The 56,372-nt window shown below is 44.8% G+C and carries 54 protein-coding genes, 2 tRNA genes and 3 rRNA genes; 27 read left to right on the top strand and 32 right to left on the bottom strand.

Annotated features, from left to right (window positions below):
- Positions 1-659: 659 nt before the first annotated feature.
- The 5 genes from rpmH to mnmE all read left to right on the top strand — a co-directional run bounded on the left by rpmH (position 660) and on the right by mnmE (position 4,766).
- A complete protein-coding gene (gene rpmH / locus H0S56_RS14235) occupies positions 660-794 on the top strand; it encodes a 50S ribosomal protein L34 (RefSeq protein WP_000831329.1) in 135 nt (44 codons plus the stop codon).
- Between the two features lie 29 nt (positions 795-823).
- Positions 824-1,216 carry a ribonuclease P protein component gene (gene rnpA / locus H0S56_RS14230; protein ID WP_004281932.1) on the top strand — a complete coding sequence of 131 codons (393 nt, stop codon included), beginning with the start codon at positions 824-826 and terminating at the stop codon, positions 1,214-1,216.
- Positions 1,217-1,225: 9 nt separating this feature from the next.
- The gene (gene yidD, locus H0S56_RS14225) at positions 1,226-1,546 is read left to right on the top strand and encodes a membrane protein insertion efficiency factor YidD (protein ID WP_004281931.1); all 321 of its coding nucleotides are present in this window, start codon (positions 1,226-1,228) and stop codon (positions 1,544-1,546) included.
- 5 nt (positions 1,547-1,551) lie between these two features.
- Entirely contained in the window at positions 1,552-3,315 is a 1,764-nt protein-coding gene (yidC, locus tag H0S56_RS14220) for a membrane protein insertase YidC (RefSeq protein ID WP_005104951.1), read from the top strand.
- 92 nt (positions 3,316-3,407) lie between these two features.
- Positions 3,408-4,766, top strand: a complete 1,359-nt coding sequence (mnmE, locus tag H0S56_RS14215; protein ID WP_195725352.1) for a tRNA uridine-5-carboxymethylaminomethyl(34) synthesis GTPase MnmE — start codon at positions 3,408-3,410, stop codon at positions 4,764-4,766.
- A 44-nt stretch (positions 4,767-4,810) separates the two neighbouring features.
- On the opposite strand, the gene H0S56_RS14210 is transcribed toward mnmE, so the two are convergent.
- On the bottom strand, positions 4,811-5,989 hold the full coding sequence (locus tag H0S56_RS14210) for an MFS transporter (RefSeq protein ID WP_457758482.1): 1,179 nt from the start codon (positions 5,987-5,989) through the stop codon (positions 4,811-4,813).
- Between the two features lie 346 nt (positions 5,990-6,335).
- On the opposite strand from H0S56_RS14210, the gene H0S56_RS14205 reads away from it, so the two are divergent.
- Complete coding sequence (locus tag H0S56_RS14205; protein WP_195725351.1) at positions 6,336-7,037, top strand: DsbC family protein; 702 nt, start codon at positions 6,336-6,338, stop codon at positions 7,035-7,037.
- Positions 7,038-7,130: 93 nt separating this feature from the next.
- On the opposite strand, the gene H0S56_RS14200 is transcribed toward H0S56_RS14205, so the two are convergent.
- From H0S56_RS14200 to guaD, 4 genes are all read right to left on the bottom strand, one after another.
- Positions 7,131-7,388 (bottom strand): GlsB/YeaQ/YmgE family stress response membrane protein, encoded by a 258-nt coding sequence (locus H0S56_RS14200; RefSeq protein ID WP_004281926.1) that lies wholly within the window; start codon positions 7,386-7,388, stop codon positions 7,131-7,133.
- A gap of 172 nt (positions 7,389-7,560) precedes the next feature.
- A complete protein-coding gene (hpt, locus tag H0S56_RS14195) occupies positions 7,561-8,088 on the bottom strand; it encodes a hypoxanthine phosphoribosyltransferase (RefSeq protein WP_004647133.1) in 528 nt (175 codons plus the stop codon).
- 124 nt (positions 8,089-8,212) lie between these two features.
- Positions 8,213-8,338, bottom strand: a complete 126-nt coding sequence (locus tag H0S56_RS14460; RefSeq protein ID WP_004647134.1) for a hypothetical protein — start codon at positions 8,336-8,338, stop codon at positions 8,213-8,215.
- On the bottom strand, positions 8,313-9,641 hold the full coding sequence (guaD, locus tag H0S56_RS14190; protein ID WP_195725350.1) for a guanine deaminase: 1,329 nt from the start codon (positions 9,639-9,641) through the stop codon (positions 8,313-8,315). The genes H0S56_RS14460 and guaD overlap by 26 nt, the downstream gene beginning before the upstream one ends.
- Positions 9,642-9,739: 98 nt before the next feature.
- Between guaD and H0S56_RS14185 the strand changes: the two genes are divergently transcribed.
- A complete protein-coding gene (locus H0S56_RS14185; protein WP_180039082.1) occupies positions 9,740-10,312 on the top strand; it encodes a nucleotidyltransferase family protein in 573 nt (190 codons plus the stop codon).
- A 39-nt stretch (positions 10,313-10,351) separates the two neighbouring features.
- Here H0S56_RS14185 and H0S56_RS14180 read toward each other — a convergent pair whose 3' ends face one another.
- Together H0S56_RS14180 and H0S56_RS14175 are read right to left on the bottom strand one after the other, a co-directional pair.
- Complete coding sequence (locus H0S56_RS14180) at positions 10,352-11,317, bottom strand: TerC family protein (RefSeq protein WP_004728997.1); 966 nt, start codon at positions 11,315-11,317, stop codon at positions 10,352-10,354.
- 331 nt (positions 11,318-11,648) lie between these two features.
- Positions 11,649-12,842 carry a sugar transporter gene (locus H0S56_RS14175; RefSeq protein ID WP_195725349.1) on the bottom strand — a complete coding sequence of 398 codons (1,194 nt, stop codon included), beginning with the start codon at positions 12,840-12,842 and terminating at the stop codon, positions 11,649-11,651.
- A 155-nt stretch (positions 12,843-12,997) separates the two neighbouring features.
- On the opposite strand from H0S56_RS14175, the gene H0S56_RS14170 reads away from it, so the two are divergent.
- The gene (locus tag H0S56_RS14170) at positions 12,998-13,276 is read left to right on the top strand and encodes a GNAT family N-acetyltransferase (RefSeq protein WP_005094867.1); all 279 of its coding nucleotides are present in this window, start codon (positions 12,998-13,000) and stop codon (positions 13,274-13,276) included.
- Positions 13,277-13,307: 31 nt separating this feature from the next.
- Entirely contained in the window at positions 13,308-13,598 is a 291-nt protein-coding gene (locus H0S56_RS14165) for a GNAT family N-acetyltransferase (protein WP_005108225.1), read from the top strand.
- On the opposite strand, the gene H0S56_RS14160 is transcribed toward H0S56_RS14165, so the two are convergent.
- Complete coding sequence (locus H0S56_RS14160; protein WP_195725348.1) at positions 13,591-13,938, bottom strand: hypothetical protein; 348 nt, start codon at positions 13,936-13,938, stop codon at positions 13,591-13,593. The two genes, H0S56_RS14165 and H0S56_RS14160, sit on opposite strands and share 8 nt — an antisense overlap.
- 196 nt (positions 13,939-14,134) lie before the next feature.
- On the opposite strand from H0S56_RS14160, the gene H0S56_RS14155 reads away from it, so the two are divergent.
- The gene (locus tag H0S56_RS14155; RefSeq protein ID WP_004281912.1) at positions 14,135-14,608 is read left to right on the top strand and encodes a BLUF domain-containing protein; all 474 of its coding nucleotides are present in this window, start codon (positions 14,135-14,137) and stop codon (positions 14,606-14,608) included.
- 62 nt (positions 14,609-14,670) lie between these two features.
- On the opposite strand, the gene H0S56_RS14150 is transcribed toward H0S56_RS14155, so the two are convergent.
- Together H0S56_RS14150 and mpl are read right to left on the bottom strand one after the other, a co-directional pair.
- A complete protein-coding gene (locus tag H0S56_RS14150) occupies positions 14,671-15,753 on the bottom strand; it encodes a zinc-dependent alcohol dehydrogenase family protein (protein WP_004281911.1) in 1,083 nt (360 codons plus the stop codon).
- Positions 15,754-16,111: 358 nt separating this feature from the next.
- On the bottom strand, positions 16,112-17,476 hold the full coding sequence (mpl, locus tag H0S56_RS14145) for a UDP-N-acetylmuramate:L-alanyl-gamma-D-glutamyl-meso-diaminopimelate ligase (RefSeq protein WP_005264469.1): 1,365 nt from the start codon (positions 17,474-17,476) through the stop codon (positions 16,112-16,114).
- Between the two features lie 242 nt (positions 17,477-17,718).
- On the opposite strand from mpl, the gene H0S56_RS14140 reads away from it, so the two are divergent.
- The 4 genes from H0S56_RS14140 to H0S56_RS14125 all read left to right on the top strand — a co-directional run bounded on the left by H0S56_RS14140 (position 17,719) and on the right by H0S56_RS14125 (position 21,915).
- Positions 17,719-18,060, top strand: a complete 342-nt coding sequence (locus H0S56_RS14140; RefSeq protein ID WP_004647146.1) for a DMT family protein — start codon at positions 17,719-17,721, stop codon at positions 18,058-18,060.
- A 198-nt stretch (positions 18,061-18,258) separates the two neighbouring features.
- Positions 18,259-18,771 (top strand): 5-(carboxyamino)imidazole ribonucleotide mutase, encoded by a 513-nt coding sequence (gene purE / locus H0S56_RS14135; RefSeq protein WP_004647147.1) that lies wholly within the window; start codon positions 18,259-18,261, stop codon positions 18,769-18,771.
- Positions 18,772-18,786: 15 nt separating this feature from the next.
- Entirely contained in the window at positions 18,787-19,908 is a 1,122-nt protein-coding gene (locus tag H0S56_RS14130) for a 5-(carboxyamino)imidazole ribonucleotide synthase (protein ID WP_195725347.1), read from the top strand.
- Positions 19,909-20,622: 714 nt separating this feature from the next.
- Complete coding sequence (locus tag H0S56_RS14125; protein ID WP_206687174.1) at positions 20,623-21,915, top strand: lytic murein transglycosylase; 1,293 nt, start codon at positions 20,623-20,625, stop codon at positions 21,913-21,915.
- Positions 21,916-22,018: 103 nt separating this feature from the next.
- Here H0S56_RS14125 and H0S56_RS14120 read toward each other — a convergent pair whose 3' ends face one another.
- Positions 22,019-23,146: an anhydro-N-acetylmuramic acid kinase gene (locus H0S56_RS14120; RefSeq protein WP_195725346.1), complete on the bottom strand. Its 1,128-nt coding sequence runs from the start codon at positions 23,144-23,146 to the stop codon at positions 22,019-22,021.
- Positions 23,147-23,226: 80 nt separating this feature from the next.
- Here H0S56_RS14120 and tyrS point away from each other — a divergent pair, with 80 nt between their 5' ends.
- From tyrS to H0S56_RS14075, 9 genes are all read left to right on the top strand, one after another.
- Positions 23,227-24,441 (top strand): tyrosine--tRNA ligase, encoded by a 1,215-nt coding sequence (gene tyrS / locus H0S56_RS14115; RefSeq protein WP_195725345.1) that lies wholly within the window; start codon positions 23,227-23,229, stop codon positions 24,439-24,441.
- 541 nt (positions 24,442-24,982) lie between these two features.
- Positions 24,983-25,276, top strand: coding sequence for a hypothetical protein (locus tag H0S56_RS14110; RefSeq protein WP_195725344.1), 294 nt, complete (start codon positions 24,983-24,985; stop codon positions 25,274-25,276).
- 734 nt (positions 25,277-26,010) lie between these two features.
- Positions 26,011-27,548 (top strand): 16S ribosomal RNA (locus tag H0S56_RS14105).
- 60 nt (positions 27,549-27,608) lie between these two features.
- A tRNA-Ile gene (locus H0S56_RS14100) sits at positions 27,609-27,685 on the top strand.
- 71 nt (positions 27,686-27,756) lie between these two features.
- Positions 27,757-27,832, top strand: a tRNA-Ala gene (locus H0S56_RS14095).
- Positions 27,833-28,308: 476 nt separating this feature from the next.
- Positions 28,309-31,202, top strand: a 23S ribosomal RNA gene (locus H0S56_RS14090).
- A 216-nt stretch (positions 31,203-31,418) separates the two neighbouring features.
- Positions 31,419-31,533, top strand: a 5S ribosomal RNA gene (gene rrf / locus H0S56_RS14085).
- Together the 16S, 23S and 5S rRNA genes with 2 tRNA genes alongside form the textbook arrangement of a ribosomal RNA operon.
- A gap of 187 nt (positions 31,534-31,720) precedes the next feature.
- The gene (locus H0S56_RS14080; protein ID WP_195725343.1) at positions 31,721-32,893 is read left to right on the top strand and encodes a PQQ-dependent sugar dehydrogenase; all 1,173 of its coding nucleotides are present in this window, start codon (positions 31,721-31,723) and stop codon (positions 32,891-32,893) included.
- A 460-nt stretch (positions 32,894-33,353) separates the two neighbouring features.
- Complete coding sequence (locus H0S56_RS14075; RefSeq protein ID WP_195725342.1) at positions 33,354-33,749, top strand: tautomerase family protein; 396 nt, start codon at positions 33,354-33,356, stop codon at positions 33,747-33,749.
- A 268-nt stretch (positions 33,750-34,017) separates the two neighbouring features.
- On the opposite strand, the gene H0S56_RS14070 is transcribed toward H0S56_RS14075, so the two are convergent.
- The 5 genes from H0S56_RS14070 to ribF form a co-directional block, all read right to left on the bottom strand.
- Complete coding sequence (locus tag H0S56_RS14070; protein ID WP_004281216.1) at positions 34,018-34,560, bottom strand: NADPH-dependent FMN reductase; 543 nt, start codon at positions 34,558-34,560, stop codon at positions 34,018-34,020.
- Between the two features lie 130 nt (positions 34,561-34,690).
- Positions 34,691-35,173, bottom strand: coding sequence for an FKBP-type peptidyl-prolyl cis-trans isomerase (locus H0S56_RS14065; protein WP_004281217.1), 483 nt, complete (start codon positions 35,171-35,173; stop codon positions 34,691-34,693).
- Positions 35,166-35,705, bottom strand: coding sequence for a signal peptidase II (lspA, locus tag H0S56_RS14060; RefSeq protein ID WP_004281218.1), 540 nt, complete (start codon positions 35,703-35,705; stop codon positions 35,166-35,168). Before lspA ends, H0S56_RS14065 begins: the two co-directional genes overlap by 8 nt.
- Positions 35,698-38,544 (bottom strand): isoleucine--tRNA ligase, encoded by a 2,847-nt coding sequence (gene ileS, locus H0S56_RS14055; RefSeq protein WP_195725341.1) that lies wholly within the window; start codon positions 38,542-38,544, stop codon positions 35,698-35,700. The genes lspA and ileS overlap by 8 nt, the downstream gene beginning before the upstream one ends.
- Positions 38,545-38,608: 64 nt before the next feature.
- Positions 38,609-39,610, bottom strand: a complete 1,002-nt coding sequence (gene ribF / locus H0S56_RS14050) for a bifunctional riboflavin kinase/FAD synthetase (protein ID WP_195725340.1) — start codon at positions 39,608-39,610, stop codon at positions 38,609-38,611.
- Positions 39,611-39,841: 231 nt separating this feature from the next.
- On the opposite strand from ribF, the gene H0S56_RS14045 reads away from it, so the two are divergent.
- The gene (locus H0S56_RS14045) at positions 39,842-40,405 is read left to right on the top strand and encodes a 5'-methylthioadenosine/S-adenosylhomocysteine nucleosidase family protein (RefSeq protein ID WP_195725339.1); all 564 of its coding nucleotides are present in this window, start codon (positions 39,842-39,844) and stop codon (positions 40,403-40,405) included.
- A 66-nt stretch (positions 40,406-40,471) separates the two neighbouring features.
- Here the strand turns inward: H0S56_RS14045 and H0S56_RS14040 are convergent, their stop codons facing one another.
- From H0S56_RS14040 to ubiG, 14 genes are all read right to left on the bottom strand, one after another.
- The gene (locus H0S56_RS14040) at positions 40,472-41,092 is read right to left on the bottom strand and encodes a TetR family transcriptional regulator C-terminal domain-containing protein (protein WP_004281222.1); all 621 of its coding nucleotides are present in this window, start codon (positions 41,090-41,092) and stop codon (positions 40,472-40,474) included.
- A gap of 322 nt (positions 41,093-41,414) precedes the next feature.
- Entirely contained in the window at positions 41,415-42,221 is an 807-nt protein-coding gene (locus H0S56_RS14035; protein WP_195725338.1) for an ABC transporter ATP-binding protein, read from the bottom strand.
- Between the two features lie 21 nt (positions 42,222-42,242).
- Positions 42,243-43,058, bottom strand: a complete 816-nt coding sequence (gene ssuC, locus H0S56_RS14030; protein ID WP_004281224.1) for an aliphatic sulfonate ABC transporter permease SsuC — start codon at positions 43,056-43,058, stop codon at positions 42,243-42,245.
- On the bottom strand, positions 43,058-44,233 hold the full coding sequence (gene ssuD / locus H0S56_RS14025; protein ID WP_195725337.1) for an FMNH2-dependent alkanesulfonate monooxygenase: 1,176 nt from the start codon (positions 44,231-44,233) through the stop codon (positions 43,058-43,060). The genes ssuC and ssuD overlap by 1 nt, the downstream gene beginning before the upstream one ends.
- A gap of 36 nt (positions 44,234-44,269) precedes the next feature.
- Positions 44,270-45,265: an aliphatic sulfonate ABC transporter substrate-binding protein gene (locus H0S56_RS14020; RefSeq protein WP_195725336.1), complete on the bottom strand. Its 996-nt coding sequence runs from the start codon at positions 45,263-45,265 to the stop codon at positions 44,270-44,272.
- A 24-nt stretch (positions 45,266-45,289) separates the two neighbouring features.
- The gene (locus H0S56_RS14015; protein WP_195725335.1) at positions 45,290-46,246 is read right to left on the bottom strand and encodes a sulfonate ABC transporter substrate-binding protein; all 957 of its coding nucleotides are present in this window, start codon (positions 46,244-46,246) and stop codon (positions 45,290-45,292) included.
- Positions 46,247-46,579: 333 nt separating this feature from the next.
- Positions 46,580-47,923: an amino-acid N-acetyltransferase gene (gene argA, locus H0S56_RS14010; RefSeq protein ID WP_004729045.1), complete on the bottom strand. Its 1,344-nt coding sequence runs from the start codon at positions 47,921-47,923 to the stop codon at positions 46,580-46,582.
- 132 nt (positions 47,924-48,055) lie between these two features.
- Positions 48,056-48,442, bottom strand: a complete 387-nt coding sequence (locus H0S56_RS14005) for an RcnB family protein (RefSeq protein ID WP_005245600.1) — start codon at positions 48,440-48,442, stop codon at positions 48,056-48,058.
- A 243-nt stretch (positions 48,443-48,685) separates the two neighbouring features.
- A complete protein-coding gene (locus H0S56_RS14000) occupies positions 48,686-49,072 on the bottom strand; it encodes an RcnB family protein (protein WP_004281230.1) in 387 nt (128 codons plus the stop codon).
- A gap of 315 nt (positions 49,073-49,387) precedes the next feature.
- Positions 49,388-49,543 (bottom strand): hypothetical protein, encoded by a 156-nt coding sequence (locus H0S56_RS13995; RefSeq protein ID WP_004281231.1) that lies wholly within the window; start codon positions 49,541-49,543, stop codon positions 49,388-49,390.
- A gap of 184 nt (positions 49,544-49,727) precedes the next feature.
- Positions 49,728-50,147: a hypothetical protein gene (locus tag H0S56_RS13990; RefSeq protein ID WP_195725334.1), complete on the bottom strand. Its 420-nt coding sequence runs from the start codon at positions 50,145-50,147 to the stop codon at positions 49,728-49,730.
- A 156-nt stretch (positions 50,148-50,303) separates the two neighbouring features.
- Positions 50,304-51,050, bottom strand: coding sequence for a YciK family oxidoreductase (locus H0S56_RS13985; protein WP_005094903.1), 747 nt, complete (start codon positions 51,048-51,050; stop codon positions 50,304-50,306).
- A 39-nt stretch (positions 51,051-51,089) separates the two neighbouring features.
- Positions 51,090-51,779 carry an HAD family hydrolase gene (locus tag H0S56_RS13980; RefSeq protein ID WP_195725333.1) on the bottom strand — a complete coding sequence of 230 codons (690 nt, stop codon included), beginning with the start codon at positions 51,777-51,779 and terminating at the stop codon, positions 51,090-51,092.
- Entirely contained in the window at positions 51,776-52,504 is a 729-nt protein-coding gene (gene ubiG / locus H0S56_RS13975; RefSeq protein ID WP_195725332.1) for a bifunctional 2-polyprenyl-6-hydroxyphenol methylase/3-demethylubiquinol 3-O-methyltransferase UbiG, read from the bottom strand. Before ubiG ends, H0S56_RS13980 begins: the two co-directional genes overlap by 4 nt.
- Before the next feature lie 227 nt (positions 52,505-52,731).
- Here ubiG and H0S56_RS13970 point away from each other — a divergent pair, with 227 nt between their 5' ends.
- On the top strand, positions 52,732-53,346 hold the full coding sequence (locus H0S56_RS13970) for a thiol:disulfide interchange protein DsbA/DsbL (RefSeq protein ID WP_195725331.1): 615 nt from the start codon (positions 52,732-52,734) through the stop codon (positions 53,344-53,346).
- A 54-nt stretch (positions 53,347-53,400) separates the two neighbouring features.
- Here the strand turns inward: H0S56_RS13970 and H0S56_RS13965 are convergent, their stop codons facing one another.
- Complete coding sequence (locus tag H0S56_RS13965) at positions 53,401-54,102, bottom strand: TetR family transcriptional regulator (protein ID WP_085064426.1); 702 nt, start codon at positions 54,100-54,102, stop codon at positions 53,401-53,403.
- A 211-nt stretch (positions 54,103-54,313) separates the two neighbouring features.
- Between H0S56_RS13965 and rph the strand changes: the two genes are divergently transcribed.
- Positions 54,314-55,030: a ribonuclease PH gene (rph, locus tag H0S56_RS13960; protein ID WP_195725330.1), complete on the top strand. Its 717-nt coding sequence runs from the start codon at positions 54,314-54,316 to the stop codon at positions 55,028-55,030.
- Positions 55,031-55,214: 184 nt separating this feature from the next.
- Positions 55,215-55,412 carry a hypothetical protein gene (locus H0S56_RS13955; RefSeq protein ID WP_195725329.1) on the top strand — a complete coding sequence of 66 codons (198 nt, stop codon included), beginning with the start codon at positions 55,215-55,217 and terminating at the stop codon, positions 55,410-55,412.
- 100 nt (positions 55,413-55,512) lie between these two features.
- Here H0S56_RS13955 and nadC read toward each other — a convergent pair whose 3' ends face one another.
- Positions 55,513-56,358, bottom strand: a complete 846-nt coding sequence (gene nadC / locus H0S56_RS13950; RefSeq protein WP_005250192.1) for a carboxylating nicotinate-nucleotide diphosphorylase — start codon at positions 56,356-56,358, stop codon at positions 55,513-55,515.
- Between the last annotated feature and the right edge of the window lie 14 nt (positions 56,359-56,372).

The following is a 56,372-nucleotide window of genomic DNA, read 5'->3' as shown; positions in this document are numbered from 1 at the left end:
GTGAATCCCCTATTCATTCCATTGTTCATTCAAAAAAGATGACCGCGACCAAAAGCGGGTCGCCATTCTAACCAAGTTATCCACATCTGTCATGGCAATTTCCACAAAAACTGTGCAAAAAGAAATCACCATGCATAAATTTAAATTTAAAACCCAGTGTGGATAAGTTTATCCGCAAGCTGTGGATAAAATATATCATAAAGTTATCCACAAAGTATAAAATTAATAGAAACAGTTTTATCCACAATATAAGTTCATGTTTAAATAAATAAAAAGCGGCTTATCCATAGAAAAAGTGCTCCCTAATAGTAATAAATTTAAATTTATAAATTTGAATTTATTTATAAGATCACTGGTTTTGTGGATAACTCAAAAAACTTCAAATTTAAATTCAAAACCGCAAGCTAAATTTAAACTCTGGATAACATGTGGATAACTTTGTTGATAGAGTTGTTTATAACTTATATATATTTATATAACAATAACTTAATTTGTGATTAACTTGAATTGAACTATTTTTTATTCAGTTCTCTGAAAAACCAGAGGCTTTATCTTTTTTGATCTTATTTGAAAAGAAAACCGCTTTTGCATTGACAGCTCAAGCAATGAGCACTAAAATCGCGGACCTTCATAGAAAGATCATTTTTTGGAGTTTCAATATGAAACGTACATTCCAACCGTCTGAATTAAAGCGTAAGCGTGTTCATGGTTTCCGTGCTCGTATGGCTACTAAAGCTGGTCGTCAAGTATTAGCTCGCCGTCGTGCAAAAGGTCGTCATAGCTTAACTGTTTAATCAGTTACGCTAAGACGATTTTGGGTGTTATGACAAAACTTTATAGTTTTGGCACAGAGTTGCGATTACGCTGTGCTGCCGATTATAAAGGTGTCTTTGATGGTGCGCTTTTTAAAGTGCATCAACCCCATTTCTTATTTCTTGCAAAACATTCCGAACTGCCAAATAGCCGTTTGGGTTTAGTTGTTGCCAAGAAGAAAGTGCGACGTGCACACGAAAGAAATCGAGTAAAACGACTTGCTCGCGAAAGTTTTCGCCTGCATCAACAGCAATTAGATGACTTAGACATTGTAATCATGCCGAAAATGGGTGTTGAAGCAGTGCCTAATGCAGAATTGCACCAGCAATTACAATTTGCCTGGCAGAAACTTAACCGTCTCGCCAAAAAGCATTCAAAAATAGCCCCCTCCCCACAAAAGTAGAGTTGGCCAATGGTACGTTTACTGCATTGGTTGATCCGTTTCTATCAGATTGCGATTAGTCCTCTTCTTGGACCGCGCTGTCGTTATATTCCAACTTGTTCTCAATATTCCTTGGAAGCAGTCCAGATGCATGGCGCTGGGCGTGGAGTGTGGCTGGCTACTAAACGTATTTGCCGTTGTCATCCGTGGGGGGGCTCGGGATATGATCCTGTTCCCTCAAAAGCGATTCGTTTTATTTCATTTCAGCAAATAGATTCTCAAACGCTTCACGTTGCTGTACCCTTTCGTGATCGTTTATTGAACCAAAATCACTCTCACCACTTGGGGTAATACATATGCAACAATGGGCCAGGATTGCCATTCTCGGAGCCATGTTTGTTGTCGCATATTTGCTCATTTTGGCGTGGCAAAAAGATTATGGAAATGCTGAAACAAAACCGCAGCAGGAAACTGCTGTTGTTTCGCATGACGTATCTGCAGATTTGCCAAATGGTCAGACGGCTACAGTTGCCTCTGATCTGCCACAAGCAAATGTGCCAGCGCAGCAAGCCACGGATGCCACAGCACCTGTAAGTCAGCAGCTTATTTCAGTACAAACTGACCTTTATCACCTTTGGATCAATCCTAAGGGTGGTGATATTGTTCGTGTTGAATTACTCAATCATGACAAAAACAAAGACAGCGATGAACCGTTCGTGATGCTGGAAAGCGATGCGAAACGTACCTACGTCGCTCAGTCTGGCCTGATCGGTCTGAATGGACCGGACAGCAGCCGTAACGGCCGTCCAATGTATGAGCTGGAAAAAACGGCTTATACCCTGGCAGATGCGAAAACAGTCAAATCCAAAGACGGTGAAAACCTGAAAGTATTGTCTGTACCGCTGGTGTTTAAAACCGCTGACGGGATCGAGATTATCAAGACCTTCAATTTCACTGAAGGTGAATATCCGGTCGTGGTAAATCACAAAGTGGTTAACCGCAGTGGCCAGACTTGGCAAGGTCAGATGTTCGGTCAGATCAAACGGGATAACTCGGAAGATCCAGGCAAATCTGATCAGGGGATCTTCACGCTGGGAACATTCCTCGGCGGTGCATGGGGTACCCCGGACGAGCAGTACAACAAGCTTAAATTCGACAACTTTGTTGAAGAAAAAGTCAGTACTGAAGCGACAGGTGGTTGGGTGGCAATGGTACAGCACTACTTTGTCAGTGCATGGGTTCCAGGTCAGCTGAAGTTGACTCAAGGCAATGGCGAAGCTTATAGCGCCAAGCTTGAATCACGTAAATCAACCGATAACATGAACATCATCGGTTTTACCTCACCGACGTTCAATGTGCCTGCAGGTACAGTGGCTGAAATTGATGCGACTTTCTATTCAGGTCCAAAAATCCAGTCAGAACTGAAAGATTTGGCTGCGGGTTTAAACCAGACCGTTGATTATGGCTGGTTATGGCCAATTGCGAAATTACTGTTTGTCGGTCTTGAATTCTTCCATGGTCTGGTGGGTAACTGGGGCTGGGCAATTATTCTGTTGACTATCTTGGTGAAAGTAATCCTGTGGCCATTGTCGTCGAAGAGCTATCGCTCGATGGCGAAAATGCGTGTGATTGCGCCAGAAATGCAACGCATGAAAGAAGAGTTCGGTGAAGATCGCATGCGCTTCTCTCAAGAAATGATGGCATTATACAAACGTGAACAGGTCAATCCGCTTGCCGGCTGTTTACCACTGTTATTACAAATGCCGATTTTCCTGGCCTTGTACTGGGTATTGATGGAATCTGTGGAACTGCGTCATGCGCCATGGATGCTGTGGATTCAGGATTTGTCTTCAATGGATCCTTGGTTCATTCTGCCGTTGTTGATGGGCTTGACGATGTATATCCAACAGTCGTTAAATCCACAACCAACTGATCCAATGCAGGCGAAAGTCTTCAAGTTTATGCCGATCATCTTTACCGTATTCTTGTTGTTCTTCCCGGCAGGCTTGGTTCTGTACTGGATCGTCAACAACTTGATCACGATTCTGCAACAAACTTTGATTAACAAGTCTGTTGCCAAAGATCGCGCGAAACGTGATGAGGCTACTCCAGTCAACTAAGTTGTACGGATAGGCTGAATAAATCCGCTTAAGATGGTAATCTTAGGCGGATTTTTTTTGGCTGTACTTTTGAGTCTTTGCAGGTGAATTTTATGCTCAACCGAACCACAACTATTGCTGCGATTGCAACTCCACCAGGACGTGGCGGCGTTGGGGTGATTCGCCTGTCAGGTCCGAAATCCTATGAAATTGCCCAGCAACTGACGCAAAAAGAGTTGCCCAAAGCCCGTTTTGCCGGTTTCCGCCAGTTCTACGATGCAGCAGGTGAAGTCATGGATGAAGGACTGGCGATTTGCTTCCCGAATCCAAACTCGTTTACCGGTGAAGATGTCGTAGAGCTACAAGGTCATGGCGGTCCGGTGATTCAGAACGCCCTGCTTGGCCGTTTGCTGGAACTGGGCGCCACTGCAGCCAAAGCGGGTGAATTCTCGATGCGTGCCTTTGAAAATGGCAAGCTGGATCTGGTGCAGGCTGAAGCAATTGCCGACCTGATTGATGCAACTTCGCAAGCGGCTGCACGTTCTGCGGTGCGTTCACTGCAAGGAGCTTTCTCGACCAAAGTTAATGCAGTTCTTGAGCAGCTGATTCATCTGCGTCTGCATGTGGAAGCCGCGATTGATTTTCCGGAAGAAGAAATCGACTTTCTGGCAGATGGCAAGATTTTAAATCTGCTGGATGGCGTATCCAGTGCAGTCACTCAAGTCCAGCAATCCGCACGTCAAGGACAGCTTCTACGTGAAGGCTTGCAAGTCGTAATTGCAGGTAAACCGAATGCCGGTAAATCCTCTCTACTGAATGCGCTGGCCGGAATTGAACGCGCGATTGTGACCGATATTGCTGGCACCACCCGTGATGTGCTGCATGAGAAAATTACCTTAAATGGCTTACCGATTACCCTGACCGATACGGCTGGTCTGCGTGAAACCGGTGATATCGTGGAAAAGGAAGGGATTCGCCGCGCGATTAAGGAAATTGAACAGGCAGATTTATTACTGTTGGTTTATGACTTAAGCCAGGGCGAAGATCCGCTGCAACTCGCTCAAGAATATTTTGCTGAATATATTGAACCGAAACGTTTAATGCTGATTGGCAATAAATGCGACCTGACTGGTGCTGAAGCCGTAATTGGCGATTTAAATGGTTTCCGGCATATCGCAGTCTCTGCCAAGCAGGAAACCGGTGTTCAATCGCTCATAGAGGCGATTACAGCGCATGCAGGCTTCCAGCCTGAGGAAGACACCTTTATCGCACGTACCCGTCATTTAGACGCAATGAAGCGCACTCAGCTCTATCTGGCTGAAGCGCGTGAACAACTGGTGGTGTATAACGCCGGTGAACTGGTGGCGGAGTCCTTACGTCTGGCGCAAAATGCCTTGGGTGAGATCACGGGTGATTTCAGTGCAGATGATCTGCTGGGCAAGATCTTCGGTTCATTTTGTATTGGTAAATAATTATTTAATAAAACATCAAAAAAGCCCTCAACTGAGGGCTTTTTTTAGGCTGGTAGGCGGGATTTTTGATAAGCCCACCACAGCGCAAAACACAGCAAACTAATCGCGATACAAAAGCTGATTACGGCGAAATCCAGCCCCCAATGATCGGCCAGATAACCCACGGCAATGATAGGGACAATAGTGCCCAGATAGGCAATAAACAGATAGGTTGACATGACGGCTGCACGGTTGTCTAAGCTGGTCATTTGATGAATCAGGGCAAAAGCACCCATCAGGGCAAAACCATGGCCAATTCCAAAGCAAATATCACTGATAAAAAATAGCAGGCTGATTTTCGAATACATGCATAGTGCCAAAATCATCAAGCTCAAGCACATCATCATCAGGCCGATATTCAGACATTTAGATGCTGCGACCGCTTTGGCCATAAATTGCACGATCACTGAAACCACCAGAATACTGGTAATGGCCAGTCCGCTGACCAGAGGGCCATGCCAAGGTAAAATATTGCGGACAAAGGACGGCGACAGTGAAGCAAACAGGCTAAAAGCGGCAAAGGCACTAAAAGCCGTCACTGCAATAATCATAAACACACGATGAAACTGCGCTTCAGGTTGTTGCAGTTTAGGCGCCATGCTAAAGGGCTGCGCCTCAAACTTGGGTGCTTTGATCCAGGACAGGCCAATCAGACACAGCACGGCACCCAGAATAATCGGTAAATATGGCATCACCAAAGGGGCAGCGGAAAACTGCGCAATCACACCACCGACCAAGGGTCCCAAACCAAAACCCATTGCGGTGATGATTGAAATCAATTGTGGTGCAGTGTGTTTATGGCTTTCTGGGATAGTATGCATCAAACCCATCATGGCAGAAGTGGTCATCAGGCCCGATGCAATCCCAATAATAAAACGGCCAATCGAGAGGATCAGTGCATTCTGGGCAAAAACGGAAATGATGAGACCCAGCGTGATCAGGGCCAGACCAATTTGCAGGGTCCGTAAAAATCCAATGCTGTTACTGGTTCTGCCCAAAAATAACAAGGTCGAGAGGCAGCCAAACATATAGGCGACAAAAATGTAGGTGATCTGGCTGGGCAGCAAATGCCAGAGCTGTTGATAAATCGGATAAAGCGGACTGGCCAAAGCGGTGCCAATCGTTCCCATCATTAAAGCCAGGCTGACCATCAAGAACGGTCGCCAGCTGGTCGTTATTGTCATGAAAATGCCGTTATAGTGTTAATCCTTGGCCAATCCATGTCAGGGCGTAGCGAGGAAAATAGAAAGTGTCTGCAGTTTAGAATGGATACAGAAAATCGGTCAAGGCTGAATGAGTAAGATGTTTATCATTTAATATATTTTAATTATATAAAACAATTACTTATTATGAATATTGATGTGTTTTCTAGATAGATTGGAGTTCAATCTAACGCTATACATGGTGTTCCACGTGAAACATTATGAACTTGTTTAACTGAGTCTAAACAGTAACATAAATGTTTGAGAAATTTAAAAGCAGAGCGATTAGAATCGAAGCATATTCTTATCCAATTCATGTAGAACATTCATGTTAAAAAAAACACTGATCATTAGTTTAAGTACATTCATTTCAAGCTTCGCATTTGCCAATATTGATACGGTACAAGCTAATTTGGCAAAAAACAGTCCCAATTTAAAAATTGAAAATATTCAGACCACCGAGATGAAAGGCATCTATAGCGGTTCCATGCAGGGCCAAGTGGTTTATCTGAATGAAGATGCCAAGCATCTGATAGCCGGTCCGATGCTGCGGATTCAGGATCAATATAATCTGACCCGTGATTTAATGCTGAAACAAAATAGTATCGACTGGAAAAAATTACCGCTTCAGGATGCTGTAAAAAGTGTAAGAGGTACGGGTAAACGTCAGATTGCGATCTTTTCTGACCCAAATTGCCCGTATTGTAAAAAGCTTGAGCTAGAGCTGAAAAAACTGAATGACTTGACCATTTATACCTTTATTCTTCCTTTAAAACCCCAGTCGGCTGCTCCTTCAAAACAGGTGTATTGCGAGTCTAATCCAGCTCAGGCATGGGAAGATCTGATTGCTCAAGGAATTCAACCTAAATCGAAAAAAACTTGTGCCAATCCGATTGAACGGAATAAAAAACTGGCTCAGTCTATGGGGGTGAATGGTACACCTGCGATTATTTTTTCCAATGGTTTTAAGGTGATGGGCGCCTATCCGGCAGAGCAGATTGAGCAGATTTTTAAAGAATTCAATTTATAAAAATTAAATAAAGATATCAGTCGCTCAATATAAAAAAAGCACCTCATGGGGTGCTTTTTTTTATTAAGGTGATCCAGTCAGCATCAGCTTGATTTAGACCGTGCGGCGTTTGGTCACCATATTATAAATAAACAGAATAATCACAGCACCAATCACGGAAGCAATCAGACCTGCTGCGGAATCTGCCGAGTACAGACCGAGCATACGACCACCAAAAGTCGCCAACAAGGAGCCGGCAATACCCAGCAAGGTGGTCATGATAAAGCCTGCCTTGTCATTACCCGGATGAATGGCACGTGCAATTAGACCTGCTACAAAACCAATGACGATCGCCACAATAATTGTCCACATATGCATACTCCTTCTTATCATGTCTTTGTTTTCACATCTGTTTAATCATCTTGAAACAAAGTCAGGATCATAAAAAGTTGAATCCTGAAACGAGATGTTATTTTTTGTTCCCGGTTTTTTCTGTATTTTAGGTATAAAAAAAGTGGCTTATGCCACTTTTTTCAACCTGATTTTAAAGACCGATTTCACCAATAAATGGCAGGTGACGGTACTTCTGGTCATAGTCCAAGCCATAACCCACGATAAATTTATCTTCAACCTCAAAGCCCATAAATTCGACCTTCAAATCGATTTCACGACGCGATGGTTTACTTACCAAAGTACACAGTTGAATCGAGTTAGGTTCACGGGTTTGCAGGATTTCGAGTACCTTGCTTAAGGTGTTGCCTGAGTCAATAATATCTTCAACCACCAGCACATCTTTACCACGGATTTCACCGTCTAAATCTTTCAGGATTTTTACATCACGTGACGATACCGTGCCACCGCCATAACTGGACACAGTCATGAAATCCAATTCATGCGGTTTTGAAATCACACGACATAAATCAGCCATAAAAATCACTGAACCACGTAATAAACCGATGAGCACAAGTTCTTTGTCACTATTGGCATAGTGTGCATTGATTTGAGCACCAAGCTCTTTGACTTTAGCTTGAATTTCTTCAGCGGAAATCATTACGCTCATTTGAACGGTCATGGGTAGATACCTAAAAAGTAAAAATAGCAAAATAAAAAAGGTGTTGACCTGCAACACCTGAATACGTCGCAATTTTAATACATCCCTAGCAGAGATGCACCTGTTTTGCTGGCTGTAAATGTAATCATTTTTTAGCCGCTGTTGAATCGCGTTTCAATAAAAAAACACAGCCCAGTGCCATTGCAGACAGGATCAAGTATTGGCGACGGCGGGATTTTTTCGGTTTATTCACTGGCTGCTGCTTTGACATAAACGGCTGCTCCATAGACATAGGTGGCTGCAATATTACGGTCATCGCCAAGCATGGTCAGTGCAAAAAATGCATCTTCAATATTTTTAGCTCTGCTCTGGCGTAACTGCTGTAAGGCAGTTGCATTGAGATTCAGCACCACAAAGTCGGCTTCTTTGCCAATATTAAAGTTCCCCAGGCGATCATCCAGACTCAAGGCTTTGGCACCGCCTAAAGTGGCATGATACAAGGCCTCAAAGGCGGAGAGTTTTTCGCCCTGTAACTGCTGCACCTTATAGGCTTCATTCAGGGTTTGCAGCTGATTAAATGATGTTCCTGCTCCAATGTCTGTGCCTAAGCCGACTTTAACCCCTTTGTCCCAAGTTTTTTTCAGGGGAAATAAGCCACTGCCAAGGAATAGATTTGAGGTCGGACAGAAAGCAATGGCTGAGTCGGTCTGATGCATACAATCCCACTCTTCATCTTCCAGATGCACGCAATGCGCGAAAACGGATTTGCTGCCGGTTAAACCATAATGATGATAAACATCCAGATAACCTTCACGTTCAGGAAAGAGTTCTTTGACCCAAGCAATTTCATTTTTATTTTCACTTAAATGGGTATGCACATAGACATCCGGATATTCGGCTTTGAGCTGCCCGGCTTTTTGTAGTTGTTTAGGTGTTGACGTCGGTGCAAAGCGTGGGGTAATCGCATACAGGTTCCGTCCCTGTCCATGCCACTTTTCAATCAGCGCTTTAGAGTCAATATAAGCCGTTTCTGCTGTATCCGTCAGCGCTTCCGGTGCATGACGATCCATCAGGACTTTACCTGCGATCAAACGCATATTGCGTGTGGTTGCGGCATTAAATAAAGCATCTACGGATTCAGGATGAACGGTACAAAAGACCAGGGCAGTGGTGGTGCCGTTTTTAAGCAATTCCTGCACAAAAAATTCGGCAATTTTTTCGCTATAGGATGCATCTTGAAACTGGATTTCAGTGGGGAATGTATAGGTATTTAACCATTCCAGCAGTTGTTCACCATAAGCCCCGACCATTTCCGTTTGCGGGAAATGAATATGGGTGTCGATAAATCCGGGAACAATCAGTTGATCTGGATAGTGTTGTAATTCAAGGTCGGTAGGAAGTCGTGACTGCCCTTCTTGCCAAGGACCAAACCACTGGATTTTACCTTCGTGAATGATGACTAAACCATCTTCTACATATCGCACTTGGTCGTGTATATCACGTGCTTGGGCAACTGTATTCTGAATATCGAGGAAGCGACCACGGATCGCTGTCGTTGCAATTACAGAAGACATTTTAAACCTACGCTTTTAATTTTTTCGATTGATTGTAGCTGAAAAAATTGCCATGTTTGTATGAACATTCATATTTAAATAGCGATCCAGATTCTTCTATGACCCCATCCAATTATTATGATCAATTTCAACAGATCGTACGTGCGCAGCCGACATTAATGCGCATCTTGCATCAGTTAGCACAATTACACTCTGACGCTTATGTCGCAGCGGGTGTGTTACGTCATGTGATCTGGGCGCATTTACATGGATGGGAATATGAAATAAATCATACTGAGGTCGATGTGATTTTCTATGATGAAAATGAGCAGGCTCGCGTTATAGAACAGCAACTTGCAGATCGGTTAAAAGAGTATTTTCCAGATATCCGTTGGGATGTGACTAATCAAGCCTTTGTACATGAGTGGTATCGTACCGATCAAAATGAAAATATTGAGCCTTTAACTTCAATTAGTCATGCGCTGTCATTATGGCCAGAAACTGTCACGGCCTTGGCACTGCGCCTGAAAGATGATGAATTGGAGTTGATTGCTCCTTTCGGTTTAGCAGATTTATTTGAGTTAAAGCTGCGTTGGAATCCGAATTTAGTCAGTTATGCCGTGTTTGAACAACGCATGCTGAGCAAACAGTTTTTGCAAAAATGGTCCAAATTATCCCTGATAGAACAATAAAAAAAGCCTGCTGATGCAGGCTTTTTTGATGATTACTTTTTACAGGGTGGTTTCGTTATATTTCTTGCTATGACGAATCGACAAGATCGCGGTCACAGTCAGGACAATCACAATAAAGCTCAAAGAAATCCAGATCGGCATATGGAACACATCCAGCATCAGCATTTTAAAGCCGATAAAGACCAGAATGATCCCGAGACCATAAGGCAGATAATGCATTTTTGAGGCTGCGCCCGAGAGCAGGAAGAACATCGCGCGTAGGCCTAAAATCGCCATCAGGTTTGCGGTAAGAACAATAAAGGGATCGGTGGTGACGGCAAAAATAGCTGGAATAGAATCGACGGCAAAGATGACATCAGAGGCTTCAACCAGGATCAGGACCAGAAATAACGGCGTTGCCCAGAGCAAACCATTTTGACGGACAAAGAATTTGTCGCCCTGAAGTTGCGGGGTAATACGCATATGTTTACGCAGCCATTTCAGAATCGCCATATCTTCAATATTGCTGTCTTCTTCATGCTGACCACGCAGGAATTTGAAGCCGGTATACACCAGGAACGCACCGAAGATATATAGAATCCAGGAGAATTCCTGCACGAACCACGCGCCAATAAAAATAAAGATAGTTCTGAGCACAATCGCACCCAGTACGCCATATAACAGCAGCTTGCGTTGCAGTGCGGGTGGAATGGCGAAGGCCGCGAAGATCATCAGCCAGACAAAGACGTTATCAATCGCCAGGGATTTTTCCAGCAGATAACCGGCAAAGTATTCCATGACCTTGGCATTGGCAATTGCCGTGCCTGCGGTCTGCTCCAGATACAGCCATAAGCCGCCACCAAATAAAGTCGCGACACTGACCCAGGCAATACTCCAGTAGGCAGCAGTACGGACTTTAACTTCCTGACCATGCTGATGCTTAAAGCCGACAAAATCGATTATCAGCATGACTGCGACAATCGCGAAAAAGACGAGATACAGCCAGAGTGTACCAATGGTTTCCATGTGAATTCTCCACATCGGACAACTAGCCATAAAAAAACCTTGACCAGTTGCCAGATGAAAAACATCTATAACAACATGATCAAGGTCTTGCCTACATCTTACTGTTCCACTTTTTTATATAAAGTGTGACTTCAAGATGCTCAGATACCGACTTTTTGCAAAGTGTAATGACGATATTCTGACACGTTTAAAAATTGAAATTTCATTCTTAAACGCTTGGAGGAGGCTACTCCCCTTGTTCAAACTAAATTTTGTTTGAGCGATGGCTCAATGTGCAGCAAGCATGACAGATTTTTGCTAAGACTACAATTTCATTTACAAAAATCATGCTTCAAGGTGCTTTCTGAACTAGGAAATCCGAACGTTGAATCAGATATAAGCTGATCAGAAAACCCAGACTGGCCAAGATGGCTCCTACCCAGCCAATACTATGTAATCCGATATGTGCCGTTACCAGACCCCCAAGTAAGGCGCCGCCGCCAATCCCGACATTATACAGACCTGAAAAAATTGCCATGGCGACATCGGTTGCATCAGAAGCCAGATTTAAGGTCTTGGCTTGTAGAGCCAGACTAAACCCAATAATGCTGATGCCCCAGATTAACGCCAAGCTATTAAGCTGAAATACACCCTGAGACAGTGGCAGCAATAACAGTAGCGAGATCCCTAGCCCGAGTGTAAATAGCGGAATGGTGAGTCGGGGAAAATGCGGTGCAAAGCGACCAAATATATAAGACCCGATCAGACCTGCACCGCCATAAATCAGCAATAAGCTGGTGGTCTGCGCAGAGCTGAATTGCGCAATATTCAGCGCAAAGGGTTCAATATAACTATAGGCGGTAAATTGCGCACTAATCACAAGCACGGTAAGCGCAAAGACCAGCATCAGGCTGGGACGTTTTAGCAAGCTTTTTAAGCTACTGAGTGATCCAGAATTGACACTTGGTAATAAAGGCAAGGTTTTGGCCAGCAGTACACACACCACACTCGCCACAACTGCGATCAAGGCAAAACTATTGCGCCAGCCATAGGCCTCCCCGATCATCCGGCCAAAGGGAATTCCCAGGACCATCGCCATGGCGGTACCGGTAGCCAATAAGCCCAGTGCCTGAAACTCTTTGCCCTTTGGCGCAACCCGCACGGCAAGCGACGCCGTAATTGACCAGAACAGCGCATGCGCCACGGCAATACCAATTCGGCTCAGCACCAGAATGCTAAAGCTCCAGGCAAAATAGGACAGCACATGACTGAAAATAAACACCGCAAATAAAACCATCAGCAGAAAGCGCCGTTCAATATTTTTGGTCAGTAACATCATTGGCAAAGAAAGCAGCGCCACGACCCAGGCATAAATCGTCAGCATCCACCCGACCTGAGTGGGTGACATGGAAAAACTTGCGCCAATATCACTTAATAGCGCCACCGGGATAAATTCGGTGGTATTGAAAATAAAGGCAGCAGAGGCTAAAGCAATCACACAGACCCATTGACGTGTCACCGAGGAGATGGAAGAAGAGCTGGACATACATATCTGATAAAAAGAACCGGCCGGCAGTTTAAACCTGTTGAGCAAAATGCGGTATTGGTCAGAAGGACAGATTCACAATCCTTTAAAAGAAATCTAACAATAGAGCAGGGAAAAATATGTCAGTCTGGCTTAAAAACAAGGAGAGGATCGGTATGTTGATCGAGCATCAGCAACAGGACACTGGAGGTTTATGGTTTGTAGAGCCAAATGAAAAACGTCTGGCAGAAATGAGTTATTCCAGAGTAAATGAAGATCAATTAGTGATTGAACACACCTGGGTCGATGACAGCCTACGCGGACAGCACGTCGGGTATTATCTGGTCGAGGCCGCTGTGAATTTTGCCCGTGAACACGGCATCAGGATTATTCCAAAATGTCCTTTTGCCAAATCCGTGTTCGAGCGAGAGCCTCGCTTTAATGATGTTTTATAATTTTAAAATGACAACAAAGGTTTAGATTCGTATGGAAATTAAATATCAAGATTCAAAACGTGGTGGTGTATTTTTTATGGAAGATCAAGGACGCCGCCTGGCGGAGATCACTTATCAATGGCGGGGCGATGCCGTCATCATTGCCGATCACACCTGGGTCGATGATTCCCTGCGTGGCCACGGTATTGCCCGAAAAATGCTGGATGTACTGGTCGATTTTGCCCGTGAAAAAAGTTTAACCATCATCCCGCAATGTTCTTATGTGGATGTCATGTTTAAACGTGACCGAAGTCTGGCAGATGTCGCAGCAACTGCTATTTAACTACCCAAGGGGATTTCCCGAAAGATAAATGCAGTTTTTCTTTCAAGGCAGGAATCAATAGAACCTGTAACAGGGTATATAAACCGAAACCTGCCATTACCCCGGTCATCGCCCAGAAAATTTCTTCAAACTGTTGCAGCATCACTAAAATTGCCATGATCAGCAGATAACTAGCATGAAAATAAATTCGATGCCCAACAAATTTCAAGATCGTCCAGCTAATAAAAATTGAACTGATCAGCAGATTGGTTTGAGCGCTGAATTGCCAATTATTTAAAGTGATGATCAGGATAAAACACACACATAACAAGGCGAGGGTTAAAATCAGATCTTTTAACATCAAGTGATCCTCATGTTCATGGTAGGTGTATGAAAATATTCGTTTAATAATTTAGGCACTATTGTTAAAAGTTTAATCCAGAAATGCAAACTGAAAACCGTGTAAGCAAAAACGGATATTTGCTTAAAAAATAGTCGACTTAATTTAAAATTATTGATTAAATTGTGTTTTTAATTCTTCCCTCTAGAGAGATGGCATGATGCTACAGCTTTGCTATGCCAGTGAACGCATAGAATCTGAACAAGAGTTGTTACAAGATTTGAGCGATATTTTAGCCACTGCCCGGAAGTTCAATCTTCAGCATCAGATTCATGGGGTGTTGTATTATTCCCATGGCAAATTTTTCCAGTGCCTTGAAGGTCAGGCTGAAGTAGTGGAAAGTTTATTTCAGAGCATTTGTCGGGATCCCCGCCATCACAATATCTTGCGTTTTGCAGATGCGATGGTAGAGCATTCCCATTTCTCGGAATGGTCAATGAAATATGTGCATAAACACAGTGAAATTTCTTCTTTATTTTCACGTTTAGGTTTGAAGCAATTTGATCCGCATGCCTTACAGCAGTCAGGAATTGCCGAATTCCTCAAAGTACTGTATCGCCTGGAAGAAAATCAGGCCAGTCTGGCATCGCCAAAAGGTTATAAGCAGCGTGGTTATGTCCCCTATTTTTGATCTGATGGATCAAAGCTGAAAATAAAAAAGTCCGCATGGCGGACTTTTTTGTCTGATGTGGATTAGGTCATGTCAATCATGACTTTTAAGGCCTTTTCATCAGAGGCATGTTTAAAGACATCATAGGCTTTTTCAAAATCGGAAAATTTAAAATGATGGGTCGCCAGTTTTTCTAGGGGCAATTTGCCGGAACAGCAGGTTTTCAGCAACATCCCTGTGGTATTGGCATTCACCAGGCCGGTGGTGATGGTCAGGTTTTTAATCCAGAGTTTGTTCAGTTCAAAACTCACCGGTTTACCATGTACGCCGACGTTGGCAATATGCCCGCCCTCCTTCACGACATGCTGGCAAATATTCCAGGTAGGCTCCACCCCCACTGCTTCAATGGCACAGTCGACCCCGCGTCCATCGGTAATCTCTAGAATCTTTTGAATGGCATCTTCTTTGGCAGAGTTGATGATATGCGTCGCGCCGACAGTCTTGGCAAATTCCAGCCGATTATCATCCATATCCACCATAATAATATTGGCGGGTGAATAAAACTGTGCGGTGAGCAGACAACTCATGCCGATTGGCCCTGCCCCGACAATCGCGACATTGTCGCCTGGTTTGACATCGCCATATTGCACCCCAATTTCATGTGAAGTTGGCAGGATATCTGAGAGGAATACGGCCACATCTTGATTCAGGCCATCGGGTAAATGATAGAGTGAGGTATCGGCAAAGGGCGTGCGTACATATTCGGCATGGGTGCCATCAATCATATAACCCATGATCCAGCCGCCTTCATTGCGACAATGGGCATAGAGCTGTTTCTGGCAGTTTTCACAGGTTCCGCAGCGGCTGACACAGGAAATAATCACCCGGTCGCCCTTTTTAAAGTTTTGCACGGCGGAACCAACTTCTTCCACAATGCCAATACCTTCGTGACCTAAAATACGTCCCTTAAAGCTGCCCTCTTTACGCGTAGCCTCCTGCTCAATTTCCGGGTTTTTACCTTTCCAGATACCCAAGTCGGTACCGCAGATGGTAACTTTTTCCAGTTTAATGATGGCATCGCTGGGATGCAAAATGGTGGGAACTGGGCGGTCTTCAAAGCGGATATCATTTGCGCCGTAATAGACCATCGCTTTCATCGTTGTCATGACACATCTCCTAATGGAATGAGGAATGAGAATGACCTGACTCAGCGAGAATAATGAACGCCTCGATTGCTTTTATATAGTGACAGCGATGGGCTGATTTATGATCTGGCTTTCAGGCCTATAGATACCTGTGTTCTTCTCGATTGTGCCTTGAGTGATATGGCGCTGCAATGAGTCTTGTGTACAGATTGCAACAAAAGATCATCAGGGAGGGTTCAGAGATAAATCTGCTCTTTGGGTCAATATTTAAATCATAGGATTGCAGGATCAGAACAACGGTTCACTTTTTCTCAATCAACGTTTTAATATGCTAAAAAAAGCCCGCTAGGCGGGCTTCTTCACTTCACTTAAATCTGTTTTATGCTTGTAAAACAGTAATCAGCTTCTGATGCAAACCACCAAAACCACCATTCGACATAATTACTACGGCATCGCCCTCGCCTGCTTCTGCCACCACGGTCTGAATGATGTCATCCAGTGTGCGTGCAACTTTGGCCTTGTTTGGCGCAGCCTCAATGACCGGTTGCAGATCCCAGTCCAGTCCTTCCGGTTGATACCAGATCACTTCATCGGCCAGACGTGCTGAATGAGCCAAGCCATCTTTATGACTGCCCATGCGCATGGTATTGGAACGTGGTTCAATAATTGCCCAGAGTTTGCGTTCCCCTAGACGTTTGCGCGCACCTTCTAAGGTCGTATCAATCGCCGTCGGATGATGGGCGAAATCATCATAAACCTCGATACCACGGACTGTGCCTAACAGTTCCATACGGCGTTTCACCCCACCAAAATTCGATAGTGCTTCACAGGCAGTTTCAATCGATACGCCGACATGTTCAGCGGCAGCAATCGTGGCCAAGGCATTGGCCACCGAATGCTGTCCAGTCATATTCCATTGTACTTCGCCTTTGACCACGCCCTGTTGCAGCACTTTGAAATGTGAACCATCTGCTGACAATTGTTCTGCATACAGCTCAGCTTTTTCATTGGCATCCAGACTGGTGCGCACTACAGGTGTCCAGCAGCCCTGCTCCAGCACTTCATCAATATTGCTTTCAGTAATCGGCGCGATAATCCGGCCTTCACTTGGAATGGTACGAACTAGATGATGGAACTGCTTTTGAATTGCGGCTAGATCATCGAAGATATCGGCATGGTCAAATTCCAGGTTATTTAAAATTGCGGTTTTTGGATGGTAATGCACGAACTTGGAACGCTTGTCGAAGAAAGCAGAATCGTATTCATCGGCTTCGACACAGAAATATTTCCCACCACCGAGACGCGCACTTTCCGAAAAGCCCAATGGCACACCGCCAATCAGAAAACCTGGCTCCAGACCGGCTTGATCCAGTACCCAAGCCAGCATCGTGGTGGTCGTGGTTTTACCATGTGTTCCGGCGACACCCAGCACGTGTTTACCTTGCAGAACATGATCAGCCAGGAACTGCGGACCTGAAATATAAGGCAGACCTGCATTCAGCATATATTCGACTGCATCAATACCACGCTTCATGGCATTGCCGACGATCACCAGATCCGGATGAGGCTGTAAATGACTGCGGTCATAACCCTGCATTAAAGTGATGCCCGCATTTTCAAGTTGGGTCGACATGGGTGGATACACATTCAGGTCTGAACCTGTTACCTGGTGGCCCAGATCGCGTGCAAGTAGCGCTAAAGAGCCCATAAAGGTGCCACAAATACCCAAAATATGCAGATGCATCTACTTTACTCCGTTCCTGTCTGACCCATCACTTTATATTGGTGCTGTTGTCATGATTTATTCAATTTGCAAGCAACGATAGCAAGGCTTTAGCTGAAAAGATAGTGGAAATTCTGGCCTTGTTGTGGGATTTTTTAAATCCTGTTTCACGGATAAATTCAAAGAAAATTTCAAAGCGATGCAATATCTTTTCGCCAAATAAACCGTAAAATAAGTTCGACTTTTTTGCAGAGTGCATGCAAATGCTGCCGGCTTTATTTCTTCTGGTAATTGCCAACTGTTTTATGACCCTGGCCTGGTATGGGCATTTAAAGTTTTTGCCGCATGATGCACCGCTCTGGCAAGCGATTCTATTTAGCTGGGCCATTGCCCTGTTTGAATATAGCCTGATGATTCCGGCGACCAAATTGCTGGCGCAGCAAGGACTCGCAGTCGGCCAAATGAAAATCACCCAGGAAGTCGTGACCTTACTGGTCTTTGTTCCTTTTATGATTTTCATGTTTAAGCAGCCTTTTAAACTGGATTATCTCTGGGCTGCTTTATGTCTGTGTGGATGTGTCTATTTTGTATTCCGCAGTTCCTAAATAGTTGTAACTGCGGCTACTCCCCTATTTTTATTCCAGTTTTTGAAAATTCGATAAAAAAACAAGAAAAATCGAGCCTTGCTTTGACCGTTAAATTTTATGAAGCTGAATTTTCAGTCTATAATACGCACTCCTATTCAAGCTTGGCTCTCTCGTCGAGATTTATCTTTTCTCACTTTAATCTCTGGAAAATTTGCAATGAATGCGGCTGCTGCACAAGATACTCCTCTCGTAGGTATTATCATGGGTTCTCAATCAGATTGGGCAACTCTCGAACACACTGCCAATATGCTCAAGCAGCTTGGTGTCCCATTTGAAGCCGAAGTTGTTTCTGCACACCGTACCCCAGACCGCCTGTTTGAATATGCCGAGCAAGCGCGTGATCGTGGTATTCAGGTAATTATTGCCGGTGCAGGTGGCGCAGCGCATTTACCGGGGATGTGTGCGGCGAAAACTGATCTTCCAGTTTTGGGTGTACCGGTGAAATCTTCGATTTTAAACGGTGTTGATTCATTGCTGTCTATTGTGCAAATGCCAGCAGGTATTGCAGTCGGTACCTTGGCGATTGGTCCTGCCGGTGCCACCAATGCTGCCATTATGGCCGCGCAAATTCTGGGTTTGACCCGTCCAGAAATCGCAAAAAATGTTGCAGATTTCCGTGCAGCGCAAACAGATAAAGTGGCAAGCAACAATATTCCAGGCCAGGCTTAAGTCGAGACACAGATTATGGATAAAACCATCGGTATTTTTGGTGGCGGTCAGCTGGGTCGTATGATGGCGCAAGCGGCACTTCCATTAAATATTCAATGTACATTTTTTGAAGCCAGCACAGACTGCCCTTCTGCGGCTTTGGGCCCGGTGATTTCGAGCCAAGCTGAAAATGGTCTACAAGACTTTATCAGCAGTGCAGATGTATTTAGTCTGGAGTTTGAAAACACGCCCCTTGCAGATGTTGATGTACTCACACAAAGCAAGCAACTGCATCCGCCACGTCAAGCTTTAGCGATTGCCCAGCATCGTTTGTCTGAAAAAGCCTTGTTTGATGAACTGGCTATTCCGGTTGCACCGTACAAAGCGGTCACTTCACTGGAAAGCTTACAGGCTGCTGTAGCTGAACTGGGTTTGCCGATCGTACTGAAAACTTCACGTGGCGGTTATGATGGCAAAGGCCAATTCGTTTTACGTTCGGCTGATCAGATTGATCAAGCCTGGGCAGAATTGGGCCCTGCGGGTGAACTGATTGCAGAAAGCTTTGTCACCTTCTCACGTGAAGTATCAATTATTGCAGTACGCAGTCAAGATGGTGATGTCAAAACCTGGCCATTGACTGAAAATCATCATCATAACGGCATTCTGTCGCACTCGATTGTGCCTGCACCGAACAGTGCAGATTTGCAGCCGGTGGCGCAAGATTACATTACTCGTCTGCTCAATCACTTGAACTATGTCGGTGTCCTAACCCTTGAGCTGTTTGTGACAGATAAAGGCTTATATGCCAACGAGATGGCACCACGCGTGCATAACTCGGGACACTGGTCGATTGAAGGCGCCGTATGTTCGCAGTTTGAAAACCATGTGCGTGCCGTGGCAGGTTTACCTTTAGGTTCAACTGAAGTGATCCGTCCAACTGTCTTGGTGAACATCATTGGTCAGCATCCGAAATCTGCAGATGTTCTGGCTCTGGAAGGTGCACATTTGCATCTGTACAACAAGTCAGAGCGTGAAGGTCGCAAAATTGGTCACATTACCCTGATGCCAAATGACAGCGCGCAATTGTCTGTGCTTTGCCGCCAACTGGCGAAAATTTTACCGAATCCATTGGCATTAAGCGAAGATATGACCATCTAGGCTTTAACTTGCTGATAAAAAAAGCGATCACTTCGGTGATCGCTTTTTTATTTGTCTGCTTTCAGGCATGATTGCGCCTCTTCAAAAATACCTGCCATTGGTCGGATCAGTTTTTAAATCAATTGCTTATAAACTGATCAATTGAGTATAAATATAACAATCCAATAAAACCTTTTTTACAGCTGAATTTTGCCATATTCACTTGTAGATAAGCTTGAAATCAAAGTTTGAATTTAAAACTGGAAAGCAGTTTTGAATTTAAATTCATAAAAATAAATTCAAATTTAAATCGCACTTTGAATTTAAACTTGCGCTTTTAAATTCAAAAAATATGAATTCAAATTTAAAACTGGATAAATGAATTCAAAGTTTTTGAATTTAAAAATATTAGCCCATTATTCAAATGAATTTAAAACAAAAACGAGTGTAATTAGAGCATATTGATGATCGTGACTCGCTTTTCCTGAAACAAGTTATCCCCAGTAATTTTTTAAATTCAAAAATAATTCCAAATGTTTTGAATTTAAATTTAAAAATCCTGCTGATTTGAATTTAAAACAAGCTTGTGGATAACTCGTGTTTAAATTTAAAGATTACAAAATGAATTTAAAAGTGTAGGAATTATGAATTTAAATTTACGCATTGGCGCTTTAATTTTCATCATGAGCTGCTAAGGTAGAAGCATAATTCAAAATCTAAATATTCAAGGGTCTTATGCAACGGCTTGCACTTTTTATTGGTTCTGTGGTCTTGGCTGCTTCACAGGCACAGGCTGAACTTATTATTAATGGTCAACGTGTCACGCCGACTGATTTGACCTCTAGTTCAAATATCCCGAATTATGCCTCCCAAAATAATTTTCAAAACTGTCTCGCTAATTTGCGCAGTCAAGCTGTTGCTAGAGGTGTAAGCGGCAGTACCTATGATCGTTATACCCAGAACTTAAACCCGGATTATTCAGTGATTGAACGCCTGAATTACCAGCCTGAATTTTCTACCCCGATTTGGGATTATCTATCTGGTTTGGTGGATGAAGAACGGGTTCAGCTCGGCCGGCAAAAACTACAGCAACATCGTGAGGTGCTCAATCGTGTTGCTGCTACCTACGGTGTACCTGCAGAAACGGTAGTTGCGGTATGGGGTGTCGAAAGTAATTTTGGTGATATTTCGGGGAAATATCCTTTATTACAGGCTTTAGGAACTTTGAGCTGTGAAGGTCGTCGCCAGAGTTATTTTCGTGGTGAGTTTTTTACCACAATGAAACTGTTACAGCGTGGCGATGTGCGTGAAGAACAATTAAAGGGTTCCTGGGCAGGCGCATTTGGTCATACCCAGTTTATGCCATCGACTTATGATGAGCTTGCAGTTGATTTTGATGGTGATGGCCGACGTGATCTAGTTTCGAGCATTCCGGATGCACTCGCATCAACTGCCAACTTTTTAAGCAAGCGTGGCTGGCAGAGCGGACAACCTTGGGGATTTGAAGTCAAGATTCCGCAAGGCATGTCGGTTTCCGGTGAAGGCCGAAGAAATAAAAAATCCTTGAGTAGTTGGATCAATCAAGGTGTAGTTCGTGCCGATGGTTCGGCATTGGTTCAAGGAAATTTATCACAATCCTCTCAGGCCGGATTGCTTGCACCTGCAGGCCCGAGTGGCCCGGTGTTCCTGGTCTTTAAAAACTTCGATGCCATTTATAGCTATAACGCGGCAGAAAGTTATGCCTTAGCGATTGCGCATTTATCCGATCGTTTGCAAGGTAAAGGCTCATTTATGGCCACATGGCCTACTGATGATCCGGGAACTTCGCGTGCAGAACGTCGTGAGATCCAGCAATTTCTGTTAAACCGTGGCTATGATATTGGTGCAGTGGATGGTCTGATTGGAGATAAAACCCGTCAGGCGATTCGTCAGGAACAGCAGCGTTTGGGCTTAAGTCCTACAGGTCGTGCCGGTCAGCAGATTCTGCGTGCTTTTAGAAATGAAAATGCCAAACGCATGATGCAATAAAAATATTGAAAACGAAAAAAGGTCTGCATTCATGCAGACCTTTTGTGATGACTGTTTTTGAGTAGCTATTATAGTCATGCAAGATAATAGTAATTCGCTGAATTTAAACAGCAGTAATGGTGCCGAGGACGCGATAGCCAGCGGCACCAGTGACTGCAGGCAAGTTACCATTCAGCTGGTTCATAAAACGCATGGCCAGCCAGGCAAAGGCAGTAGCTTCTACCCAGGTCGGACTGAGGCCCAGATCGGCGGTAGTCTGTACGCTCCATTCATGTTTGCGCAGGCGCCAGCGCAACTGCTCTAGTAAATGTGAGTTGTAGGCACCACCACCGCAAACAAAAACCTGTCCGGTATCCATGCCGGAGCGGTAAATGGCTTTTTTAATGGCACGGGTGGTGAGCTTTAATAAAGTCGCCTGTACATTTTCCGGGGTATCTTCCAGTTCATCGTATTGCAGGTCATTGCGCCAGTCAGCAATCTGTTCATCCAGCCATTCCAGGTTGAAATCTTCACGACCAGTACTTTTCGGAGGTTCTTTGGAGAAGAATTCGTGTGACTGCAAGCGATCGAGTAAACTGCGAATCGGGGTGCCATAGGCTGCCCAGTTACCATTTTCATCAAAAGGCTGGCCAGTATAACGGGCACACCAAGCATCCATCAGGATATTGGCCGGTCCGGTATCAAAACCATACACCTCTTCAGGCTTGCCGGCAGGTAGCAGGCTGACATTGGCAATACCGCCCAGATTTAAAATTACCCGGTGAATGCTGTTATGCTGGAAAATATCCTGATGAAATGCCGGAACTAAAGGTGCTCCCTGACCACCTGCCGCCAGATCACGACGACGGAAATCTGAAATCACCGGAATCTGGGTAATTTCAGTAATGATGTTCGGGTCGCCAATTTGCAGGGTGAAGCCATGTTCAGGACGATGCCGGATGGTCTGGCCATGCGAGCCAATCGCCTTAATTCTGGATTTATCCAGGTTATTTTTTTCAATCAGCGCATTAATACCATGACCAATCATTTGTGCCAGTGCAACATCGGCCTTACCCATGCGGTCAATTTCATTGTCATCCGGCAAGGTCAGTGCCATCAGCTCATCCCGAAGGTCAGGATCAAATGCCAAAGTGAGTGTGGCATGAAGCTGGAGTGGATCAAAAGAAGCAGCAACAATATCGACACCATCCATGCTTGTGCCGGTCATTACCCCAATATAGATCGCTGTCATGGTTATTCTTAAGCCTGCAATATGCTGAAAAAGTGTTAGTATATCGCACAAATTGAGTAACTGATGTATTGGATTTTGTGATGTCAAATTTCCTGCCGGCTGAAGAACAACTTGCCCTCATTCAACGAGGCACCCACGAAATTATTTCTGAAGAAGACCTTCTCAAGAAATTAAAATTGAATCGTCCATTAAAAATTAAAGCGGGTTTTGACCCGACTGCACCTGATTTGCACTTGGGCCACACGGTTCTCATTAATAAGTTAAAAGTATTCCAAGACTTGGGTCATGAAGTGTTGTTTCTGATCGGTGATTACACGGCGATGATCGGTGATCCAACTGGTAAGAGCGCAACACGTCCACCATTGTCACGTGAACAGGTTTTAGAGAACGCTAAAACATATCAAGAACAAGTATTTAAAATTCTTGATCCAAACAAAACCAAAGTGGTGTTTAACTCGGAATGGTTTGCACAAAAAACTGCGGCTGATTTGATTCAACTGGCATCACAGCAAACTGTTGCGCGTATGCTTGAACGTGATGACTTCACCAAGCGTTATAACAACCAGCAGCCAATTGCGATTCATGAATTCTTGTATCCATTGGTTCAGGGTTATGACTCGATCGCACTGGAAGCAGATGTAGAGCTGGGTGGTACAGACCAGACCTTTAACCTGTTGATGGGTCGTACGCTTCAAGGTCGTTATGATCAGGAACCACAAGTCTGTATTACTGTGCCAATCCTTGAAGGTTTAGATGGCGTCAACAAGATGTCTAAATCTTTAGGTAACTATATTGGTGTATTTGATGCACCGGGCGCGATGTACCAGAAAGTGCTCTCAATGCCGGATGCATTGATTGAGCGTTATTTTGATCTGCTGAGCTTCAAAACCATTGAAGAAATTCAGCAACTATTAAAAGAAGTGGCAGAAGGCCGTAACCCGCAAGAAGTCAAAAAGATTCTTGCACTGGAGCTGGTTGAGCGTTTCCATGGTGCAGAGGCGGCTGCCAATGCGCATAAAGGCGCGGGCAATATCATTACTGAAGGTGAATTACCCGAAGGTACGCCAGAAGTAACTATTTCACGTGGCGAGTTTGGTGGGGAAATCTTTATTACCTCGATTTTACGTGAAGCCGGCTTAACCAAAAATGCAGCCCAGGCTAAGGATGCATTAGGCCGTGGTGCAGTGAAAGTGGATTGGCAGACTGTAGATACGACCTATTCTGTGAAAGAGAACGTAACTTTGATTGTTCAGGCCAGTAAAAAAGCAATCGCTAAAGTCACTTTTGTTGACTAAAAAACGGATAAGTTATTGAAATAAAAGCAGGCTTCGGTCTGCTTTTTTTGTTGATGTTCTATATTTAAAAATCAAATAAGTAAAGTCAAAAAAAACCCTATGAAAACAAGAGTTAATTTTTCCCAAATCACTTGCTTTTCATCTTTATTATGTATAGGATTTATTCATCTAGAGAATTCGTTTAGAGCATCTAGAGGGTAGTAAAAATAATAGTACTCCACAACTGAGAAGTCTCTTTTCCAAGAGGCTCTTTTTAAAAGCTTTAAAGCGAATAACTATAATAATGACATAATGGATCGGGTAAAGATTCAATTCTAAGGAGGAGATTTTGGGAGAGATCTCTTCCTTTTTTATTTATTCTGATTGCGTAATCAAAATATAAATCTGCATGCCTACTCTTCTTGTTGAACAACTAAACTTAAAATTAATCAGCAAATCGAACTTAGGTGAATGACCTCTAAGGGTGAGTTCATTTCAATTGACTCCAAAATGACTCCAAAAGAAAAGTGCAAAACATAAAAATTAAAGCAGAGGTGATTGAATGTATCGCTTTCCAACAGAAGATATTTTTGATGAACAGATCGATTGCATATTACGGTTCTTATTTGAATACCAGCCGGTCGAACAAAAACAGCAACTCTATGGATCTGTCTATACTTTATTTATGCAGCTTGATCTGGCCGCACATTACTTTTTATTTTCCCTGATTGAAGAGCAGTTACCGCGACGCGCAAAATTATTCTTTGTTGCCGAGGATTATCAGGGCAAGAAAGACATGATTGTAGAAGTTATGCAACACAGGCTTGGGCAGCAACAACAGGAAAAAGTCGCTTAATGCAAAATAACAGATTTTATCTTCTATATATAAGTGATCTAAGCATGGTTTTGGGATTCGACAACTAAAAATGAATACCTCTTCTATATAGCAGCCTAAGAATAGGCTTTTATAAAAGCTTTTTACGTAAAAAATAACTCATCAATTGAGGAGTCTAGGATTTAGATCGGTTTGTTGGGCAAGGTAGGGGAATTTTGGTTTTCTTTTGACGAGCTAATTTAAATAAAAGACAAGATTTCAATATCAAAAGGCTAAAAATACTGTTTTAAATATTATTGTGATAGTTTTTAGGTCTAAATGAATTTTCAGTTATAAAAATAAAATGAAGTGTTTAGTGGGTTTATTGCATAAAAACGCTTAAAAATTAGATAAAAAAGCGATTTTTTAGTAATTTTTGTAGAAAAAAAAGACATACGTGAAAAATATAGTGAATTGGGGGTTGCAATGATTCTGAAATCCTCTAGAATGCACCCATACCGACGAGATAGACGGAAACGAACGAAGCAGAATGGCAGAGTTGTTGAGTTTATCGAAGTCCAGCTTCTGGCACTGACGAGGTGTTAGAAAGATCATTAAGAGATTATGAAGAACAACTTGTGTGGATTTTTACTGGTTGATCGATCGAAATTATTTTCATTGATTGATGGTAGAAATTACTCGAAGTTTATTTGAGAAATATTTGTCAGAAAATTGATGAGCCAAGATTGGCACCCTTTAAGGTGCTACATAGTATTAAACTGAAGAGTTTGATCATGGCTCAGATTGAACGCTGGCGGCAGGCTTAACACATGCAAGTCGAGCGGGGAAATGTAGCTTGCTACATTACCTAGCGGCGGACGGGTGAGTAATGCTTAGGAATCTGCCTATTAGTGGGGGACAACATCTCGAAAGGGATGCTAATACCGCATACGTCCTACGGGAGAAAGCAGGGGACCTTCGGGCCTTGCGCTAATAGATGAGCCTAAGTCGGATTAGCTAGTTGGTGGGGTAAAGGCCTACCAAGGCGACGATCTGTAGCGGGTCTGAGAGGATGATCCGCCACACTGGGACTGAGACACGGCCCAGACTCCTACGGGAGGCAGCAGTGGGGAATATTGGACAATGGGGGGAACCCTGATCCAGCCATGCCGCGTGTGTGAAGAAGGCCTTTTGGTTGTAAAGCACTTTAAGCGAGGAGGAGGCTACCGAGATTAATACTCTTGGATAGTGGACGTTACTCGCAGAATAAGCACCGGCTAACTCTGTGCCAGCAGCCGCGGTAATACAGAGGGTGCAAGCGTTAATCGGATTTACTGGGCGTAAAGCGCGCGTAGGTGGCCAATTAAGTCAAATGTGAAATCCCCGAGCTTAACTTGGGAATTGCATTCGATACTGGTTGGCTAGAGTATGGGAGAGGATGGTAGAATTCCAGGTGTAGCGGTGAAATGCGTAGAGATCTGGAGGAATACCGATGGCGAAGGCAGCCATCTGGCCTAATACTGACACTGAGGTGCGAAAGCATGGGGAGCAAACAGGATTAGATACCCTGGTAGTCCATGCCGTAAACGATGTCTACTAGCCGTTGGGGCCTTTGAGGCTTTAGTGGCGCAGCTAACGCGATAAGTAGACCGCCTGGGGAGTACGGTCGCAAGACTAAAACTCAAATGAATTGACGGGGGCCCGCACAAGCGGTGGAGCATGTGGTTTAATTCGATGCAACGCGAAGAACCTTACCTGGTCTTGACATAGTAAGAACTTTCCAGAGATGGATTGGTGCCTTCGGGAACTTACATACAGGTGCTGCATGGCTGTCGTCAGCTCGTGTCGTGAGATGTTGGGTTAAGTCCCGCAACGAGCGCAACCCTTTTCCTTATTTGCCAGCGGGTTAAGCCGGGAACTTTAAGGATACTGCCAGTGACAAACTGGAGGAAGGCGGGGACGACGTCAAGTCATCATGGCCCTTACGACCAGGGCTACACACGTGCTACAATGGTCGGTACAAAGGGTTGCTACCACGCGAGTGGATGCTAATCTCAAAAAGCCGATCGTAGTCCGGATTGGAGTCTGCAACTCGACTCCATGAAGTCGGAATCGCTAGTAATCGCGGATCAGAATGCCGCGGTGAATACGTTCCCGGGCCTTGTACACACCGCCCGTCACACCATGGGAGTTTGTTGCACCAGAAGTAGGTAGTCTAACCTTAGGGGGGACGCTTACCACGGTGTGGCAGATGACTGGGGTGAAGTCGTAACAAGGTAGCCGTAGGGGAACCTGCGGCTGGATCACCTCCTTAACGAAAGATTGACGATTGGTAAGAATCCACAACAAGTTGTTCTTCATACGATGTATCTGAGGGTCTGTAGCTCAGTTGGTTAGAGCACACGCTTGATAAGCGTGGGGTCACAAGTTCAAGTCTTGTCAGACCCACCAAATCTGACTAACGAAGCATGAAAGTGCTGAAGCAAACAGAACAGAACGATACATTGACTTATTGATAAGCTGGGGACTTAGCTTAGTTGGTAGAGCGCCTGCTTTGCACGCAGGAGGTCAGGAGTTCGACTCTCCTAGTCTCCACCAAATTTCAAGATCATAAAAGCACTGCTTTTACTTGAAATTTAAGCAAGAAGCTACGCTTCGCGCAGTATGTAAGCATACAGTGATGAAGTTGTTTAGTTCCTAAGCGATCAGGTGTTTAGATCCTAGAGATTAACAAGTACAAGCGTTATGATACGCGCACTTGATAATCTCTGTGATTTATCACAGTTTCCTGACCTGACGAAGGCTGGAAAAATCATTAACAGAATATATTTGAGTTGAAATAATTTGTTCAAACTCGTTTTTAAGATCAACACTAACAGTGATTTATTACTGTGATGTGAAGATTAAAGAAATGAGTTCTAGCGAAATTAACTGAATCAAGCGTTTTGGTATATGAATCTAATTGAAGCTGTACAGTAGTTGAATCTACGAAACGCCAACTGTATGAGAGTGTTGAAAGACACAATCTGTTGCTTATCCCACTTGTAAGGATAAACGACTGTTTGGGGTTGTATAGTCAAGTAATTAAGTGCATGTGGTGGATGCCTTGGCAGTCAGAGGCGAAGAAAGACGTGATAGCCTGCGAAAAGCTCCGGGGAGGCGGCAAATATCCTGTGATCCGGAGATGTCTGAATGGGGAAACCCACTTACCATAAGGTAGGTATTGCAACATGAATACATAGTGTTGCAAGGCGAACGAGGGGAAGTGAAACATCTCAGTACCCTTAGGAAAAGAAATCAATTGAGATTCCCTCAGTAGCGGCGAGCGAAAGGGGAAGAGCCCATTAAGTCATATAAGTTCTAGTGGAACGCTCTGGGAAGTGCGACCGTAGACGGTGATAGTCCTGTACACGAAAGGGCTTATATGATGATGTCGAGTAGGGCGAGGCACGTGAAACCTTGTCTGAATATGGGGGGACCATCCTCCAAGGCTAAATACTCCTGACTGACCGATAGTGAACCAGTACCGTGAGGGAAAGGCGAAAAGAACCCCTGTGAGGGGAGTGAAATAGATCCTGAAACCGCATGCATACAAGCAGTGGGAGCCGACTTGTTCGGTGACTGCGTACCTTTTGTATAATGGGTCAGCGACTTATATTCAGTAGCAAGGTTAACCGCATAGGGGAGCCGTAGGGAAACCGAGTCTTAATAGGGCGTTTAGTTGCTGGGTATAGACCCGAAACCAGGTGATCTATCCATGAGCAGGTTGAAGGTTGGGTAACACTAACTGGAGGACCGAACCCACTGTCGTTGAAAAGCCAGGGGATGACTTGTGGATAGGGGTGAAAGGCTAATCAAACTTGGTGATAGCTGGTTCTCCCCGAAAGCTATTTAGGTAGCGCCTCGGACGAATACCATTGGGGGTAGAGCACTGTTTCGGCTAGGGGGTCATCCCGACTTACCAAACCGATGCAAACTCCGAATACCAATGAGTACTATCCGGGAGACAGACTGCGGGTGCTAACGTCCGTAGTCAAGAGGAAAACAATCCAGACCGCCAGCTAAGGCCCCAAAATTATAGTTAAGTGGGAAACGATGTGGGAAGGCATAGACAGCTAGGAGGTTGGCTTAGAAGCAGCCACCCTTTAAAGAAAGCGTAATAGCTCACTAGTCGAGTCGGCCTGCGCGGAAGATGTAACGGGGCTAAAACTATATGCCGAAGCTGCGGATGCATAATTTATTATGCGTGGTAGGGGAGCGTTCTGTAAGCCGATGAAGGTGGATTGAGAAGTCTGCTGGAGGTATCAGAAGTGCGAATGCTGACGTGAGTAACGACAATGCGAGTGAAAAACTCGCACGCTGAAAGACCAAGGGTTCCAGTCCAACGTTAATCGGGGCTGGGTGAGTCGACCCCTAAGGCGAGGCCGAGAGGCGTAGTCGATGGGAAATTGGTTAATATTCCAATACTTCTGTGTAATGCGATGAGAGGACGGAGAAGGTTAAGTCAGCCTGGCGTTGGTTGTCCAGGTGGAAGGTTGTAGGCATGTATCTTAGGCAAATCCGGGGTACTCTATGCTGAGAACTGATAGCAAGCTGTACTTGTACAGTGAAGTGGCTGATACCATGCTTCCAGGAAAAGTCTCTAAGCTTCAGTTACACAGGAATCGTACCCGAAACCGACACAGGTGGTCAGGTCGAGTAGACCAAAGCGCTTGAGAGAACTCTGCTGAAGGAACTAGGCAAAATGGTACCGTAACTTCGGGAGAAGGTACGCTGTTGTCTGTGATAGGACTTGCTCCTTGAGCGGCCGACAGCCTCAGAAACCAGGCCCCTGCAACTGTTTATTAAAAACATAGCACTCTGCAAACACGAAAGTGGACGTATAGGGTGTGATGCCTGCCCGGTGCTGGAAGGTTAATTGATGGGGTTAGCGTAAGCGAAGCTCTTGATCGAAGCCCCAGTAAACGGCGGCCGTAACTATAACGGTCCTAAGGTAGCGAAATTCCTTGTCGGGTAAGTTCCGACCTGCACGAATGGCATAATGATGGGGGCGCTGTCTCCAGCAGAGACTCAGTGAAATCGAATTCGCCGTGAAGATGCGGTGTACCCGCGGCTAGACGGAAAGACCCCGTGAACCTTTACTGCAGCTTGACATTGAACTTTGATCTTACTTGTGTAGGATAGGTGGGAGGCTTTGAAGTCGCGACGCTAGTTGCGATGGAGCCGTCCTTGAAATACCACCCTGGTAATATTGAGGTTCTAACTCTGTCCCGTTATCCGGGACGAGGACCATGTCTGGTGGGTAGTTTGACTGGGGCGGTCTCCTCCTAAAGAGTAACGGAGGAGTACGAAGGTGCGCTCAGCGTGGTCGGAAATCACGCGTAGAGTATAAAGGCAAAAGCGCGCTTAACTGCGAGACCCACAAGTCGAGCAGGTACGAAAGTAGGTCTTAGTGATCCGGTGGTTCTGTATGGAAGGGCCATCGCTCAACGGATAAAAGGTACTCTGGGGATAACAGGCTGATACCGCCCAAGAGTTCATATCGACGGCGGTGTTTGGCACCTCGATGTCGGCTCATCTCATCCTGGGGCTGAAGCAGGTCCCAAGGGTATGGCTGTTCGCCATTTAAAGAGGTACGCGAGCTGGGTTTAGAACGTCGTGAGACAGTTCGGTCCCTATCTACCGTGGGCGTTGGAAATTTGAGAGGATCTGCTCCTAGTACGAGAGGACCAGAGTGGACGAACCTCTGGTGTACCGGTTGTCACGCCAGTGGCATCGCCGGGTAGCTATGTTCGGAAGGGATAACCGCTGAAAGCATCTAAGCGGGAAGCCTACCTCAAGATAAGATTTCCCCGAGACTTTATGTCTCCTAAAGAGCCGTTGAAGACTACGACGTTGATAGGTTGGATGTGGAAGCATAGTGATATGTGAAGCTGACCAATACTAATTGCTCGTGAGGCTTGACTATACAACACCCAAGCAGTTGTATATAAAGCATCAATTGATTTCATATTGATCTAACGATCAGACGAAGCCTTGATTTAGTTAAGCTAATCGAACAAACTACTGCAACTCAGATATATCTGTTAATGAACGATGTTCAAAGCACTGCTTTGAACAGAGTGCAAGATTTGAAGAAAGCTAAGGCAGCCATAAGACCTCAGTAAGTAATCATACCAGTTGTGCTGGCGACCATAGCAAGAGTGAACCACCTGATCCCTTCCCGAACTCAGAAGTGAAACCTCTTAGCGCTGATGGTAGTGTGGGGTTACCCATGTGAGAGTAAGTCATCGCCAGCTCATTATTCGAAACACCCCCTTCGTTAGAAGGGGGTGTTTTTTATGTGTAAAAAATATAAATAAAACTTCAAAATTAAATCGTTTTATAGCTTTTAAAATGTATCTATTTACCTTTCTCTGCTGAATTTACATCAGGAATTCTGTATCTTGATGTTAATTTGAACAATAAATCAGTATGGAGAAGATAATGTTGTCGCAATTTAAAATAAAAATTCTACTCAGTTGTTGTGCTTTAGCGTTTACTGCCTGTCATGCAGAGAATTCATCTTCTAGAAGTACTCAAGAGACCTCTACATCAGCTGCCAAATCGGATGCAGTCTCTTCAAACTTGCAAAAATATAAGACCGAACAGGTTGCTCAATTTAATGAACCATGGGCGATTACTACTTTAAATGATGGCCGGCTATTGGTTACTGAGCGTAAAGGAAAATTGCAGCTCTTTGATCCAAAAACCAAGAAAAAAATCGAGGTGAAAGGTATACCCCAGGTTGCGTATGGGGGCCAAGGCGGCTTAGGTGAAGTTGCTTTACATCCAGATTTTGCAAAGAATCGATGGGTATATCTGAGTTATGCTGAAAAGGGTCAAGGTGGATATGGTGCTGTGGTCGTTCGTGGCAAACTTGATTTGAGACAGTCTACCCCCCAACTGAAACAGATTGAACGGATCTGGACGCAAGTGCCGAAATTTTCAGGCCAGGGACATTATGCCCATCGGATTGTATTCGGGTCGGATGGTAAGTTATGGATCAGTTCAGGAGAACGTCAGCAATTCAACCCTGCACAGGACATGCAATCTAATGCCGGTAAGATTATTCGCCTGAATGATGATGGCTCAATCCCTGCCGATAATCCGTTTATGACTCAGGGTAAAATTGCCCAGCAGGTCTGGAGTCTTGGACACCGTAATCCTCTAGGCATGGCTTTTGATCCGAAAGGGCAGCTTTGGGTGATCGAAATGGGACCGAAAGGCGGCGATGAACTGAACAAGATTGTCAAAGCTAAAAATTATGGTTATCCGTTAGTGTCTAATGGCAATCATTATGATGGCAAGCCGATTCCTGATCACAGTACCCGACCTGAATTTGAAGCCCCGGCACTGGATTGGACTCCGGTAATTTCTCCTTCAGATTTAATATTTTATACGGCTAATGTCTTCCCGCAATGGAAAAATAAGGCGATTGCGACCGGTCTGTCTTCCAAGGCGATTGTGATTGTGGATACGAACCAGACCCCAGTGAAAGAAGTTCAGCGTCTGGATATGAAAGAGCGGATTCGCGGGGTTGCTCAGGCACAGGATGGTTCACTGTGGGTGATTCAAGATGGTCCGCAAGCAGCTCTGTTAAAAATGACAGCACCTTAATCCTCTGCTTTTAGGATGCTTATCTAAATATGAAATATTGAATAAGCTGACCATCTGAATAAAAATCTTTTTAAGCTGATGCTGGCATGAAAGAAAAAGGCCTCTACATCCTGTGAAGGCCTTTTCATATTCTGTTAAAGGTATAATGTCTGTTATACCGATCAGCATCCTGCTACGTGATTTTTTTTATTTTTCTTACAAGACTTCCTGTCTTGGTATGATCTGAATATAGCCTGAAGCGACGCAGCGCAATAGGGCAGTTTAGCTGCATAGATTGTAGGTCAAAGCCGACAGCCGAATTTTAAAAAGATAAATTCAAAAATACTGTTTCAATATGATCTTTTGACCAAATCATAAACTGCGGTGATGATTTTGCTGCATTTTAGCGAGAGAATACTCTTTTGATATACATCAACTGATTTAAATAAAACGTCGATAAAATAATAAAAAGGAAACTCCTATGCCTACGATTCAAATTGAAGTTCGGCAACAATATCCTCAAGCAGTTGAGGAACAATTGCTCAACAACGTATTTCATTGTGTACAAACCGCCTTTCAGATGCCTGAATATGATCGTAATATTCGTCTGGTCGTGCATGAAGCGCATCGTTTTCATTATATGAGCCATTTAGCTCAGCCTGAATATTTTACCTTGATCAGTATTGACTGTTTTGCTGGCCGCAGTCTGGAGACCAAGCGCAATTTATATCAGCAGATGGTCAAAAGTCTCGGAGAAATCGGCATTCCTGCAGATCATATTCTGATTCATCTGAGAGAAAGTGCACTAGAAAATTGGGAGATCCGGGGAGGGCAGGCCGCCTGTGATGTTGATCTCGGCTTTAAGGTTGATGTTTGATGCATTCCGATCACTACTCTAGTTAAACCTAAAGTTTAAACAGAAAAGCCTCAACATCCTGTCGAGGCTTTTCTGGATTTGCTTCTCAGATCTGACTCCTGTCTAATCTGTCAACGTCCTGTTGATTGGCGCTTTTTATTGTTGTCGTATCGCTTTGCAGACTTCCTGTCTGTCTATGTACTCACTATAGCCTCGCATAAAATGACTGCATAGCGGCTAAACTCTGCGCTGCATGTAGGCTAAAACGTACAGGGCTGTCGTCCAGTCATTAAGCACTGACATATTGAATCAGTCTATCCACTACAGCTTTTAAGTTTTTATTATCAAATTCATTGCCTTGGAAGGAATAATCTTTGTTGCGTGCAAAGATGTCACGGATTTCGATCACGGCATTGGTATCTACCAGTCCAAGTTGAGTGCCGACTTGACGAATCTGGTCAATCGAACGTGATCCGTTGGTCGCACCATAACCAATATAAGCTGCCGGTTTGCCTTGCCATTCCTTGCCGAGATAATCCAGGGCATTTTTCAGGGCAGGGCTATAGCCATGATTGTATTCAGGCGTGACAAAAATAAAGGCATCGCCAAGCGCAATCTTGTCGGCCCAGTCTTGCTGTTTGGGCTGATCATAAATCCCGGTCAATGGGGGATGAGCACCAGAAAACAGCGGAAGATCCCATTCTTTTAGATCGACAATTTCAGTTTCCAAAGTGCTAAAGGCATAACTTTTAATTTCCTGCAGTACCCAGTGCGCCACTTTAATCGCAGTACGTCCCTCACGAACACTCCCAACCACAATATAAATTTTCATGTTTCATCCTTTCTTCGGGTCTGATCATCAAATTAATCAGATTTCAGGAAGGTGACTAGAGATGATTTGTATCCGGAAAATAAAAAGCTCCCGAAGGAGCTTTTTTAAAATCAGTTAATTAGCTGAGGTTTTACATCAGTTTAATGCCTTGCTGACCCGCAGGTGTCACTTTAAAGATTTCCACTTCAAAGGTGATGTTTTTGCCTGCCAATGGATGGTTAAAGTCCACTTCAGTGATGTCATCATTCACCGATCTCACCACGCCATACAGGGTGGCTTTGGCTTTGTCTTCAAACTCGATCATGTGACCTTCGATCGGACGTTCTCCGAACTTCACCGTATCAAATTTCTGGATGTTTTCTGGATTCCATGGACCAAAAGCATCTTCTGGCGGCAGGCTCACCGTACGACGGTCACCGGCACGTAAACCAAACAATGCTTTTTCAAAACCAGGCAGTAAATTGCCATCACCAATCACCAGGCTGACCGGTTCTTCACGGCTACGGGTATTGTCAATTTCCACGCCATTTTCGATTGCGACAGAAAAGTGCAGCTCGACTTTAGAACCGTCTGCAACCCGGGTTTCTTCGTTAGGATGAATAAAATCAGTCATGTTGTGCTTGCGCCCGTTGAATTCGATGTTTTTCTAAGAAAAAGGTATCAATCAGCATCAGAATAGTGCCTACAGTAATAGCACTATCTGCGATATTGAACGCAGGGAAGTGGCTGTTCTGGTAATACACATGAATAAAATCGACTACATAGCCGAGGCTGACCCGGTCGATTAAATTACCGATGGCACCACCCAGAATCAGGGCAATCGCCAATGGTAAAATTTTCATGTCTTTTGGCATGCGCATCAGCCAAAACACAAAGATTACAGACACTAAACCTGCCAGTGAAGTAAAGAAATAGCGTTGCCAACCACCGGCATCGGACAGGAAACTAAAGGCAGCGCCATAGTTATGTAGCAGTGTCCAATTTAAAAAGGGCAGCACAGGAACAGGATCTGCATAGTTCAGATTTGTCACTGCAATCCATTTGGTCCATTGATCCAGAATGATCGCCAGAATGGCCAGTCCAACCCACCATAAATTATGTGGATAGAACTGGAATAAGCCCTTTTTGGTGTGGGTATTAGGCATATTTTCTCTCTTCGCCTTGGCCTGTAGGAAGGTTGATGATACAACGACCGCATAGACCAGGATGTGCAGAATGTGTATTTACATCTGGTAATACATGCCAGCAACGTACGCATTTTTCGCCATCAGCTGCTGAAACTTTCACATTCAAGCCTTCAAGATCAGACGCTTCACCTTGTGCTGCATCAAACTCATTGACGATCACTTGTGATGTGATCAGTACGAAACGAAGCTCATCACTTAACTTATCTAGCACTGCTTTTAATTCGGCATTTGCCCAAAGTTCAACTTTGGCAGACAAGTTAGAACCGACAGTTTTCGCGGTACGTGCAGTTTCAATGAATTTGTTTACTGCAGATTTCACGGCAATGAGCGTTTGCCATTCAGCTTCAGATACTACATTTGCAGTTGAAGCCACAGGAATATCATACCATTCAGCCGTGAACACGTATTTCTCTGATTGCTCAGGAATTAACGGCCAAGCTTCTTGTGCAGTGAAGCTCAGGATTGGTGACATCCAACGCACGAATGCTTGTACCAAGTGATACAACGCAGTTTGTGCAGAATGACGTGCTTGCGAATCCGCTTTCGTGGTGTATTGACGGTCTTTGATGATGTCTAAGTAGAAACCACCCAAGTCATTGATACAGAAATTAGTCAGAGCAGTCGTTACGATATGGAAGTTCATATCTTCGTATGCTTTCTTAATGGTTTCTTGCACTTCAGATGCACGTTGCAGAATGTATTGATCCAGCGCGATCAATTGATCTACAGGAAGCGCATCTGTTGATGGTTTGAAGCCATTCAGGTTAGCAAGCAAGAAACGAAGCGTGTTACGGATACGACGATAACCGTCAGAGGCACGGCTAAAGATTTCTTTACCAGCGGTCATTTCATAACGGTAATCCGCAGAGGCGATCCAGAAACGTAAACCATCCGCACCCATATCTTTAATGATGTCTTGCGGCGTGATCACGTTACCGATCGACTTGGACATCTTGCGGCCTTTTTCATCCACGACGAAACCGTGAGTCAATAGACCTTTATATGGCGCACGTTCGTTAATCGCAATCGAGGTCAATAACGACGACTGGAACCAGCCACGGTGCTGGTCTGAACCTTCAAGGTACAAATCAGCAGGATCAGTCAGTTCTTCACGTTCACGCAGTACCGCATAGTGCGTTGTACCAGAGTCAAACCAGACATCTAATGTGTCACGAACTGCGTTGTATTGTTCAGCATCCGCACCGATAAACTCAGAGGCATCACGGTTATACCAGCCATCAATGCCTTCTTGCTCGATCAGCTTAGCCACTTCTTCAATCAGTTCAGGCGTACGTGGGTGCAATTCATTGGTGTCTTTGTGTACGAAGAACGGAATTGGCACACCCCAAGTACGTTGACGTGAAATACACCAGTCCGGACGACCTTCAATCATCGCCTGGATACGGTTTTTACCCCAGTCCGGTACAAAGCTGATATCGTTTTCAATCGCATTCAGTGCATTTTGACGCAGACCTTTGGCATCCATGCTGATGAACCATTGTGGGGTCGCACGGAAGATAATCGGGGTTTTATGGCGCCAGCAATGCGGGTAGCTATGCTTGATCACCACGTGTGCCCAAAGCTTGGTCGCTTCAGTCAATGCTGCAATGATTTTTGGATTGGCTTTGTAGATGTGCTCGCCCGGGAAGATTGGCGACGTTGGTAAATACACACCATTACCACCGACTGGGTTTTCAACTTTCAAGTTATACTGTAAGCCAACTTTATAGTCGTCCACACCGTGACCCGGTGCAGTATGTACAGCACCTGTACCGCTAGCATCGGTGACGTGTTCACCCAAGATCACTGGCACTTGGCGCTCAGCAATTAAAGGATGTTGAAGAACTAAATTCTCAAGTTTTGCACCTGTGAATTCAGCAAGCACTTCAAATGCAGTAAAGCCATAACGCTGAGTTGCAGACTCAACCAATGATTTCGCAAGGATGAAGTTTTGTGATGCTTTGTTTTCACCAGTTGCTTTCACCAGTTGGTATTCAAGTTCAGCGTGTAATGCAACCGCTTGGTTGGCAGGCATGGTCCAAGGCGTTGTTGTCCAAATCACGATATCCGTACGATCAGCGATTTCTACGCCGACACGTGCAGATAAATCAGCAAGGTCTACAACCGTGAAACCGACGTCAATTGCGTCAGATTTTTTATCTTCGTATTCAACTTCAGCTTCAGCGAGTGATGAACCACAGTCTAAACACCAGTTGACTGGTTTCAGACCTGGCTCGATATGACCTGCTTTCGCGATTGCACCCAATGAACGTACGATGTCAGCTTCTTGTTTGAAGTTCATCGTTAAGTAAGGATTGTCCCAATCCCCGAATACGCCCATACGTACGAAGTCTTTCTTTTGAAGCTCAACTTGGGTGTAGGCATATTCACGGCAGGCTTTACGGAAGGTAGATGCATCCACTTTTACGCCGACTTTACCGACTTTTTCTTCGACTTTGAGTTCGATTGGCAAACCGTGACAGTCCCAGCCCGGTACATACGGTGCATCAAAACCATCCATGACACGACTTTTGATAATGATGTCTTTGAGTACTTTGTTGACCGCATGACCCAAATGGATTTGACCATTGGCATAAGGAGGGCCGTCATGAAGCACGTATTTTTTCTTGCCAATACGCGATTCACGAATCTGCTGATAAATGTTGTCGGCATACCACTCTTCTAACCATTTCGCTTCACGTACTGCCAAATTTGCTTTCATTGCAAAGTCAGTACCTGGGAGGTTTAGCGTGGCTTTATAGTCCACTGCATTTTCAGGAGTTTGCTTATCGCTCATGCAAGTCGTCTTCCAATCTAATCAGTTATGTCACTGACACGTTTTACAATAAAAATATGGGATATTAAAAGGGAAATGTGGGGTGATTTCGACGAAACTCAAGCAGTTTCTCGACATCATCATCAATTCCGGCTTTTAGCGCTTCAAGCGAAGGATAGTCCTTTTCGCCATGTAAATAGTTTAAGAACGTCACCCGCATCAACAGGCCATACAGATTAGCAGAAACATCTGGAAAATGTACTTCTAATCGCCACTCTGGATGTGCTTGTTTGATGGCTGGACGTGTGCCGACATGACCTGCCCCAAACAGAGCAGTGGGGTCATAACCTGCAATGCCTGTTTGCGCTGCAGAATCGGCTTTTACCTTGTCTTTTAAGGATAGGGTTTCGCAAATGACTTCCACCCCGTAAATGCCATTCAGACAGGGCTTATGACGGTTGAGCCGTACATTAATGGTGGGGAAATCAATGGTTCGACCAATCTGATCACCATATTGCACCCGCCCGGTAATGCTATAAGGACGACCCAGCAATTGTGCGGCCAAGGCTAAATCACCGGCTTGTAAGGTCTGGCGAATCCGGGTGGAACTGACACGCTCACCATCTAGAGCAATGGTATTTAAATTGGTGACTTCAAAGCCGTAATTGCGCAAGAATTCACTGTTGCCTTGGCGGTTTTTACCAAAGTGAAAATCATCGCCCAAGACCAGATGCCGGGCATTCAGTTTTTCTTTTAAAATGTCGGCAAAGGCTTCTGCAGTCAGGCTGCGAAAAGTATGGTCAAATTTCGCCACTGCGATATAGTCCACACCCAGCTCAGTCAGATATTCAACTTTTTCACGCAATGATGAAATACGCGGTGGAGCATCATAACCCTGAAAGTATTCAAGTGGTTGCGGCTCGAAAATCATCACTACAGATTTTAAACCCTGTGCTTTGGCCACCTGTTGCAGCTGACGGATCATCGCCTGATGGCCTAAATGCACGCCGTCAAAATTACCGATGGTCACGGCAGTTTTGGGTAATTCAGAATGAGAGGCTAAAGCATTTAGACGGAGCAGCTGCATGGGCAAATCAAGTGCTTAGAAATATCGAGAGGCTATATATTGCCATAATCTCGCGCTTTCGTCTTGCTGTTGTGTTTTTATGCAATATTTTTCTTGAAAATTCATCTTCCTTGGAATTGAGTCGGCTGGTTTTTCTACGCACTAAGTATATTTGATCAGAGCACTGATGCTTTTCATTCAGCCGGTTTTGTTTTCTAATGTCAGGGTTTTTCTTGATATCAGGTGTTTCGAATGTCCGATCTGGCGCTCATCATGGCTCTACCCAATGAATCCAAAGGCTTGTTTGAAGCAGAAGGCATTCAGGTACATTACAGCGGGATTGGCAAAGTCAACGCGGCCTTTAAAGCCTTTGAGGTGATTCAGAACACCGGTTGCAGTACCTTGCTGAATTTGGGAAGCGCGGGGAGTTCGCATTTCAATGCGCATGAACTGGTCGAAGTCACGCAATTTGTACAGCGTGATATGGATGTGTCGCCCCTCGGCTTTGAGGTCGGTATGACCCCGATGGATCAGCATTTCCCGGGTGCGATTGAGCTGGATTCTTTCTTTGACCATTTGCCGAAAGGGATTTGTGGAACAGGCGACAGCTTTGAAACCGGTATTTCAAAAGTGGCGTGTAATCTGGTCGATATGGAAGGCTATGCCTTGGCCAAAGTCTGTAAAAAGCTGGGCGTTCGGCTGATTTCAGTGAAATACATTACTGATGGAGCCAATGAGACTGCGCATCTGGATTGGGAAGAAAATCTGTTATTGGGTGCGAAAAAATTATTAGATTTATATCAAATGGTAAAATAAATAGGAAGGTTAAGTTTGCTCGGCGACCATAGCAGCTATGGTCGTGTGCCAATCAGAAGCGCTTGCTTATTTATCCGTGCGTGGAATCACGCCGTATAACATCATGTGTACCGTATGCTGGATAATGCGTTGCTGCATGCTGCGGTTACGCAAGGTTTTACCCGTGACCATTTCCATTTGGGTCGCAAAGTCTGCATAGTTCTGGGTAATCGCCCAAATATTCAGAATCAGTAACTCAGGATCAATATCTGCAGAAATCTTGCCTTGCTCCTGCCAGTTGGAAATTACTTTGGCTTTACGCTTGACCAGTTTTTTCAGCGGACCTTTTAAAATTTCCAGAATATGCGGTGCACCTTGAATCACCTCCAAAGCAAATAAACGGGATGCTTTAGGCTGGGTACGCGACACTTCAATTTTTTGCATCAAATAATTGGTGATCGCTTCTTCAGGTTCAAGTTCAGCTTCCAGGGTTTGTAAAGGCGCCAGCCATTTTTGTAAAACGGTGGTTAATACCTCGACATACAGGGCTTCTTTATTTTCATAATAATAGAAAATATTCGACTTATGCATTTCTGCAATTTGTGCGATTTCATCCAGGCTTGCCCCATTAAAACCATATAGGGAAAATACGTCTAGTGCAGCATTTAGCAGCTGATTGCGTTTTTGAGTACTCTTTTTTTGTTCCATTAGCAAATATAAAAAACAATGAAAAAGGGAATCCTCAATTGTACGGCAAATCATCAGATTTGTGCACACAGTCACAGGCTAATTTTTTGAATAATGATGATTTATTCTCTAGATCAATATTTTAAACAGGCTAAATGCATCTATACCAGGAGAAAAATTCAAGTTTCTGAAAATACTTCATTTATTCATCTTTTTTCTTCATCAATTGAAGAGAAGAATAATACTGAAATGAATCTGATGAAAATGTATTCTTATGGAGATAAATGTATTTTTATAAGAATAAGACCCAAAACCATGCGCGATTTTGGGTTGGATTGGGTATTCAGGTCGCTAAAACTGCCTGCAAGACCTCCTGTTCTAGTTCTGCAAATGTCACACTTTTTTGCCGGGGACGTGGCAAATTGACCTTAAATTCTTTGGCAATATGGCCTTTGTCCAGCAAGATAATCCGGTCTGCCAATTGCACTGCTTCACTGACATCGTGCGTGACCAGAATGGTGGTAAAGCCTTGCTCGGTCCAGAGACGTTCAATCAGGTTCTGCATTTCCAGACGTGTCAGGGCATCCAAGGCGCCGAGCGGTTCATCCAGCAGTAGAATACGCGGCTGATGCGATAATGCCCGCGCCAAGGCGGTACGTTGCCGTTGTCCTCCAGAAAGCTGTGAAGGCCACAGTCCAGTTTTTTCTTTGAGTCCGACCTTTTCCAGCATTTGCGAAGCTTTGGCATGCTGCTCCTTCGGTAAACCGAGTTGAACATTCTGTTCGATGCTGCGCCAGGGCAGCAGGCGAGGGTCCTGAAACATCACCCGGATATCATCGGTAGTAATGCCTTCGCGAATATGCCGGGCTGACTTAAACTTGATTTCGCCGTAGCTTTGCTGTTCCAGATCGGCAATCAGGCGCAATAAGGTACTTTTACCACAACCGCTGCGACCAACAATTGCCAGAAATTCACCCGGCTGGATATGCAGGTCCAGATCTTCCAGAACCTTGACCGAACCGTAAAACTTGTGCAGCTGTTCAATGATAATTTCGGCACCGATCACTGCAGCAGGATTGATCTCTGCCGCAGGTTGGTCCAGTGGCACAATCGGGTCATTGGCATGACGCCCTAAACTGAGATCAGTCATCACATGCTCCTCATTTATTCTTTATTTTTGATAGCCGGCATGCCAGCGCAGCAGGAATCGCTCTAAGGCCACGGCCAGAACATCGGCCAGTTTGCCGAGCAGGGCATACAATAAAATACCTACCAGAACCACGTCAGTTTGCAAAAATTCACGTGCATTCATGGTCATATAACCAATACCAGACTGGGCGGAAATGGTTTCGGCCACGATTAACAATACCCAGACCAGACCTAGAGAAAAACGCAGTCCGACCAGAATTGACGGCATCGCACCCGGCAGAATAATTTCTTTATACAGTTGCCAGCGAGTTAAGCCATAGCTTTTGCCCATCTCGATCAATTGCGGATCGACGGAACGAATCCCATGATAGGTATTGATATAAATCGGGAAAAATACCCCAATCGCCACCAGAAACAATTTGGCAGATTCATCAATCCCGAACCATAAGATGACTAGGGGAATGAGTGCCAGTGCAGGAATATTGCGGATCATCTGCAAGGTGGTGTCGAGCAGGGTAGAGGCAGTTTTGGATGAACCATTTAACAGACCCAGCAATAGGCCCAAACCACCACCTACCAATAATCCGCTGATGGCACGTCCTGCACTGACTTGCACATGCGTCCACAGTTCACCGCTGAGCAATAAATTCCAGAAGGCTAAAACCACGGCACTCGGTGCAGGCAGAATCCGGCTTTCCAGCAGGCCTGTGCTAGAGGCAATTTGCCAAACTGCAATCAAGAAAATTGGAACCAGCCAGGGCAGCAGATGCTGCTCCAGAATTGTTCCACGTGAAACCTGCTTTGGGGTCAGGGTTTCAACGGAACCGACTTTTGACATTAAGCAGACTCCTTAATTTTCTCAGCCTGCTTGTTCTCGTCCGGTGTGTAGTTGTTCGCCACGATTTCACCAAATGGACCGGTCAAGTTTGGTTGAGTGAGTTTTTGCTGGGTTTCCAGTGGAAGTAAAGGGAATACCAGTTCTGCAAAACGGATGGATTCTTCCAGATGTGGATAGCCTGAGAAAATAAAGGTGCTGATCCCCAGATCGGCATATTCCTGGATACGTGTAGCGACAGTTTCCGGATCGCCGACCAGTGCCGTACCTGCACCACCACGAACCAGACCCACACCTGCCCAGAGGTTTGGAGAAACTTCGAGTTTGCTGCGATCGCCATTGTGCAGTTCTGCCATACGGCGCTGACCGACCGAGTCCATGGATTTGAACTTGGCTTGGGCTGCAGCGATAGTGGCATCATCCACATATTGAATCAGTTCTTCAGCCGCCGCCCAGGCCTGCTCATTGGTTTCGCGTACGATCACGTGTAAACGGATCCCGTAATTCAGTTCACGACCTTTAGCTGCAGCCTTGGCTTTTACCACTGCAATTTTTTCTTTGACTGCTGCCGGTGGCTCGCCCCAGGTCAAGTAAGTATCGACCTGATCCGTGGCCAGCTCAATGGCATCATCCGATGAGCCACCAAACCATAAAGGCGGATGCGGCTGCTGAATGGGTGGATACAGCAATTTTGCATCATCGACACTTAAGCGTTCACCATGGAATGTGAAGCTTTCACCAGTATGCGAGCGTTTTAAAATTTCACGCCAGATGGTGGTGTATTCGGTCGCCGTTTTATAGCGGGTTGTGTGATCTTCATAGACGCCGTCACCTTTTAGTTCCTGTTCATCACCGCCAGTCACCAGATTCAGCAGCACCCGGCCATTGGACAAGCGGTCAAAGGTCGCGGTCATACGTGCAGCCAGTGCCGGAGTGGTCACGCCTGGACGCAGCGCCACCAGGAATTTTAATTTTTTGGTCGCATCAATCAGGCTGGCTGCGGTTAACCATGGATCTTCACAAGAACGGCCAGTCGGAATTAGCACCCCTTCATAACCTAAGTTATCTACCGCAACGGCAATCTGCTTCATGTAGGTATGATCTACAACACGTGCGCCCTTGCTGGTGCCTAAGTAACGACTGTCGCCATGAGTGGGGATAAACCAGAAAATTTTCATGTGATATTCCTTAAATTAAATCATCTTGTTTGTTCATCAATGTGTGGCTGCTGGCGACCAGATCTGTTGCTGGACGCTGATGGTTTTGGGAATCAGTTGAACCTGCTGGAAGAGATCGGCAATATTCTGTTGGGCTTTTATCACTTCCGGAGTTAAAGGTTGAACCGGCGAAGGTTTAAGACGACGCTCAAATGCAACTTTCGCCACTTCTGGTTTCAGACCGGTACTTTTCTGATAAATATCTAGAGCTACAGTCTGATTTTTAAGAATCCACTGGTCAGAGGCATTTAAAGCCTGAATAAACTTCCCGGGGCTATCCGGATGCTTCCGAATAAATTCGGGATTGCCGATATAAAAGGAGTAGGTTTGTGGAAAGTCACTGGATTCAATCAGCACCTTAACCTGGCTGTCGAACTCGGCTGCACCCAGAAAGGGATCCCAGATTGCCCAGGCATCAATGGCTTTTTTGTCAAAAGCAGCACGTGCATCCGCAGGGGGAAGCCAAATGGCTTGAATCTCTGACCACTCCAATCCTGCTTTTTCCAGGGTTTTGGCCAGAAGTTCATGGGCACTTGAACCTTTTTGAACCGCGATCCGTTTTCCTTTCAACTGTTGAATGTTTTGAATCGCACTGTCTTTCGGCACGACCACGGCCAAAGAATTTCCCGCCACTTTTTCAAAGGCCACGTAGCTCAGGGCTTTGTCTGCCGCCTGTGCAAAAATAGGCGGAGTATTTCCCACATAGCCATAATCCACTGCACCGACCGCTAAGGCTTCCAGCATTTGTGGACCTGCCGGAAACTCTTTCCATTCAATTTTGGCATTCGGGAATTGTTGTTCTAATAGCTTTTCATCGCGTGCCACCAGTAGATTCAAGGCTGATTTCTGAAAGCCAATCGCAATGGTTTTTACCGGTTGTGTTTCTTTGGTGTCTGCAGCAGTCTTTTGCTGTGCTTCCTGTTTCTGACAGCCAGTCAGACTAAAGCTCAATAACGCTAAACTGATATAAGAAACTGTTTTTAAATGACTCATCTTTATTCTCGAATTATTCTGCTGTTATTTAATAATTGCTGCATCAATATTCAGCTTTTGTGGAATCAGCTGCTGCGCATAAAACGCATCGGCGACCTGTTGCTGTTTTTGAATCACGTCAGTCGTGAGGGGTTTAACACCGAAGCCCATGCGTGAAATAGAGGTTTTTAAGACATCGACGGCCAGACCTGTCGGTTTTTGCAGGAGCTGAGCGGCAGCGTCCTGATTTTTTGCCACCCAGTCCGTGGTCAGATTCAGTTCGTTGACCACCGCCTGTACCACCTGAGGATGGCTTTCTGCGAACTTGCGATCTGCCAGATAGAACTGATGATTGCTCACCACATTTTCACCGCTGGCAATGACACGCGCACCAATTTGATGTTCAGCAGCTGCAAAGAACGGATCCCAGATCACCCAAGCATCGACTGCACCACGTTCAAATGCAGCACGTGCATCGGAAGGTGGTAAATAGATCACTTCGATATCATCAAGGCCAAGCTGGTTGGCTTCCAGAACTTTTAATAGTAAGTAATGCACGTTTGAACCTTTGTTCAGGGCTACCCGTTTGCCTTTCAGATCTTGAATAGACTGAATCGGCGAATCTTTCGGTACAATTAAGGCTTCTGCCTTAGGCGCTTGCGGCTGATTGGCCACATAGACCAGATTTGAGTTGGCCGCCTGGGCAAAAATTGGCGGTGCTTCACCGGCTTCACCAAAAGAGACGCTGCCAACATTCAGGCCCTCAAGCAGTTGTGGGCCGGCCGGAAATTCTACCCATTTCACATTGACCCCTTGCTGTTTTAGGGTAGTTTCCAGCGTGCCACGTTCTTTTAAAATCGGTAATACGCCGTATTTTTGAAAACCGATATTCAGGGTAATGGTCTCTTCTTTTTTCGAGCAGCCTGAAAGCATCATGACACCCACCATCGCAATACCAAGTACTGCAGTCTTTGCTAAAAACTGAACATGAGATTGGCGCATGAATCGAAACTCCCGAAAATGACAAACTAGTGAATGAAAACTTAGACACACGCTAATCGTTTTTGTTTTTCTAAAAAAATAACTATTCAGGAATTTCTAATGAAGAAAAAAGATAAATAAAAAAGCGCAAAACTTATGCGAAAAAGTGATTTATATAAAAATGAAGATTTAATATTTAAATTAATCAAACTTATGAAATTTATAATTATTTTTTTAAATCTAATCTGCTGATATGTTTAGCTAAAAACCAGTAATAGAATTTTAAAAGTTAAATCGAGATTGCCAGATATCTTTATCTGAAATTCAGCTAAAGCACTGAAAGAAAAAGCCACTTTAAAGTGACTTTTTGCAAACAATTGAATTACGTTGATAATTATAAAAAGCCTGACGGGCATCCGGCAGATCATCGACTGAAGCCGGTTCAAAGCCCTGTTCCAGAAACCAGTGCGCGGTGCGGGTGGTTAGAATAAACAGCTGCTGAATCTGCATGCTTTTGGCTTTTTCTTCAAGATAATGCAGAATCTGGCTACCCCGATTAGACTTGCGATAACTGGGATGTACCGCAACACAGGCAATTTCTGCAGAACGCAACTCATCACCAGTGGTCGGAATCGGATAGAGGGCGGCACAGGCCAGAATCATGCCGTCCCGTTCGATTACGGCAAACTGGTTGATTTCATTTTCCAGACGTTCACGCGAACGATAGACCAGAATGCCTTCTTCTTCCAGTGGACGCAGCAAACCGATCAGACCCCCTACATCCTGAATATCGGCCATCCGCACTTCTTCATAATGTGCATCGGTGACCAGAGTGCCGGAACCATCGCGGGTAAACAGTTCTTCCAGCAGGGCACCATCATAGGCATAAGAAATCAGATGCACCCGATGTACGCCGTTCATTGAGGCTTCTTGTGCGGCTTTCAATTGTAGTCCTCTTTCAAGTGCATCTTGTTCGACCGGAATAAAATCATCCAGTTGTTGCGGTGTCACTTCGCGTTTGAGTTGGCCGTTACTGTCCATCAGACCATGCTGCTTACCGAGAAAAATCAGTTTATCTGCCTTAAGGCGAATCGCAGTTTTGGTAGCAACTTCTTCAGCCAGCAGATTAAAAACTTCTCCGGTAGTGGAATAACCGGTCGGGCCAAGCACCACAATATTATGACTGTCCAGATGGCGCTGAATCGCATCGGTATCAACCGCGCGCACTTCACCGGTCAACTGAAAATCGATACCATCGCGGATGCCATACGGCTTGGCGGTGACAAAATTCCCTGAAACGGTATCAATCCGGGCGCCATACATCGGCGAATTGGCCAGTCCCATAGACAGCAGTGCTTCAATTTGTAGGCGGATCGAACCGACGGCATTCATCACGCAGCTTAAAGATTCACGTGTGGTGACCCGACGCTGCTGGTAAAAAGGCGTCGTAATCTGGCTTTGAGCCAGATTCTGGTTAATTTGCGGACGTGCACCATGTACCAGAATCAGCCGAATGCCCAAAGAATGTAATAAAGCAATATCGTGAATAATATGCTGAAAGTTATCATTTAAGACGGCTTCGCCATCAAACATGATTACAAAGGTTTTATTGCGGTGCGCATTGATATAAGGCGCAGAATGGCGAAACCAGTGCACATATTGCAAGGTTGTGCTTTGTGACGTTTCTGCTGAAGTCATGCTGTGCCCATTTCAATGATTGAAGATCCAGCTTTGATTCTAATGAAAAAAAACGCAAGTGGAAGCGCAGATATAAAAAAACACCTGAAGGGGACTTCAGGTGTCTGCAAGACGAGCAGTAATGGAGAAAGCTTAGTTAATGATGCGTACAATTTTGTTGGTACGTTCATTGACCAGAACGTAGTCATTGTTGACCTTGTACCATTGCTGGAAACGACCGGTATTTGGCAAACGGCGTGCTTCGCGATCGCTCACTTCAAAACGGTTGTTGTCATATTGGCGTGGTAAAGTTTGTCCTACGCGCCAGTCACGGCTTGGATTGACCATACGGTTGTTATGACGGCGGTCATCATTCCAGCGACGGTCGTCATTCCATTTCTTGCTATCTTTGGCATTCCAGTGTGGTGCCGATTTATGCGGATTATGGTCATAACGCGAGTCATGCTGTGGTGCTGCCATTGCAGAAGTAGCTAACAAAGCACTTAGAGATAACGCGATTGTAGTTAAGACTTTTTTCATGGCTCTCACCTTAAGATGTATATCTAATTTCGATGAGACTAAATTAGCGAACAAGTACATAGAAAGCGTGAGGGCTATTTAGTTAAATTGTTAAATTCATGAAGAAATTTAGTAGATGAATCACGCAGTCTGAAAACTGGAAAAGCAGCGAGATTTGCGGATAAAAAATTTTCAGCCAGTGAAATAAAAAAGCCCAAACATGGTTGGGCCTTAAAGAAGATTAAATTTGAATGCTCTTATAAACTAGTCACCCACGATGCGGATAATGCTGTTGTTTTCAGAATCCACCAGAATGTAGTCATTATTGACTTTGTACCATTGCTGCTTGCGGTCAGGTCGAGGCAGGCGATGGTCTTTGTATTCAACTTTATAGCCATTGCCACGATAATGCTGCGGCATCACATAACCCGGCTGCCAGCGTAACTGTTGCAGGCGTTTCACCCCGCGTTCTTCACGCATACGGCGGTTATCCTGCTGATCTTCCTCTCGGAACTCACGGGCTTTCTTCTTGTCATGACCATGACGTGAATCCATACGGGATTCATCATTGAAATGAGGGGCAGCGATGACGACATTGCTCAGCATGAATGTACTGCAAGAAATTGCCAGTGCCACCAAAACCTTTTTCATGTTGAACCCTCATTAAATTGTTCATCTTCTACAGCACCTAATGTACGGAAAAATTGCAGAGAAACTGTGAAGAACAGGCACAATTTTTATAACAAATGCAGAGATATTATGATGATGTCATGTTTTTACATGACTATATGCGACGGCATCACTTCTATAAAGTAGCCTACCGAGCCATGTCCTTATCTCATCAAAGCAAGGGCCAACATGCAAGCGAAAATCGATGATTTAGCTCAAAAAAACAGCATTGAATCAGCAAGAAAAAAGTTCATGATTTACTGAAACGGCAAAGAATTTTGCCAGTTTAGTTTGAGATTAATTCCATTGCTCTGCCAAACCTTGTAAGGACTGAATCGCGTCAGCCACGGATTCAGCTTGTAGGGCGTCATCGAGTGCCACAATCAATGCTTCAGATAACTGCAACTGTTCAATCCGGTGAATTGTTTCAATTTTACGTTTTTGGTCAGCCATGCTGCGCTCCTGATTTGATCTATCTGTGATTCAAGAAAGCATAGTCCAATCAGTTTAATTTGGAAAACCGTATAATTTTATATATTTAATATGTAAATCCGATTTATTGTTATTTTTTGCAGGATTTTAAGAAAAAAAGGGCACTTTATCGAAAAGTGCCCAAGATTATTCAATGACCCGACTTTTAATAAGCGTAGTTCAGGTCAGTATAATCGTTGAGTGATTTCTGCACATGCGCCTGAATAAAGGCACGTACATCCTCGGCCGTCATGGCTTTGCCCTGATTGCTGATGACATGTTCGATTTCTGGCTGACCTTCAATTTTAATGCGATAAACAAAATGCTTGGCCAGACGATAACTGTCGTCTAATTTTTCAATGCCAGTCACATAATAATAGGCATGTTCAAAATTCAGATCCTGATGTGAAAATACAAATTGCTCGAACAATTTGAGTTTCTGAGCATTTTCGAGTGCTTTGATGTCATCCACGATACTGGATTCAAACTTGGTGCCGTATTTTTCTGAAATAGGCTGTTGATCAATCAGCAGCGACACTATGCCATCGTCTAAATGGGTCACCGTAATATTGTTTAATTCAGTCATGATGCACTCGAGTGAAATATATTGGGGCTTAGTATGCTGTTATTTTAATGAAACTCAATGCGAGCGGGGTGAACTTACTCAAGATTTATATGCTGAATACGACTAAAAACGAAATAAAAAGGGAGCGATTGCTCCCTGAATGACAGACAGAATAATTTAATCCTGTGCGTCAATACTCTGGCCATTCATATGCAGGCTGTCATTACCCATCAAATACAGATAAGCTGGCATGATTGAATCGGGGGTAGGCAGGGTTTTCGGATCTTCATTCGGATAGGCCTTGGCGCGCATGGCAGTCCGCGTTGCCCCGGGATTGATGCAGTTATAACGGATATTCGGATGTACCTGCTCTTTGGCAAATAACTGGCTTACCGCTTCAATAGCAATTTTAGAAACCGAATACGCACCCCAGCGTTCGCGGGCTTCGCGGCCTACACCTGAGCTGGCAAAAACCACAGAAGCATGTTCGGATTTGGATAATAACGGTAACAGCGCTTGGGTCATGACAAAGGGTGCACGCAGATTGACCGCCATCACATCATCCCAGACATTGACCGGATAATCCGCCAAGGGAACCCGTTCGCCTAAAATGCCGGCATTGTGCAGAATGCCGTCCAGACGACCAAACTGACGGTCTAGCGTATCGAGCAAAAGCTCATAATCACGTTCTGACGCACTCGATAGTTGTAGCGGCAAGATGGCAGGTTGCGGCGCACCCAAACTTTCAATTTCATCATAAATGACTTCGAGTTTGTTTAAGGTACGCCCATGCAGCACCACAGTTGCGCCATGCAAGGCATAACTGATTGCTGCTGCACGTCCAATGCCATCGCCCGCACCTGTGATTAGGATGATACGATCCTTGAGCAGATCGGGGCGAGGTTGATATGCTGAATATTTCATTATCTACCTCCTCACTTCTTATTATTTAGTGTTAAGCGTTCAAGATACCGCAGTATGCTGCTTCAGTACTAGTGTCTGAATCAATTGATGTAATTCTGTCACAGTATGCACGATATGGTCGGCCTGCCAGGCGTTTAAATCGTCTTTGTATTGCAACGGCAAATAACCATAAGCAGCCAGAATGGTCAGCATCTGGGCATGACGGCCGGCATCAATATCTCGGGGATGATCTCCGACATAGATACAGTCTTCCGCGGCAAGATTCAGTTGCTGGGCTGCCAGATACATTGGTTCAGGATCAGGTTTAGTGCGTGTCACATCTTCCGGGCACACCAGCACCGCACAGCGTTCACTCAGATTCAGCGCTTGCAATAAAGCTTCACTGAGCCAGCGCGGTTTATTGGTCACAATGCCCCAAGGAATATTGTGGGCTTCAAGCTGTTCCAACAAAGGATACATGCCGTCAAACAGATCGGTATCGACCGCAATATCTGCGCCATACATGTCCAGAAAGCGCTGACGGTGTTGCAGAAAGACCGGATCTTCCAGTTGCAGTTCCGGATAGACCAGTTTCACCATGGCACGAGCACCTTCGGAGACCTGGGTACGAATCAGTTCGGGTTCAACCAGTGCACGGCCTTCTTCACGGCACATCTGCTGGATAATCCGGATAAAATCGGCCGCAGTATCAATCAGGGTGCCATCAAGGTCAAATAAAATGGCTTTCATTCGTTAGTCTCTGCTGCGCTATCTTTCACGGTATAGACCATGTAGTTCACATCAACATTCGGTGCCAGCCAGTAACGCTTGGTCAGCGGATTATAGTGCAGACCGGTCATGTCTTTAAGCTTTAAACCCGAGTTGCGAATGTCATGTGCCAGTTCGGACGGCTTGATAAATTTGCTGTAATCATGGGTGCCTTTGGCCAGCATGCGCAAGACATATTCTGCCCCGATAATCGCAAATAAATAGGACTTCGGATTGCGGTTAATGGTCGAGAAGAATACATGACCACCTGGCTTGACCAGCTTGTGACAGGCCTGAATAATCGATGCCGGATCTGGCACATGCTCTAGCATTTCCATGCAGGTCACGATGTCATATTGGCCAGCCTGTTCCTCTGCCAGTTGCTCAACCGGCACCTGACGATATTCAATATTGCTCACGCCTTCCTGTTCGGCATGGATGCGTGCCACATTCAGTGGGGCTGCACCCATATCAATTCCGAGTACATCAGCACCGCGACGCGCCATGCTTTCGGCCAGAATACCGCCCCCACAGCCGACATCCAGCACTTTTTTGCCACTCAGGCTTCCGGCGTGTTCATCAATCCAGTTTAAACGCAGTGGATTAATCATGTGCAAGGGGCGGAACTCGGAATGCTGATCCCACCATATAGCTGCAAATGCTTCAAACTTGGCAATTTCTTGTGGATCAACATTCAATTGCGACATCGGTGTCACCTCAATCAGTCGTGATTAGCTAAAAATATGTACGTGCCGAATGGCCAGAGAAACTGATTTAAAACCTTGAAAATCAGTCCGATGGTTTAGTGTAGCGATTCTGGCAGAAAAAGCGATAAAAGCAGCAAAAAAGTTCACAGAATGAAAACGAAACCGGCATAATTGATTTATAGTGAACACATAAACTAAGCATAATGATTTAGAGGACGATAATCCGAATGAAAAAATTCCTTTTAGGCACTGTTGCCGCATCTGTTTTGGCCTTTTCAGGCAATGCTATGGCCAATTTTGTGGCAGGTCAGGACTATCAGGTGGTTGCAAAACCAGTCAAAGTCGAAAAACCGGGCAGAATTGAGGTACGTGAATTCTTCTGGTACGGCTGTGGTCACTGTTTCGCGCTTGAACCACATATGCAGGGCTGGTTGAAAAAATTACCAAAAGATGTACGTTTTGTACGTACGCCGGCTGCAATGAATCCACTCTGGGAGCAGGCAGCGCGTGCTTATTATGTGTCTGAAGCATTGGGTGTGCGTCAAAAAGCACATTTACAATTATTCCATGATATTCATGATAAGCAACGTCCAATTTTAGAACAGGCGCAATTGGCCAAGTTCTATACCCGCTATGGTATTCCTGAAGCGAAATTTAACAGCACTTATAAATCTTTCCCGATCACTTCGAAAATTGCCCAAGCCAAAAATCTGGCTGCTCAGTATCAGTTAAGTGGTGTTCCGGCAGTGACCGTGAATGGTAAATATATTGTGCAGGGTAATGATGCCAAAGTCATTCAGGTGGTGAATTACCTGATCGAGAAAGAGCGTAAAGCCAAATAAGTCTGAACTGACGATCAGTAAAAAAAACCTGCATCATGATGCAGGTTTTTTTATTTAGGCAGGGGGAATGACCGCTTCATTGAGCACAGGGCTTGCGGTTTCAACTGTTTTGGCAGGTCGCCGATACCAGTGCAAAATGCCACGTAGCAAGAGCTGCATCTGTAGCACGCTTTGGGTTTTAAAGGCATTGGATTGAGCGCGGCGCAGCTCTGGATCAACCTGATGCTGCAGATGAATCCAGCCCATGGCCCAGTTCAGGGACAGTTCAATCAGCATCTGTGCCAGAGCCTGCAAGTCCTGTGATGCCTGAATATGTCGGGTAGATTGCATCTTGGCCAGTTCATGCATGACATCTTCAGCCAGAAAATGAATTTCCCGTTCAATGCCGACACGTAACACGTCCGAACCGCCCCAACGTTCTGCCACAAAAAAAATCCAGGGTTCAGGATGATATTCGACGGCCTGAAAGAAGAGCTCAAGCCCGGTGTGGGTTCGGGTATTCGGCTGATACAGATAAGCCTGCCCCAGCTGATTGAGTACGCCCTTGATATGAATCGCAACCTGATCCAGCAATTCCAGACCCAACTGGTTCATATCCTGAAAGTGCCGATAGAACGCAGTCGGTACTACTCCGACTGCATTCGCGACTTCACGTAGGCTGATCGTGCTGAAAGCGCGGCCCTGACTGCTGAATGCTAGTGTCGCATCGAGTAGTGCCTGATGACTTTGCTGCTTGCGATCTTCACGTAAGGACATAAATGGGTTTCCTGTCACTGGCTTCCCTCATAGGGAGTTTTAGTCTAGCAAAAATTAAATTAAATCGTAGTGCCACAGATCGGCAGAATTTTGACATCTCGTAGCGAGCTGATGCATTGATTTTGTAAATGAATCACCCGGCTGCCTAATCTTGGCAAAGGCTTCTGCTATACTGAGCCGCAATTATTTTTAACCTCTACAGGACTTATTTATGCGTATCGACCAACGAGCATTAGATCAATTACGTGAAGTGAAAATTACCCGTAACTATACACGTTATGCGGAAGGCTCTGTATTGGTTGAATTTGGTCATACCAAAGTACTCTGTACCGCCAGTGTGGATAGTTCTGTACCACGCTTCCTCAAAGGTCAGGGCCAGGGCTGGGTCACGGCTGAATATGGCATGTTGCCACGTTCAACTCATACCCGTAGTGACCGTGAAGCGGCACGTGGCAAACAGAGTGGCCGTACCCAGGAAATTCAGCGTCTGATTGGTCGTAGCTTGCGCTCAATGGTCGATCTGAAAAAACTCAGTGAAAATACCATTACTATCGACTGTGACGTAATTCAGGCTGATGGCGGTACCCGTACTGCAGCGATTACGGGTGCTGCGGTGGCTTTGGTCGATGCCATGAACGTCTTGCTGGAAAGAAAAAAAATCAAACATGATCCATTAAAAGGTTTGGTGGCTGCAGTTTCTGTGGGCATTTTTAAAGATGAAGTATTACTGGATCTTTGCTATGAAGAAGATTCAAACTGTCAAACCGATTTGAACGTGGTGATGACTCAGGCCGGTGAATTTATTGAAATTCAAGGTACCGCAGAAGACAAACCATTTACCCGTGCACAATCGAATGCCATGCTGGAAATGGCCGAGAAAGGCATTCAGGAACTGGTGAAAAAACAGCAAGAAGCTTTAGGCTGGTAATCTATTCCATGTTAATAAACGCATCTCCGGATGCGTTTTTTTATGCCTGAAATTTTACTCTGCAACTATATTGTTCAAAAACTGCATTAAGAACTTTCTGACAAAAAGCCGACATGAATCGGCTATATCTGAACCGGTTTTGCATCGATATTGGATCAGGTGAGATCACAATGAGGAATGCGACATGAAACAGTGGCTTTGTACAATTTCATTGCTGGGCGTGTTTGGATTAACTGCCTGTGACTGGGGTAATAATCGTGAAAATGACGAGCGTTCAGTATTAAATCAGGATCGTGATGAGGATAACGCAAGATATAACGACCGTGATGGTGACGATGATGACCGCGATCGCCGAGGTAATCGGGATGACGATGATGATTAAGGTCTAAAATAGAAAATTGAGCAAAATATACGCAAAAAAAATTTCTAAAAATAAAAAAAGGGTGCTTCGCACCCTCTACGGTCATCTAGCCCATTTAGGCTTAAGCATTGAAACGCATCGACAGATCAATGGCTTTGACATCTTTGGTCAGCACACCCATGGAAATATAATCTACGCCGGTACTCGCGACTTCACGTAAATTATCAATCGTGATATTACCAGAGGCTTCCAGTTTGCAGCGACCAGCTACATGTTTCACCGCATCGATCATTTGCTGCTGACTGAAATTATCCAGCATCACGATATCGGCATGGGCTTCCAGCGCCTGATTCAGCTCATCCCAGGTTTCCACTTCAACTTCGACAGGCTTACCCGGTGCAATTTGATGGGCCTTGGCAATCGCCTGCGCAATGCCACCCGCTGCCATAATATGATTTTCTTTAATCAAGAAGGCATCAAACAGGCCCAAACGGTGATTCTGACCACCGCCAATGGCCACGGCATATTTTTGTGCAATACGCAGACCCGGAAGTGTTTTACGGGTATCGAGCAGTTTGGTGTTTAGACCTTGCAACTCTTTGACATAGTGGGCGGTTTTAGTCGCAACCGCAGACAGCGTCTGGACAAAGTTTAGCGCAGGGCGCTCCACGGTGAGTAGGCTACGTGCAGATCCGGCCAGTTTTAAAAAGGCTTGATTGGCTTGAACGTGATCACCATCATTTTTCAGCCAGGTCACTTCAATACTGGGATCATAGGCCTGAATCAAGGCATTTACCCAAGGCTGGCCGGCTAAAACCATGTCTTCACGGCTAATGATGGTGGCAGTGGCCTGTTCATCTTCAGGAGTCAGCAGGGCGGTAATATCACCGTCACCGATATCTTCAGAAAGTGCCTGTTGAATATTGATCTGAATGGACTGGTCTAGCAAAGCTTGAGATATGCGCATGAGTATTTCCGTAT

Origin of the sequence: Acinetobacter lwoffii (assembly GCF_015602705.1) — a bacterium.
Lineage (GTDB): Bacteria > Pseudomonadota > Gammaproteobacteria > Pseudomonadales > Moraxellaceae > Acinetobacter > Acinetobacter lwoffii_E.
Note: the sequence above shows the minus strand (reverse complement) of the source record. Positions and strands in the feature narration are given on the sequence as shown.

Coding starts and splice junctions, on each gene's coding strand:
- purE (WP_004647147.1), top strand. CDS start 18,259: ATGAATGCGGCTGCTGCACAAGATACTCCTCTCGTAGGTATTATCATG.
- ssuC (WP_004281224.1), bottom strand. CDS start 43,058: ATGTCAAAAGTCGGTTCCGTTGAAACCCTGACCCCAAAGCAGGTTTCA.
- H0S56_RS14005 (WP_005245600.1), bottom strand. CDS start 48,442: ATGAAAAAAGTCTTAACTACAATCGCGTTATCTCTAAGTGCTTTGTTA.
- ubiG (WP_195725332.1), bottom strand. CDS start 52,504: ATGTCGCAATTGAATGTTGATCCACAAGAAATTGCCAAGTTTGAAGCA.
- tyrS (WP_195725345.1), top strand. CDS start 23,227: ATGTCAAATTTCCTGCCGGCTGAAGAACAACTTGCCCTCATTCAACGA.
- H0S56_RS14070 (WP_004281216.1), bottom strand. CDS start 34,560: ATGAAAATTTATATTGTGGTTGGGAGTGTTCGTGAGGGACGTACTGCG.
- H0S56_RS14040 (WP_004281222.1), bottom strand. CDS start 41,092: ATGGAACAAAAAAAGAGTACTCAAAAACGCAATCAGCTGCTAAATGCT.
- ileS (WP_195725341.1), bottom strand. CDS start 38,544: ATGAGCGATAAGCAAACTCCTGAAAATGCAGTGGACTATAAAGCCACG.
- ssuD (WP_195725337.1), bottom strand. CDS start 44,233: ATGAAAATTTTCTGGTTTATCCCCACTCATGGCGACAGTCGTTACTTA.
- H0S56_RS14120 (WP_195725346.1), bottom strand. CDS start 23,146: ATGACAGCGATCTATATTGGGGTAATGACCGGCACAAGCATGGATGGT.
- H0S56_RS14125 (WP_206687174.1), top strand. CDS start 20,623: ATGCAACGGCTTGCACTTTTTATTGGTTCTGTGGTCTTGGCTGCTTCA.
- H0S56_RS14210 (WP_457758482.1), bottom strand. CDS start 5,989: ATGACAATAACGACCAGCTGGCGACCGTTCTTGATGGTCAGCCTGGCT.
- H0S56_RS14170 (WP_005094867.1), top strand. CDS start 12,998: ATGTTGATCGAGCATCAGCAACAGGACACTGGAGGTTTATGGTTTGTA.
- H0S56_RS13985 (WP_005094903.1), bottom strand. CDS start 51,050: ATGAAATATTCAGCATATCAACCTCGCCCCGATCTGCTCAAGGATCGT.
- rpmH (WP_000831329.1), top strand. CDS start 660: ATGAAACGTACATTCCAACCGTCTGAATTAAAGCGTAAGCGTGTTCAT.
- H0S56_RS14020 (WP_195725336.1), bottom strand. CDS start 45,265: ATGAGTCATTTAAAAACAGTTTCTTATATCAGTTTAGCGTTATTGAGC.
- H0S56_RS14035 (WP_195725338.1), bottom strand. CDS start 42,221: ATGACTGATCTCAGTTTAGGGCGTCATGCCAATGACCCGATTGTGCCA.
- H0S56_RS14015 (WP_195725335.1), bottom strand. CDS start 46,246: ATGCGCCAATCTCATGTTCAGTTTTTAGCAAAGACTGCAGTACTTGGT.
- H0S56_RS14150 (WP_004281911.1), bottom strand. CDS start 15,753: ATGACAACGATGAAAGCGATGGTCTATTACGGCGCAAATGATATCCGC.
- H0S56_RS14180 (WP_004728997.1), bottom strand. CDS start 11,317: ATGGAAACCATTGGTACACTCTGGCTGTATCTCGTCTTTTTCGCGATT.
- hpt (WP_004647133.1), bottom strand. CDS start 8,088: ATGACCGTTCAAATGAGCGTAATGATTTCCGCTGAAGAAATTCAAGCT.
- ribF (WP_195725340.1), bottom strand. CDS start 39,610: ATGCAGCTGCTCCGTCTAAATGCTTTAGCCTCTCATTCTGAATTACCC.
- H0S56_RS14165 (WP_005108225.1), top strand. CDS start 13,308: ATGGAAATTAAATATCAAGATTCAAAACGTGGTGGTGTATTTTTTATG.
- H0S56_RS13970 (WP_195725331.1), top strand. CDS start 52,732: ATGAAAAAATTCCTTTTAGGCACTGTTGCCGCATCTGTTTTGGCCTTT.
- H0S56_RS14000 (WP_004281230.1), bottom strand. CDS start 49,072: ATGAAAAAGGTTTTGGTGGCACTGGCAATTTCTTGCAGTACATTCATG.
- rph (WP_195725330.1), top strand. CDS start 54,314: ATGCGTATCGACCAACGAGCATTAGATCAATTACGTGAAGTGAAAATT.
- H0S56_RS14110 (WP_195725344.1), top strand. CDS start 24,983: ATGTATCGCTTTCCAACAGAAGATATTTTTGATGAACAGATCGATTGC.
- rnpA (WP_004281932.1), top strand. CDS start 824: ATGACAAAACTTTATAGTTTTGGCACAGAGTTGCGATTACGCTGTGCT.
- nadC (WP_005250192.1), bottom strand. CDS start 56,358: ATGCGCATATCTCAAGCTTTGCTAGACCAGTCCATTCAGATCAATATT.
- H0S56_RS14200 (WP_004281926.1), bottom strand. CDS start 7,388: ATGTGGACAATTATTGTGGCGATCGTCATTGGTTTTGTAGCAGGTCTA.
- H0S56_RS14075 (WP_195725342.1), top strand. CDS start 33,354: ATGCCTACGATTCAAATTGAAGTTCGGCAACAATATCCTCAAGCAGTT.
- H0S56_RS13995 (WP_004281231.1), bottom strand. CDS start 49,543: ATGGCTGACCAAAAACGTAAAATTGAAACAATTCACCGGATTGAACAG.
- H0S56_RS13955 (WP_195725329.1), top strand. CDS start 55,215: ATGAAACAGTGGCTTTGTACAATTTCATTGCTGGGCGTGTTTGGATTA.
- H0S56_RS14175 (WP_195725349.1), bottom strand. CDS start 12,842: ATGTCCAGCTCTTCTTCCATCTCCTCGGTGACACGTCAATGGGTCTGT.
- argA (WP_004729045.1), bottom strand. CDS start 47,923: ATGACTTCAGCAGAAACGTCACAAAGCACAACCTTGCAATATGTGCAC.
- yidC (WP_005104951.1), top strand. CDS start 1,552: ATGCAACAATGGGCCAGGATTGCCATTCTCGGAGCCATGTTTGTTGTC.
- H0S56_RS14460 (WP_004647134.1), bottom strand. CDS start 8,338: ATGTCAAAGCAGCAGCCAGTGAATAAACCGAAAAAATCCCGCCGTCGC.
- H0S56_RS14045 (WP_195725339.1), top strand. CDS start 39,842: ATGTCCGATCTGGCGCTCATCATGGCTCTACCCAATGAATCCAAAGGC.
- H0S56_RS14080 (WP_195725343.1), top strand. CDS start 31,721: ATGTTGTCGCAATTTAAAATAAAAATTCTACTCAGTTGTTGTGCTTTA.
- lspA (WP_004281218.1), bottom strand. CDS start 35,705: ATGCCTAATACCCACACCAAAAAGGGCTTATTCCAGTTCTATCCACAT.
- H0S56_RS14130 (WP_195725347.1), top strand. CDS start 18,787: ATGGATAAAACCATCGGTATTTTTGGTGGCGGTCAGCTGGGTCGTATG.
- H0S56_RS14205 (WP_195725351.1), top strand. CDS start 6,336: ATGTTAAAAAAAACACTGATCATTAGTTTAAGTACATTCATTTCAAGC.
- H0S56_RS14155 (WP_004281912.1), top strand. CDS start 14,135: ATGATGCTACAGCTTTGCTATGCCAGTGAACGCATAGAATCTGAACAA.
- mnmE (WP_195725352.1), top strand. CDS start 3,408: ATGCTCAACCGAACCACAACTATTGCTGCGATTGCAACTCCACCAGGA.
- H0S56_RS14140 (WP_004647146.1), top strand. CDS start 17,719: ATGCTGCCGGCTTTATTTCTTCTGGTAATTGCCAACTGTTTTATGACC.
- H0S56_RS13990 (WP_195725334.1), bottom strand. CDS start 50,147: ATGACTGAATTAAACAATATTACGGTGACCCATTTAGACGATGGCATA.
- mpl (WP_005264469.1), bottom strand. CDS start 17,476: ATGCATCTGCATATTTTGGGTATTTGTGGCACCTTTATGGGCTCTTTA.
- H0S56_RS13980 (WP_195725333.1), bottom strand. CDS start 51,779: ATGAAAGCCATTTTATTTGACCTTGATGGCACCCTGATTGATACTGCG.
- H0S56_RS14185 (WP_180039082.1), top strand. CDS start 9,740: ATGACCCCATCCAATTATTATGATCAATTTCAACAGATCGTACGTGCG.
- H0S56_RS13965 (WP_085064426.1), bottom strand. CDS start 54,102: ATGTCCTTACGTGAAGATCGCAAGCAGCAAAGTCATCAGGCACTACTC.
- guaD (WP_195725350.1), bottom strand. CDS start 9,641: ATGTCTTCTGTAATTGCAACGACAGCGATCCGTGGTCGCTTCCTCGAT.
- H0S56_RS14160 (WP_195725348.1), bottom strand. CDS start 13,938: ATGTTAAAAGATCTGATTTTAACCCTCGCCTTGTTATGTGTGTGTTTT.
- yidD (WP_004281931.1), top strand. CDS start 1,226: ATGGTACGTTTACTGCATTGGTTGATCCGTTTCTATCAGATTGCGATT.
- H0S56_RS14065 (WP_004281217.1), bottom strand. CDS start 35,173: ATGACTGATTTTATTCATCCTAACGAAGAAACCCGGGTTGCAGACGGT.